Origin of the sequence: Acinetobacter sp. CIP 101966 (assembly GCF_000369725.1) — a bacterium.
GTDB classification, from domain to species: domain Bacteria; phylum Pseudomonadota; class Gammaproteobacteria; order Pseudomonadales; family Moraxellaceae; genus Acinetobacter; species Acinetobacter lwoffii_Q.
On record NZ_KB850164.1, the window covers coordinates 53,825 to 111,495 of the forward strand.

At 42.3% G+C, this 57,671-nt stretch carries 52 protein-coding genes and 1 rRNA gene (1 of these 53 cut by a window edge); 33 read left to right on the forward strand and 20 right to left on the reverse strand.

Annotated elements, in window-relative coordinates; genetic code table 11:
• From rrf to F891_RS15695, 5 genes are all read left to right on the forward strand, one after another.
• Window positions 1-115 (forward strand): 5S ribosomal RNA (gene rrf, locus F891_RS15675).
• A 285-nt stretch (window positions 116-400) separates the two neighbouring features.
• On the forward strand, window positions 401-1,765 hold the full coding sequence (locus F891_RS15680; protein ID WP_005264498.1) for an MFS transporter: 1,365 nt from the start codon (window positions 401-403) through the stop codon (window positions 1,763-1,765).
• A 343-nt stretch (window positions 1,766-2,108) separates the two neighbouring features.
• Window positions 2,109-3,458, forward strand: coding sequence for an aromatic acid/H+ symport family MFS transporter (locus tag F891_RS15685; RefSeq protein WP_005264499.1), 1,350 nt, complete (start codon window positions 2,109-2,111; stop codon window positions 3,456-3,458).
• Between the two features lie 110 nt (window positions 3,459-3,568).
• Window positions 3,569-3,967 carry a hypothetical protein gene (locus tag F891_RS15690; protein ID WP_005264502.1) on the forward strand — a complete coding sequence of 133 codons (399 nt, stop codon included), beginning with the start codon at window positions 3,569-3,571 and terminating at the stop codon, window positions 3,965-3,967.
• Between the two features lie 151 nt (window positions 3,968-4,118).
• Window positions 4,119-4,442 carry an ankyrin repeat domain-containing protein gene (locus F891_RS15695; RefSeq protein WP_005264503.1) on the forward strand — a complete coding sequence of 108 codons (324 nt, stop codon included), beginning with the start codon at window positions 4,119-4,121 and terminating at the stop codon, window positions 4,440-4,442.
• A gap of 47 nt (window positions 4,443-4,489) precedes the next feature.
• On the opposite strand, the gene F891_RS15700 is transcribed toward F891_RS15695, so the two are convergent.
• On the reverse strand, window positions 4,490-5,041 hold the full coding sequence (locus F891_RS15700; RefSeq protein WP_005264505.1) for a type 1 glutamine amidotransferase domain-containing protein: 552 nt from the start codon (window positions 5,039-5,041) through the stop codon (window positions 4,490-4,492).
• 365 nt (window positions 5,042-5,406) lie between these two features.
• The gene (locus F891_RS15705; protein ID WP_005264506.1) at window positions 5,407-6,096 is read right to left on the reverse strand and encodes a TIGR04219 family outer membrane beta-barrel protein; all 690 of its coding nucleotides are present in this window, start codon (window positions 6,094-6,096) and stop codon (window positions 5,407-5,409) included.
• A gap of 134 nt (window positions 6,097-6,230) precedes the next feature.
• On the opposite strand from F891_RS15705, the gene F891_RS15710 reads away from it, so the two are divergent.
• The 4 genes from F891_RS15710 to zupT all read left to right on the forward strand — a co-directional run bounded on the left by F891_RS15710 (window position 6,231) and on the right by zupT (window position 10,759).
• Window positions 6,231-7,679: an aldehyde dehydrogenase family protein gene (locus F891_RS15710; protein ID WP_034439850.1), complete on the forward strand. Its 1,449-nt coding sequence runs from the start codon at window positions 6,231-6,233 to the stop codon at window positions 7,677-7,679.
• A 585-nt stretch (window positions 7,680-8,264) separates the two neighbouring features.
• Complete coding sequence (locus F891_RS15715; protein WP_005264510.1) at window positions 8,265-9,740, forward strand: sodium-dependent transporter; 1,476 nt, start codon at window positions 8,265-8,267, stop codon at window positions 9,738-9,740.
• 10 nt (window positions 9,741-9,750) lie between these two features.
• Window positions 9,751-9,861, forward strand: coding sequence for a methionine/alanine import family NSS transporter small subunit (locus tag F891_RS17730; protein ID WP_004647694.1), 111 nt, complete (start codon window positions 9,751-9,753; stop codon window positions 9,859-9,861).
• 88 nt (window positions 9,862-9,949) lie between these two features.
• Window positions 9,950-10,759, forward strand: coding sequence for a zinc transporter ZupT (gene zupT / locus F891_RS15720; protein ID WP_005264511.1), 810 nt, complete (start codon window positions 9,950-9,952; stop codon window positions 10,757-10,759).
• 70 nt (window positions 10,760-10,829) lie between these two features.
• Here zupT and rsmB read toward each other — a convergent pair whose 3' ends face one another.
• Window positions 10,830-12,137, reverse strand: a complete 1,308-nt coding sequence (rsmB, locus tag F891_RS15725) for a 16S rRNA (cytosine(967)-C(5))-methyltransferase RsmB (RefSeq protein WP_005264512.1) — start codon at window positions 12,135-12,137, stop codon at window positions 10,830-10,832.
• Complete coding sequence (fmt, locus tag F891_RS15730) at window positions 12,134-13,096, reverse strand: methionyl-tRNA formyltransferase (RefSeq protein WP_005264513.1); 963 nt, start codon at window positions 13,094-13,096, stop codon at window positions 12,134-12,136. Before fmt ends, rsmB begins: the two co-directional genes overlap by 4 nt.
• Before the next feature lie 408 nt (window positions 13,097-13,504).
• Between fmt and ilvD (F891_RS15735) the strand changes: the two genes are divergently transcribed.
• The 7 genes from ilvD (F891_RS15735) (at window position 13,505) to F891_RS15765 (ending at window position 22,381) form a co-directional block, all read left to right on the forward strand.
• Window positions 13,505-15,334, forward strand: a complete 1,830-nt coding sequence (gene ilvD / locus F891_RS15735) for a dihydroxy-acid dehydratase (protein ID WP_081401705.1) — start codon at window positions 13,505-13,507, stop codon at window positions 15,332-15,334.
• 197 nt (window positions 15,335-15,531) lie between these two features.
• Window positions 15,532-16,839 carry an RNA-guided endonuclease InsQ/TnpB family protein gene (locus F891_RS15740; RefSeq protein ID WP_004647689.1) on the forward strand — a complete coding sequence of 436 codons (1,308 nt, stop codon included), beginning with the start codon at window positions 15,532-15,534 and terminating at the stop codon, window positions 16,837-16,839.
• 126 nt (window positions 16,840-16,965) lie between these two features.
• Window positions 16,966-18,651, forward strand: a complete 1,686-nt coding sequence (gene ilvD, locus F891_RS15745; RefSeq protein ID WP_004647688.1) for a dihydroxy-acid dehydratase — start codon at window positions 16,966-16,968, stop codon at window positions 18,649-18,651.
• Window positions 18,652-18,828: 177 nt separating this feature from the next.
• Window positions 18,829-20,124, forward strand: a complete 1,296-nt coding sequence (locus tag F891_RS15750) for an RNA-guided endonuclease InsQ/TnpB family protein (protein WP_004647687.1) — start codon at window positions 18,829-18,831, stop codon at window positions 20,122-20,124.
• A 178-nt stretch (window positions 20,125-20,302) separates the two neighbouring features.
• Window positions 20,303-21,625 (forward strand): hypothetical protein, encoded by a 1,323-nt coding sequence (locus F891_RS15755; protein ID WP_026055738.1) that lies wholly within the window; start codon window positions 20,303-20,305, stop codon window positions 21,623-21,625.
• On the forward strand, window positions 21,606-21,893 hold the full coding sequence (locus F891_RS15760; protein WP_004647685.1) for a chorismate mutase: 288 nt from the start codon (window positions 21,606-21,608) through the stop codon (window positions 21,891-21,893). Before F891_RS15755 ends, F891_RS15760 begins: the two co-directional genes overlap by 20 nt.
• A gap of 308 nt (window positions 21,894-22,201) precedes the next feature.
• Window positions 22,202-22,381 (forward strand): hypothetical protein, encoded by a 180-nt coding sequence (locus tag F891_RS15765; RefSeq protein ID WP_004647684.1) that lies wholly within the window; start codon window positions 22,202-22,204, stop codon window positions 22,379-22,381.
• A 266-nt stretch (window positions 22,382-22,647) separates the two neighbouring features.
• Here F891_RS15765 and F891_RS15770 read toward each other — a convergent pair whose 3' ends face one another.
• From F891_RS15770 to F891_RS15780, 3 genes are all read right to left on the reverse strand, one after another.
• The gene (locus tag F891_RS15770) at window positions 22,648-23,943 is read right to left on the reverse strand and encodes a solute carrier family 23 protein (protein ID WP_004647682.1); all 1,296 of its coding nucleotides are present in this window, start codon (window positions 23,941-23,943) and stop codon (window positions 22,648-22,650) included.
• 306 nt (window positions 23,944-24,249) lie between these two features.
• Window positions 24,250-26,934: a phosphoenolpyruvate carboxylase gene (ppc, locus tag F891_RS15775; RefSeq protein ID WP_005264516.1), complete on the reverse strand. Its 2,685-nt coding sequence runs from the start codon at window positions 26,932-26,934 to the stop codon at window positions 24,250-24,252.
• A gap of 149 nt (window positions 26,935-27,083) precedes the next feature.
• Window positions 27,084-27,596, reverse strand: a complete 513-nt coding sequence (locus F891_RS15780) for a TetR/AcrR family transcriptional regulator (RefSeq protein WP_005264518.1) — start codon at window positions 27,594-27,596, stop codon at window positions 27,084-27,086.
• Window positions 27,597-27,744: 148 nt separating this feature from the next.
• Between F891_RS15780 and F891_RS15785 the strand changes: the two genes are divergently transcribed.
• From F891_RS15785 to F891_RS15825, 9 genes are all read left to right on the forward strand, one after another.
• Window positions 27,745-28,848, forward strand: coding sequence for an efflux RND transporter periplasmic adaptor subunit (locus tag F891_RS15785; RefSeq protein ID WP_005264519.1), 1,104 nt, complete (start codon window positions 27,745-27,747; stop codon window positions 28,846-28,848).
• 2 nt (window positions 28,849-28,850) lie between these two features.
• Window positions 28,851-31,976, forward strand: coding sequence for an efflux RND transporter permease subunit (locus F891_RS15790; RefSeq protein WP_005264521.1), 3,126 nt, complete (start codon window positions 28,851-28,853; stop codon window positions 31,974-31,976).
• Window positions 31,977-32,117: 141 nt separating this feature from the next.
• Window positions 32,118-32,495 carry a hypothetical protein gene (locus F891_RS15795; RefSeq protein WP_005264523.1) on the forward strand — a complete coding sequence of 126 codons (378 nt, stop codon included), beginning with the start codon at window positions 32,118-32,120 and terminating at the stop codon, window positions 32,493-32,495.
• Between the two features lie 104 nt (window positions 32,496-32,599).
• Complete coding sequence (gene dnaJ, locus F891_RS15800; protein ID WP_005264524.1) at window positions 32,600-33,721, forward strand: molecular chaperone DnaJ; 1,122 nt, start codon at window positions 32,600-32,602, stop codon at window positions 33,719-33,721.
• A gap of 617 nt (window positions 33,722-34,338) precedes the next feature.
• Window positions 34,339-34,554: a cold-shock protein gene (locus F891_RS15805; protein ID WP_004280856.1), complete on the forward strand. Its 216-nt coding sequence runs from the start codon at window positions 34,339-34,341 to the stop codon at window positions 34,552-34,554.
• Window positions 34,555-34,666: 112 nt separating this feature from the next.
• A complete protein-coding gene (locus F891_RS15810) occupies window positions 34,667-34,894 on the forward strand; it encodes a hypothetical protein (protein WP_004647679.1) in 228 nt (75 codons plus the stop codon).
• Window positions 34,895-34,963: 69 nt separating this feature from the next.
• A complete protein-coding gene (locus tag F891_RS15815) occupies window positions 34,964-35,161 on the forward strand; it encodes a hypothetical protein (RefSeq protein WP_004280859.1) in 198 nt (65 codons plus the stop codon).
• A gap of 602 nt (window positions 35,162-35,763) precedes the next feature.
• Complete coding sequence (dapB, locus tag F891_RS15820) at window positions 35,764-36,585, forward strand: 4-hydroxy-tetrahydrodipicolinate reductase (protein ID WP_005264525.1); 822 nt, start codon at window positions 35,764-35,766, stop codon at window positions 36,583-36,585.
• A 57-nt stretch (window positions 36,586-36,642) separates the two neighbouring features.
• Window positions 36,643-37,287, forward strand: a complete 645-nt coding sequence (locus F891_RS15825; RefSeq protein ID WP_005264526.1) for an START domain-containing protein — start codon at window positions 36,643-36,645, stop codon at window positions 37,285-37,287.
• A gap of 49 nt (window positions 37,288-37,336) precedes the next feature.
• Here the strand turns inward: F891_RS15825 and ahr are convergent, their stop codons facing one another.
• The 13 genes from ahr to F891_RS15890 form a co-directional block, all read right to left on the reverse strand.
• On the reverse strand, window positions 37,337-38,365 hold the full coding sequence (gene ahr / locus F891_RS15830) for an NADPH-dependent aldehyde reductase Ahr (RefSeq protein ID WP_005264527.1): 1,029 nt from the start codon (window positions 38,363-38,365) through the stop codon (window positions 37,337-37,339).
• Window positions 38,366-38,369: 4 nt separating this feature from the next.
• On the reverse strand, window positions 38,370-38,951 hold the full coding sequence (locus tag F891_RS15835) for a DNA-3-methyladenine glycosylase I (RefSeq protein WP_005264528.1): 582 nt from the start codon (window positions 38,949-38,951) through the stop codon (window positions 38,370-38,372).
• A 24-nt stretch (window positions 38,952-38,975) separates the two neighbouring features.
• Window positions 38,976-39,221, reverse strand: a complete 246-nt coding sequence (locus tag F891_RS15840) for a hypothetical protein (RefSeq protein ID WP_004647674.1) — start codon at window positions 39,219-39,221, stop codon at window positions 38,976-38,978.
• A 15-nt stretch (window positions 39,222-39,236) separates the two neighbouring features.
• Window positions 39,237-39,779, reverse strand: coding sequence for a M23 family metallopeptidase (locus F891_RS15845; protein ID WP_005264529.1), 543 nt, complete (start codon window positions 39,777-39,779; stop codon window positions 39,237-39,239).
• Window positions 39,780-39,849: 70 nt separating this feature from the next.
• Window positions 39,850-40,878, reverse strand: coding sequence for an A/G-specific adenine glycosylase (mutY, locus tag F891_RS15850; protein WP_005264530.1), 1,029 nt, complete (start codon window positions 40,876-40,878; stop codon window positions 39,850-39,852).
• A gap of 162 nt (window positions 40,879-41,040) precedes the next feature.
• Window positions 41,041-41,400: an HIT family protein gene (locus tag F891_RS15855; RefSeq protein WP_026055739.1), complete on the reverse strand. Its 360-nt coding sequence runs from the start codon at window positions 41,398-41,400 to the stop codon at window positions 41,041-41,043.
• 93 nt (window positions 41,401-41,493) lie between these two features.
• Window positions 41,494-42,228: a dienelactone hydrolase family protein gene (locus F891_RS15860; RefSeq protein ID WP_005264532.1), complete on the reverse strand. Its 735-nt coding sequence runs from the start codon at window positions 42,226-42,228 to the stop codon at window positions 41,494-41,496.
• Between the two features lie 164 nt (window positions 42,229-42,392).
• Window positions 42,393-43,082 carry a BamJ family beta-barrel-assembly machinery protein gene (locus tag F891_RS15865; protein ID WP_005264533.1) on the reverse strand — a complete coding sequence of 230 codons (690 nt, stop codon included), beginning with the start codon at window positions 43,080-43,082 and terminating at the stop codon, window positions 42,393-42,395.
• A gap of 48 nt (window positions 43,083-43,130) precedes the next feature.
• Window positions 43,131-43,835, reverse strand: coding sequence for a BamJ family beta-barrel-assembly machinery protein (locus F891_RS15870; RefSeq protein ID WP_005264536.1), 705 nt, complete (start codon window positions 43,833-43,835; stop codon window positions 43,131-43,133).
• A 232-nt stretch (window positions 43,836-44,067) separates the two neighbouring features.
• Window positions 44,068-45,504, reverse strand: coding sequence for a capsule assembly Wzi family protein (locus F891_RS15875; RefSeq protein WP_005264538.1), 1,437 nt, complete (start codon window positions 45,502-45,504; stop codon window positions 44,068-44,070).
• A 146-nt stretch (window positions 45,505-45,650) separates the two neighbouring features.
• On the reverse strand, window positions 45,651-47,849 hold the full coding sequence (locus F891_RS15880) for a polysaccharide biosynthesis tyrosine autokinase (RefSeq protein WP_005264540.1): 2,199 nt from the start codon (window positions 47,847-47,849) through the stop codon (window positions 45,651-45,653).
• 20 nt (window positions 47,850-47,869) lie between these two features.
• Window positions 47,870-48,298 (reverse strand): low molecular weight protein-tyrosine-phosphatase, encoded by a 429-nt coding sequence (locus tag F891_RS15885; RefSeq protein WP_005264541.1) that lies wholly within the window; start codon window positions 48,296-48,298, stop codon window positions 47,870-47,872.
• Window positions 48,299-48,301: 3 nt separating this feature from the next.
• Window positions 48,302-49,396, reverse strand: a complete 1,095-nt coding sequence (locus tag F891_RS15890) for a polysaccharide biosynthesis/export family protein (protein WP_005264542.1) — start codon at window positions 49,394-49,396, stop codon at window positions 48,302-48,304.
• Window positions 49,397-49,641: 245 nt separating this feature from the next.
• Here F891_RS15890 and F891_RS15895 point away from each other — a divergent pair, with 245 nt between their 5' ends.
• The 8 genes in view from F891_RS15895 to F891_RS15930 are tightly spaced (at most 8 nt apart) and all read left to right on the forward strand, a layout consistent with a single transcriptional unit that may run on beyond the window.
• A complete protein-coding gene (locus tag F891_RS15895) occupies window positions 49,642-50,925 on the forward strand; it encodes an MATE family efflux transporter (RefSeq protein WP_034439834.1) in 1,284 nt (427 codons plus the stop codon).
• A gap of 4 nt (window positions 50,926-50,929) precedes the next feature.
• Window positions 50,930-51,880: a glycosyltransferase family 2 protein gene (locus tag F891_RS15900; RefSeq protein WP_228128868.1), complete on the forward strand. Its 951-nt coding sequence runs from the start codon at window positions 50,930-50,932 to the stop codon at window positions 51,878-51,880.
• Window positions 51,881-51,885: 5 nt separating this feature from the next.
• On the forward strand, window positions 51,886-52,962 hold the full coding sequence (locus F891_RS15905) for a glycosyltransferase family 4 protein (protein WP_005264545.1): 1,077 nt from the start codon (window positions 51,886-51,888) through the stop codon (window positions 52,960-52,962).
• An 8-nt stretch (window positions 52,963-52,970) separates the two neighbouring features.
• Window positions 52,971-54,059 (forward strand): glycosyltransferase, encoded by a 1,089-nt coding sequence (locus tag F891_RS15910; RefSeq protein ID WP_005264547.1) that lies wholly within the window; start codon window positions 52,971-52,973, stop codon window positions 54,057-54,059.
• Window positions 54,049-55,140, forward strand: coding sequence for a hypothetical protein (locus tag F891_RS15915; RefSeq protein ID WP_005264548.1), 1,092 nt, complete (start codon window positions 54,049-54,051; stop codon window positions 55,138-55,140). Before F891_RS15910 ends, F891_RS15915 begins: the two co-directional genes overlap by 11 nt.
• Window positions 55,137-56,243 (forward strand): glycosyltransferase family 4 protein, encoded by a 1,107-nt coding sequence (locus F891_RS15920; RefSeq protein WP_005264549.1) that lies wholly within the window; start codon window positions 55,137-55,139, stop codon window positions 56,241-56,243. The genes F891_RS15915 and F891_RS15920 overlap by 4 nt, the downstream gene beginning before the upstream one ends.
• Complete coding sequence (locus F891_RS15925; protein ID WP_005264550.1) at window positions 56,240-57,178, forward strand: NAD-dependent epimerase/dehydratase family protein; 939 nt, start codon at window positions 56,240-56,242, stop codon at window positions 57,176-57,178. Before F891_RS15920 ends, F891_RS15925 begins: the two co-directional genes overlap by 4 nt.
• 7 nt (window positions 57,179-57,185) lie before the next feature.
• Window positions 57,186-57,671, forward strand: the start of a protein-coding gene (locus tag F891_RS15930) for an MraY family glycosyltransferase (protein ID WP_005264552.1). Its footprint extends 528 nt past the window's final position; the window shows 486 of its 1,014 coding nt (coding positions 1-486); its start codon is at window positions 57,186-57,188; the stop codon falls past the right edge of the window.

Sequence of the window (57,671 nt, forward strand, 5' to 3'; positions counted from 1 at the left end):
GCTGGCGACCATAGCAAGAGTGAACCACCTGATCCCTTCCCGAACTCAGAAGTGAAACCTCTTAGCGCTGATGGTAGTGTGGGGTTACCCATGTGAGAGTAAGTCATCGCCAGCTCATTATTCGAAACACCCCCTGTCATTTGATAGGGGGTGTTTTTTTATGCGCGGGTTTTAGTCAAATAATTGTTGAAGTGTTGAGTATTGATTAAAAACTGGACTCATGGGTTTAGAATTTTAAGGAATAAGTAAGACTTTAGTCGGATATTGCATGAAAAGTAGCTGTGTTGAACTAAGTTGTTGCGAAGACATGGCGATAAGAATCATTAAAAATAATAAATAAGAGTTAGGGTCATGTGTCGTGCTGAAAACAACGAAAAAAACTCACAGGAGGTGAGTAAAAATGGCAGAAAACATGAACAGAGTAGCAAACACGGTAAGTGTGAATGATCTGATTGATCAGGCAAAATTCACTAAATTTCACTTAAGCATTGTATTGTGGTGTTTGTTTATTGTCCTATTTGACGGATATGATTTAGCAATTAACGGTGTCGTTCTGCCTCTACTTATGCAAGAGTGGGGTATGAGTGCTGTTCAAGCAGGCATGCTTGCAAGTACAGCACTCGCTGGCATGATGTTTGGAGCCATGCTGTTTGGGATGCTTGCAGACAAAATTGGTCGTAAAAAAGTTATCTTGATTTGTGTGTCTTTATTTAGTGCTTTTACATTTTTAGGTGGATTTACCACTAATCCAACAGAGTTTGGTATTTTACGTTTTATTGCTGGTTTAGGGATTGGTGGTGTATTACCAAACTTAGTCGCTTTAACGTCTGAATATGCACCTAAACGTTTAAAAAGCACACTGGTAACCACCATGTTTAGTGGTTATGCCGTAGGCGGTATTATGGCTGCATTATGCGGTACATGGTTTACACCAAGTTTTGGTTGGGAAATTATGTTCTTCATTGCAGGTATTCCATTACTTTTTGTTCCATTTTTTTGGAAGTTCTTACCTGAGTCTTTAACTTTCCTCGTTAAAGAACAAAAAATGAATGAAGCGCGTCGTTTTATCAAGCAAGTCGAGCCAACTGCAGACATACAAGCAGATACTGAACTGGTTCTAGCCAGCGGTGATCAGACCCAAAGTGCATCAGTAAAAGCTTTATTTACAGAAAATCGTGCCACAGGAACCTTCTTATTTTGGATTGCTTTCTTCATGTGCTTACTCATGCTTTACGCACTTGGAAGCTGGCTACCAAAACTGATGATGGCAGCGGGATATTCTTTAGGCAGCAGTTTAATGTTCTTATTAGCATTGAATATTGGTGCTGTGATTGGAACCATTAGCGGTGGTATTTTGGCAGACCGTTTTGACTTTAAACCTGTTCTTATGAGTATGTTAACTGTCGGTGTACTATCTTTGGTTGGTTTGGGCTTTAATTCTCCAACCCCTGTTATTTATTTACTTGTCAGTTTAGCAGGTGCCTCATCTATTGGTACCAGTATCTTGTTATATAGCTATGTTGCTCAATACTATCCTGTTGCAGTACGTTCTACTGGTATTGGTTGGGCTTCTGCTATAGGGCGTACAGGTGCAATTGTTGGCCCGATCGTGATTGGTATGCTGCTTGGTATGGAGTTACCACATAAATGGAACTTTATCGCGGTGGCAATGCCGGGTATTATTGGCATCATCGCTATTTCAATGATTCGTAAGCCACAACCTGGTCGCGTGATGGTGAAAAAATTAAAAACAGCCAAAATTTAAACTCTCGTAATTAACCTACTCAGTTAAAAAAGCTCCTTACTTAAAGGGGCTTTTTCATATCTTTAGTATGAAATTAAATCAATATTCAATTGGTCAAAAGAATAAGCGGATTAATAGAGCTTAAATATTGGGCGAATTAAAAGATAAACATCAATTATTCAAAAGTTTATATTAATAATAGTGTGACATATCACGCAAATAAATGACCTTTCCAAGAGCATAGCAGAATATCAATTAGTCTTATTGTGCCTTAAATCCTGCTTGCGTATATTGCCTGACATTGAAGATTGACTTCAGTCTTCAACAAGATGTTATGGACAAGTACTCATGGGAGATGAGAACGATGACAACGGAAAAAATAGATGTAAATTCTGTAGTCGATAATGCGAAATTCACGCCTTTCCACTTCAATGTAGTTGCTTGGTGTTTACTCATTATCTTATTTGATGGCTACGATCTCGCAATCAATGGTGTAGTTTTACCGTTATTGATGCAAGACTGGGGCTTAAGTGCAGTGCAGGCCGGAATGCTTGCAAGTACCGCGCTGGCCGGCATGATGTTTGGTGCGATGATCTTTGGTTCCCTCGCGGACAAGATCGGTCGTAAGAAAGTGATCATGATCTGTATTGTATTATTTAGTGGTTTAACTTTTGCCGGCGGCTTTGCTTCAAACCCAACCGAATTCGGTATTTTACGTTTCCTTGCCGGTCTTGGTATTGGTGGCGTAATGCCAAACCTGGTGGCATTGACTTCGGAATATGCCCCACAAAAAATGCGTAGTACGCTGGTGACCACCATGTTTAGTGGTTATGCGGTAGGTGGCGTAATGGCTGCGTTATTGGGTTCATGGTTTACCCCAAGTTTTGGTTGGCAAATCATGTTCTTTATCGCGGGTATTCCACTGTTTTTGTTACCAGTGATCTGGAAATTCCTGCCTGAATCTCTCGCATTTATTGTGAAACAGAATAAGCAGCCAGAAGCTTGTCGTATTGTACGTCGCTTGGCGCCAAATCTGACAGTTACCGAGAATACAACTTTCACTTTGCCACAGGAAAATGTGCCTGAAGCAGCCAACGTGGTGAGCTTGTTCCGTCGTGGTCGTGCGGTCAATACTTTACTGTTCTGGGTCGCGTTCTTCACTTGTCTGTTAACCATGTATGCACTGAGCAGCTGGTTACCGAAGTTAATGATGGCAGCGGGCTACTCGATGGACAACAGCTTGATGTTCATGATGGTGATGAACGTTGGTGCGGTTGTGGGTATTGTCGGTGGTGGTATTCTTGCGGATCGTTTCCACTTGAAACCAGTACTGATGTTCCTCGGTATGATGGGTGCGATTGTGATGAGCTCAATGGGCTTTGCATCTAACCAATTCTTACTTTACATCTTGGTGTTCCTGGCAGGTGCAGCGTCGATTGGTTCACAAATGTTGCTATATAGCTATGTTGCGCAGTTCTATCCACTTGCGGTACGTTCGACAGGGATTGGCTGGTCTTCTGCGATCGGTCGTATGGGTGCGATTGTAGGGCCGATCCTGATTGGTGGTTTACTTGGTATGAACCTGCCTGCTTACTTTAACTTTATGGCAGTCGGTTTACCGGTTCTGATTACTGCAATTGCTGTTGCATTAATCATGCATGACAATGAATCTGAAAAGATTGGTTCAATTGAGCCTGCAGTGTCTAAAGCTTAAAGCTAAGTTTTTAAATAAGAAGCCTCCGAAAGGAGGCTTTTTTATATTTAAAATCAGAATAATAGTATTCTATAAAGAGAATCAGTTTTATAAAAAGAGATATAACTTTTATGAGAATATTAATTTTAGGTGCAATATTTTTAGCAAATTCTTTTGTGTATGCTCAAAAAATAAATAGTTATGAATGTGTAATAGAAGAAATATCTAATAGTTATGATGTGAAAAATTTAGAGAATCATTACCTTGGTCAAACTTTCAATGTTAATCGTAGTACAGGAATCATAAGTGGGGCTTTGAAAAATGATTACGTTAATAAACCAATTATTATTGATCCAGGCTCCAAAGATAATAGTTTTAAAGTCATTAACTATTTAAAAATAGGGGAAGGATTAGGAAGAGGAAGCAATGTATATTCCCTTATTGTTGAGGAGTACCAAAGTAAACCTATCAAATCCTTTACTTATATGGACAATGCAATGGTATTTCGCGGTAATTGTAAAAATAAATAATGGATTTTGATTCTTCTCCAAGTAGTTCTCTCTTCAAACATTAAATACATAGTTTTACCGTATTTTCCTATACATATTCATAGCTATAGTTTTTTATTTAGTAGAGCGCGTTAGAATCAATCATAGATATTGAATAAATAGGATTACTCAGATGAACATCAACTCACTCTCCCCAATCCCTGAAGATGATGACGAACTGCATCTTCCTGAACTGGTGTACTGGGCTTCTTTAGGCGATGTTGAGCAGGTCGAGCAGGCGCTACAGGAAGGTCTGGACGTCAACTCCGCCGATGAAGAAGGCTATAGCGCCTTACAGGCCGCCGCTGAAAATGATCATCTGGAAGTGGTCAAACTTCTGGTCAGCAAGGGTGCGGACATTGCGCATCGTAGTCCAAATAGTGCTTTAGAACTGGCAGAAATGGCCGGCAGTAAAGACGTTGTGGCTTATCTGAAAAGTCTGGCCGGTGGTGTCTGAATATAAAAAAGAACCTCAAATTTGAGGTTCTTTTTTATGGTATGAGCTTAGGCAGCATCGCCTTCAAGTTCTTTTAAGATCGCTTCATTGAAAGCCGGTAAATCGTCCGGATTACGAGAAGTAATCAGTACCCAGTCACCGGTATTGCAGCGATGGACTTCTTCATCGACCCATTTCCCGCCGGCATTTTCCAGATCCAGCTTGATGCTCTTATATGAAGTCAGATTCTTGTCTTTAATGCGCTGTGCATCAATCAAGGTCCATGGCCCATGACAGATCGCGGCAATCGGTTTGTGATTGTCGGCAAAATGCTGAATGATTTTTTGCGCATCCTGATTGATTCTCAAGGTATCCGCATTGACTGTACCGCCGGGAATCACCAAAAGATCATAATCATTCAGATCGACGTGTTCAAGACTGGTATCCGGCGTATATTGGGTGGCAGCTTTGGTATCACCTTTGACCGTCGCGACATCTTCATTTTTTTCGGCAGCATGAATCACTTCAAAACCTTTGGACTTTAGAAAATTTAAAGGCTCAGTGAGTTCATCATGTTCAATGCCTTGATTAGATGTAATAAAGAGGACCTTTTTTACCATGATTGCTGTTCCTAAAAAATGTGAGGATTTTTAGCTTAACAACAAGGCGATTCTTACAATGTTGGAGTTTTAGCTCGGAACTGTTAAGCAATGATAAATAAAATAATAGGCAGAAAAAAAGCCCCGACATCCTGTCGGGGCTTTTTCGTATCTTGTGATTTAGGTATAACTCCTGTCGTACCTCACGTCCTGGTGTTGCGATGTTATTCTTGTTTTTAGGTCTTCGGAGCATCCTGCTCTCTATGTTTATAAAGTAATACACATCCCGGTAGCGCACTAGCAGCAGATTGCGGTTATTGTTGTACGCTTTGGCTTACATCAGCGCAGAGTAATTGAGCTGTGCAAGCCTAACCGGTTGTATTTCATTAAAAATGTACATCTAAGCCGATATAAGGTCCTTTAAATTCAAGTTTTAAATTTGGACGTTGATCCTGTTCAAAATCCACCTGCATAAAGCGATAACCGACTTTGGCACCGACATCGACCAGCAGATTATCAATGAAATCATATTGCAGTTCGGCTTGTACATCGGTCTTTCGGGTATCACTGCCGTGACTGTAAACTGCTTCTGCTTTGGCACTCATACCGGTAAAGGGCAATTTAACCCCGGCTGTTGCATAGAGCAGTGGACTATATTCATCCAGATCGTATTGAGTGAAAACGCCGGCAGTCAGGTTTTTTACCGTACCATCCAGATTGGTTAAACCTGCGCCTATATCCGCATGCACAATGGTATCTAGCAATTCGTAATACAGAATATAGTCAATATTCTTCAACTCGATATCTGAGGCATTGACAGGAGAATTCTGTTCGCTGGTGCTGTCCAGATTGACGTATTTAATCTTGGCATTTGGCAACAATGGCACTGGATGTTCTACAGCGAGAGATAGTTGTGCTGTACCTTGTCGATCCAGCTCATGCTTGAAATTGTTATCCTGACTATAGCCGTCAAAATCCCAGTAACTGAGATCCGCTTTCACGCCGATCACATCTGCATGACTGAGCGTACTGAGTCCAAAACCACATAATAAGGTGGTGAGTATTTTTGCGCGCATGGCTCTATTCCCTAAAGCTTTATTAAAATTGGAGGTGTCTGGTTACTTAAAAACATCTTCTTAATATGGAGTAGCAAGTGCATGATATAGAGAATTTCAAAAATGTATATCCTTGGATTTTGCAGGACAATAAGATGGTAGCGAGAAGCACACAACAAGCGAAAGACTATGCATTATATGTCGCCGGTCAGGCCGTTCAGACGGGTGAATGGCTAGAGGTCAAACATAAATATAACCACGAACTGTATGCCCGTGTCGCCTTGGCTGATGCCAATACACTGGAACAGGCGATTCAGTCTGCCGTAGACGCAGAAGCTGAAATGGCTGCCTTGGAGCCGTTTCAGAAACAGAAAATTCTGCTGCATTGCGTACGCCGTTTTCGTGAGATTCATGAAGAACTAACCGAAATTCTGATTGCAGAAGGGGGCAAACCGCGTAAAGCAGCCGAAGCTGAAGTAGAACGCCTGATCAATACCTTTCAGATTGCCGCAGATGCCGTGACTCAGATTGATCAGGGACGTATGCTGCCTTTGGCCGTGACTGCGGCAGCATCTGGTTATCAGGGCATTGTGAAACAGGTGCCGATTGGTGCAGTGTCTTTGATTAGTCCGTTTAATTTTCCTTTAAACCTGACCGCGCATAAAATTGCTCCTGCGATTGCAGCCGGCTGTCCCTTTGTGCTGAAACCGCCTAGTCTGACCCCGATTTCTGCCTTAAAAATTGCCGAAATTCTGGCGGAAACCGATTTACCGCAAGGTGCCTTTTCGGTATTGCCCTGTCCGCGAGAACTGGCCGATCTACTGGTCACCGATGAGCGTTTTAAATTACTCAGTTTTACCGGTTCCGATGCCGTGGGCTGGGATATGAAAGCGCGTGCCGGACGCAAAAAAGTGGTCTTGGAGCTGGGTGGCAATGCTGCTGTCATGATTGAGCCAGATACCGAAATTAACGATGCCTTGATTAACCGTTTGATTAGTGGCGCGTATAACCATGGGGGACAAGTGTGTATCAGTGTGCAACGCATTCTGGTGCATCAGCAGATTTATGCTGAAGTGAAGGACAAACTGCTGGCGAAACTGAAAACGATTAAAGCAGCCGATCCGAACTTAAGCACGACCTTGGTTGGTCCGATGATCAAAGAAGCAGAAGCCAAGCGCCTGAAAAAATGGCTGGATAAAGCCCTGAAAAAAGACGCGAAAATCCTGATTGGAGGTGAGCTAAATGGCGTGATGTTTGCACCGACCTTGCTGGAAAATGTAGACCACAGTCTGGAAATCTACCGTGATGAAGCCTTTGGCCCGGTGGCAATCCTGGAAGCGTATACTGATTTTGAATCCGGTATTGCCTGTATCAACCGCAGCCGTTTTGGCTTGCAAGCTGGAGTGTATACTCAGAATCTGAACAAGATGCTGTATGCCTGGGATCATCTGCATGTCGGCGGTGTCATTATCAATGATATTCCGTCTTTCCGGGTCGATAACATGCCTTATGGCGGGGTCAAAGATTCAGGTCTGGGTCGTGAAGGAATTCAGTCAGCCATTCGCGACATGCAGGAAGAGCGCATGCTGGTGATTAAAGCCTAAGTTTAGAATACTCATCGCTTCGATATCACAGGCAGCTTGTTTTAAATCTGCTTGTGATATTTAAACCGGTTTTTAAAGAGGTCAAAATTCCATGAGAGAATTTGATTTCCCATATCACGGCTTGGTCATGTGCCTTAGTATGAGCCGTTTCATCTTCAAATAATGATCTAAAAACAGATGCTGGATCAGAGTCTTGGAATACATTTTTTGAAACAGCGACCCTGTAGTAAAACTTAAGAAAAATATATTCCAAAAAGTTTTTCAATATATAACTTGTTTAATCTGCCTTATTTTGCAGAATTATTGAACGCTTAATTCGAATAGATTATAAATAACGAATATTTTAAGCAGAATTTACAGAAAAAATTTAAAAAAGTCAGTATTGTTAAATCATCTACAAGGTCAGTTTTTCGATCAGACTTTAAGCAAGATGTAAGACCTGCTGACCTGTTTGTACATTAGAATTCGACGCCCACAAGGTGCCCTCTAATTCAAACACCCAAAATTATTGAAAATGCTTCTTTTTTTGCTTGCGCCATAACCATAACAAGCAGCATCTAAAGGGGTTAAAAGTTTAGGTGTTCTATGACAGAAACTCGTGAGAATTGGTCCGCACGATCAGGATTCATTATTGCAGCGATTGGTTCCGCCGTTGGCTTGGGGAATATCTGGCGTTTCCCTTATGTTGCCTATGAAAATGGTGGCGGGGCATTCCTGATCCCCTATCTGATTGCGATTTTCGCAGCAGGTTTACCTTTATTGTTTTTAGACTATGCGGTCGGACACAAGTTCCGTAAAGCACCGCCTATGGCCTATAAAAAACTCATGAATGCCGAATCCTTGGGTTGGTGGCAGGTCATGGTCACTCTGGTGATCGGGATTTACTATGCCAGCGTCTTGTCCTGGGCTGGCAGCTATATGTTCTATTCCTTTGGACAACAGTGGGGCACAGATACCCAAGGCTTCTTCTTCAATACTTACCTGCAAAATGGTGAGGGTCTGACTCTCGGTTTTGTACCTGTGCTGTTCTTTGGTCTGGTGGTCGTTTGGGCAGCAGTCATGCTGATTCTTTACGGTGGAGTACGCCGAGGGGTGGAACTGGCGAATAAAATCTTTATGCCATTTCTGGTGATTTTATTCACGATCCTGGTGATTCAGGCAGTCCGTTTACCTGGTGCAGCCGATGGTTTAAATGCTTTCTTCACGCCGAACTGGGAAGCGATGGCCAACTATAAAGTCTGGTTAGCCGCTTTTGGTCATATCTTCTTCTCATTGTCAGTGGGCTTCGGGATCATGTTGACCTATGCATCTTACCTGAAACGCAAAACTAACCTGACCGGTTCAGGGATTGTGGTGGCATTGGCCAACTCGTCTTTTGAAATCCTAGCGGGTATTGGTGTGTTTGCAGCACTTGGTTTTATGGCGTTCAGTTCAGGCGCTAAAGTTGAAGATGTGGTGTCTGGCGGTATTGGTCTGGCCTTTATTGCGTTTCCAAAAATCATTTCCAGTTTAGGTGCAGGTGGTGACCTGTTCGGTTTCCTGTTCTTTGGTTCATTGACGGTGGCGGGTATTACCTCCATGGTCAGTATCCTGCAAGTTCCGATTGCTGCGTTCCAGGACAAACTGGGCTGGTCAAAGAACAAGTCAGTGACCATTATTGCGGGTGGTTCAGCAGTGATTTCTACCCTGATGTTCTCGACACATAGTGCCATTACCTTTGTCGATATCATCGATTACTTTGCCAATAACATCGGTATTGTTGGTGGTGGTCTGTTATCGATTATTCTGTTGTCGTGGTTCCGTCGTCCATTAATGAAACAGCTGGAAGGCCATGTGAATGAGTTTGCCAGCGTGAAACTAGGTACGAGCTGGAACTTCATGCTGACGGTGATCACGCCGTTGTCATTATTGCTGGCATTGGGCCTGACCCTGAAATCGATCATGGCAGAAGGTTATGGTGGCTATACTGCCAGTACCCTATGGATGGTAGGCGGAGGAGTGATGGCATTCTTTATTCTGGGTGCCATTCTGTTCAGCCTGATCAAAGACCGTCACAGCTAGGAGAGCGACTATGAATACATCTGCACTAATCATGATGATCATCTCCATCGTTTTATTATGGGGTGGTCTGGTACTGGCTGTGATTCATCTGGCAAAAAATCCGGAAGAACCAGAAGACTAAAAATCTTCACATAAACCTACTGTTACCATAAATGGAAGTCATTATCATCCTTGATGATAATGACTTTTTTAATGGCTGATGCTTTGACATGATTTCCGTTTCAGATGGACAAGTCTATACAGCCTTTGCCGTGACTTTATTCGCCGGGCTGGCCACCGTAGTGGGTGGGGGACTGGTATTATTCTTAAAAAAACCTAATTTCCGTTTGCTGGCCTTTGGTTTGGCCTTTGCTGCCGGTGCCATGATCTATGTCTCTTTAACCGAAATTCTGAACAAATCGATCGCGTCCTTTAGTCTGGACTTTGATGAAAAAACCGGTTTTGCCTTTGGCACTTTTGCTTTTTTACTGGGCGTAGTTCTGGTGTTGTTGCTGGATCGCTTTGTGCCGAATCCACATGACACCATTGAAACCCATTCTGCCAAGGGCGTCAGTTCACCCCAATTACTGCGTACCGGCATGCTGACGCTGTTTGCGATTAGCGCACATAACCTGCCGGAAGGACTGGCGACATTTTTTACCACACTGGAAAGTCCTGCTCTGGGTGCACCTCTAGCGGTCGCGATTGCGATTCATAATGTACCAGAAGGCGTGGCGATTGCCTTGCCGGTGTATATGGCCACGGGCCGTAAAGATTATGCGCTCTGGGCCAGTCTGGTTTCGGGTTTGGCCGAACCATTAGGGGCAGCGCTCGGTTATTTTATTCTGGCACCTTATATGAGTGAAACCGTCTATGGTCTGATCTTTGGCGTGATTGGTGGGGTGATGGTTTATCTGGCGCTGGATGAATTATTGCCGACGGCAAAGCGCTATTCTGAAGGGCATGAAACAGTCTATGGATTGGTGAGCGGCATGGCGGCATTGGCCAGCAGTCTGGTGATTTTTAAGTTTATTCAATAAGCCATATATTCACTAAATCACGCGCCATAAAAAAAGCAGCTTGCGCTGCCTTTCATTTTAAACACATGACTTATGCAGTTTTTTCTATACGGCAATAGAAGAAACCGTCGCCTTGATCTGCTTTCGGCAACAACTGACGACCATGAATCTGTTCGATACCCCAATCGGCTTCGATTTTGATTTCTTTGGCATCGGCATGTTGAGCAAAGAACTCGACCATCTGCTGTTCGTTTTCGGCTTTTAGAATTGAACAGGTGATGTACAGCAACGTGCCGCCAACTTTCAGTTGCTGCCACATATTTTCCAGAATCTGCTTTTGCAGATGTACCGTTTGCGGAATATCTGTAGAGTGACGTAGCAAGCGAATATCCGGATTACGACGGATCACACCAATTGCGGAACATGGTGCATCCAGCACGATACAATCCACCGACTCAGGTGCTGTCCAAGTGATCGCATCAGCCGCGATAATTTCAACGTCGGCATATTCAGTTAATAGTAAACGTTCCAGATTTTCTGCCACACGGACTAAACGTTTGGCATCTTGGTCAATGGCATACAGTTTTTTCGGGCTATATTTTTCCAGGATATGCGCGGTCTTGCCACCTGGAGCGGCACAGGCATCGACCACCACTTTGCCTTCAAGGTCAGGAACTAAGGTCGCACACAGCTGGGCATGTTCATCCTGAACCGAGAAACCGCCGGCTTCATAGCCCGGCAGGTTCGGAATATGGACATTCTGTTCCAGTACAATCCCGACTTCAGACAGGGTGCAGGCACGTGCTTCATAGCCTTCTTCTTCCAGAATTTCCAGATATTCATCACGGCTGACCTGATTGACATTGACACGCAAGGTGAGCGGTGCAATCTGTTTCAAGTCATGCGACAGTTCGGCAAGCTGTTCTGGCCAGTCTTTCTTTAAACGCTTGTAGAGCCAGCTTGGCAGACCATGCGCCTGATTTAAAGCCAGGTCAAATTCTTCTGTTTCACGTGAAACACGACGCAGAACGGCATTGACCAGACCGCTTAAAGGTTCAAAGCCCAGCTGTTTGGCTGCAGTCACGGTTTCTGAAATCGCAGCATGCGCCGGAATACGGGTACATAGAATCTGATACAAACCCAGATATAAGCAGCTTTCTAAAGCTTGGTTATCAAGAGGTTTGGTTAACAGCGGCAGGGTGATGGCTTTCAGGCCATGCCACTGACGTAAACAGCCCAAAGTTAACTCGTGATATAGGCCACGGTCACGTTCAGACACGATGTTGATATGTTGATTGAGTACAGAAGCAAGTGATTGGCCGTTTTGTACAGCCAATAGGGTTTTTACAACTTGCGCGCGCAAATTCAAGTTTTTAGCTGATGATTGAATTTGGCTCATGCGAATTTATATCCTACCGATAGTTTTTGAGTTTGATTAATTTGAACAGCATTCAGGGCTTTGCCGCCTGGCCATTGCAGATTGGTGATGCAAATGGCATGTTGATCGCCACACATCACATGCACGCCGTCTTTATCCAGGGCAATCACTTCACCAGGGAGGGCATTGCTTGTCTTTTGCGTGGAAAGTGATGAATTCCAGATGCGTAAATTGCTGCTGTCATCCAGTGGAGTAAATGCCACCGGCCAAGGATTAAAAGCGCGAATATTACGGTCAATGTCTGCCGCAGGCTGGGTCCAGTCAATTTGAGCTTCGGCTTTTGTCAGTTTATGCGCGTAAACCGTCAGGCTTTCATCCTGAACTTGACGAGTCTCAAGATAGTGCTGTAAAGTCTGTTCCGATTCGAGCACGGCCACAATCGCTTCCGCACCTTGCAGCGCCAGTTTGTCATGCAGGCTGGCAGAAGTATCCTCGGCGCTAATCGGGCACAGTGTTTTATACATCATGTCCCCGGTATCCAGACCGGCTGCCATTTTCATAATGGTCACACCTGTTTCGGTATCGCCGGTAGCAATCGCGCGCTGAATCGGGGCTGCACCGCGCCAGCGTGGCAACAGCGAACCATGAATATTCAGGCAACCATATTTTGGCGTATCCAGAACCACTTGTGGCAGGATCAGGCCATAAGCTGCCACCACCATCACATCTGCATTTAAGGCTTTAAGTTCCGCTTGCGCCGCCAGACCTTCTTCAGTCGATGACTTGAAATGTAAAGGCTGATAGACCGAAAGATGATGTTCAAGCGCTAACTGCTTCACCGCAGATGCCGTGAGCTTTTGTCCACGTCCGGCCTTGCGGTCCGGTTGAGTATAGACCGCCACAATTTCATGTTCGGTTCTAAGCAACGCAGCCAATGCAGTCGCTGCAAATTCTGGTGTGCCTGCAAATATGATCTTCACACATGAAATTCCAAATAAACTTAAAAGCTATTATAAGCCAAAAGCCAAATTTCAGCCTAATCCTTACCAAAACTTATCCGAGAAGCTTGGTGAGTACTTGAATTTCGGTGGAATTTTTATATAAAAAAAACTCATGCAAATTGTAAAAATTATTCATGAAAGTTTTGTATTGTCCTGATGATGATGGCGGTATAGTAGATTTCATTAAGAAATTTTTATCGTCAGATCATCCAAACCTCTCTATAGACATTTTTGCCTGCATCTACACCCAAAAGGCCATCTTGTAAATCAAGGGCTTGTAGTATGATAGGTTTAAAATTCAACTGATTTAAGCTCCTTGTCAGTATGATTTAGCCAGAGTGGATCTGCCCGATTCATTGCAAGCTCAAACTTTGTTGGAAATATAAAATGCCTGACTATCGTTCAAAAACATCGACACACGGAAGAAATATGGCTGGCGCACGCGGTTTATGGCGTGCCACCGGCATGAAAGATGAAGATTTCGGTAAGCCGATTATTGCGGTGGTGAACTCGTTCACCCAGTTTGTACCGGGTCACGTTCATTTGAAAGACTTAGGTCAGCTGGTGGCACGTCAAATTGAAGCGTCAGGCGGCGTGGCCAAAGAATTCAATACTATTGCTGTCGATGATGGCATCGCGATGGGTCATGACGGCATGCTATATTCATTGCCTTCACGTGATCTGATTGCAGACTCGGTCGAGTACATGGTCAATGCCCATTGTGCCGATGCGATGGTGTGTATCTCGAACTGTGACAAGATCACCCCGGGTATGTTAATGGCTTCAATGCGTCTGAACATTCCGGTGGTATTTGTCTCTGGCGGTCCAATGGAAGCGGGCAAGGTCAAAATCCGTGGCAATGAAAAAGCCATTGATCTGGTTGATGCCATGATTGTTGCAGCAGATGACAGCTTCACTGATGAAGAAGTTGCTGAATATGAACGTTCAGCTTGCCCAACCTGTGGTTCATGTTCAGGCATGTTTACCGCAAACTCGATGAACTGTTTGACTGAAGCACTTGGTTTATCGCTTCCGGGCAATGGTTCAACGCTGGCAACCCATGCCAACCGTAAAAAATTATTCGAGCGTGCGGGTCAATTGATTGTTGAAATCACTAAACGTCATTATGAGCAAAATGACTACAGCTTATTGCCACGTTCAATCGCGACCAAAGCAGCGTTTGAAAATGCGATGACTTTAGACATTTCCATGGGTGGTTCAACCAATACGGTTCTACATTTGTTGGCAGCAGCACACGAGGCAGAAGTCGACTTTACCATGACTGACATCGATCGTTTGTCACGTAATGTGCCAGTTCTTTGTAAGGTTGCGCCGGCGAAGCAGGACGTGCATATGGAAGATGTACACCGTGCCGGTGGCATCATGTCGATCCTGGGTGAACTGGATCGCGCGGGCTTGCTGGATACTTCTGTTCCAACCGTGCATGAAAAAACTTTAAAAGATGCCTTGGATAAATGGGACATCATCCGTACCGAAGATGAAGAGGTGTATCAATTCTTCAAATCGGCACCGGGCGGTGTTCCGACCCAGACCGCATTCTCGCAAGACCGTTACTATGCGCGCTTAGATGGTGACCGTGACAATGGCGTGATCCGTAATGCAGCCAATGCCTTCTCACAAGATGGTGGTCTAGCGGTACTTTACGGCAACATCGCGCTAGAAGGCTGTATCGTAAAAACTGCGGGTGTGGATGATTCAATCCTGAAATTCAACGGGACTGCACGTGTGTTTGAAAGTCAGGATGCTGCAGTTGAAGCCATTCTTGGCGGCAAAATCACTGCGGGTGATGTCGTCGTGATTCGCTATGAAGGTCCACGTGGTGGCCCGGGTATGCAGGAAATGCTGTATCCAACCAGTTACTTAAAATCGAAAGGTTTGGGTAAAGACTGCGCACTTTTAACGGATGGCCGTTTCTCGGGTGGTTCGTCTGGTCTGTCGATTGGTCACGTGTCGCCTGAAGCGGCTGAAGGCGGTGCAATTGGTCTGGTGGAAGATGGCGACCGTATCGAAATTGATATTCCAAACCGTACCATTCACCTGGCAGTGGATGATGCAACCATGGCAGCGCGCCGTGAAGCACAAGAAGCCAAAGGCTGGCAGCCTGCTGAACAGCGTCCGCGTAAAGTGTCTAAAGCACTGAAAGCGTATGCGATGCATACTACTAGTGCGTCGAAAGGTGCGGTACGTGATATCTAATTTGTAATTTTACAGATTTAAATAGCACTCCAGATGGGGTGCTTTTTTTATACAAGAAACTATCTTAAAATGAAAGAGGACTCCACCCGACAGTCAGGGTGGAGGTGAATTTCGTAAGTTTTTTAATTTAGCTTTAATTCGTTTTTATGTTAAAATAAAAGAAATATAACATTGTATTTAAATAAGTTTTAAAAAAAATGAAAATCAACAAGGCGTATAAATTTAGGCTTGAGCCTAATGAAGAGCAAGAGGTTATTTTAAACAATCTTGTTGGTTCTGCGCGTTTTGTTTGGAATCAAATTTTAGTTGTGTCATTTGAAATGTTTGCAAAGAATGAATTTATCAATGCAACCAATTTGGTGAATAAAATCACCAGTCTTAAAAAGAATCCTGAATATGCTTTTTTAGCAAATCATTCTAATGCTGTTTCCCTACAGCAAAAAATTCGTGATCTGGCTTCGGCTTGGACAAGGTTTTTCAATGCAAAAGAACATGCAAGATTAAAAGAAAATAAGCGTAAACCACGCAAGCCCAAATTCCTCAAACTCACTGATGGTTCTGAAATCCAGTTACGCCCACTGATGCCTAGATTTAAGAAAAAATCAGATGGTTACGATTCAATTAGATTGGTGCAATTTGATAAATATTGTCGAATTGAGGGTAATCGAGTTAAGCTGCCAAATGGCATAGGATTTGTGAAATTTAGAAAATCACAAGATATTCTAGGCACAATTAAGAATGTGACAATCAGTAAGAGATCAGGTCATTGGTATATTTCATTTGGCAGTGAAAAAGAGTTATTGGAAAATCCAGTACATCCATCCAAAACCGCAGTTGGTGTTGATTTAGGTGTCAAGAAATTAGTCACAACATCTGAGGGTGAGGTATTTAACCCAAAGAACAGTTTTAAAACCAACCAAATTAAATTAGCTAAACTTCAACGTAAGTTGAGCAAAAAAGTGAAGTTTAGTGAAAATTGGAAAAAGTTGAACACCACAATTAACAAGCTACATTATCATATTGCCAATATTCGGCATGACTACCTACATAAAGTCACGACAACTCTCAGCAAAAACCACGCAATGATCGTAGTTGAGGACTTAAAAGTAGCCAATATGTCGAAGTCAGCAAGTGGCACAATCGAGAAAAAAGGAAAGAATGTCAAAGCCAAGTCGGGCTTAAACAAGGCAATCCTAGATCAAGGTTGGTCAATGCTTGTTGATATGTTGGAGTACAAACAACAATGGCGAGGTGGTTTACTCGTTAAGATTGACCCGAAATACACAAGTCAAACGTGTAGCTCCTGCGGTCATGTTGCAAAAGAAAATAGGCTTACTCAGGCACATTTTGAATGTGTTGCGTGTGGCTTTAGCGAGAATGCGGATATTAACGCTTCTCGTAATATTTTGGCGGTGGGACACACCGTTTTGTCTGTGGAGGGTGGATGCGGTAAAGGTTGCCCGATGAAGCAGAAAGCAAGCGAAATCCGTGAGGAAGTCACCTAAGAGCTGATGCTTTTAGAATCCCCCACTTGAATAAAGTGAAAGTGGTGGGAGTATGTCAAACAATGGCCTTAAAATAAATTGTCCAAGACCGACACTTAAAATCGGTCATCGCCCAGGAAGAGAATAATGAGTAAAGATAATATCCGCGAGCATTCTGCCCCTGTTTATGAAGGTATTGAAAATGCACCGGCGCGTTCCATGATGCGTGCTACCGGTTTTAAAGATGCCGATTTTGAACGGCCATTTATTGGCATCGCTTCGACCTGGGCCAATGTCACGCCTTGTAATATGCATATTGATGGTCTGGCCAGAACCGTAGAGCAGGGCGTGAGTGCGGCGGGTGGCAAGGGCATTATCTTTAATACCATTACCATTTCAGATGGCATTTCCAATGGCACCGACGGCATGAAATATTCCCTGCTGTCACGGGAAGTGATCGCAGATTCGATTGAAACCGTGGTCGGCTGTCAGGCTTATGATGGTGTGATTGCCATTGGTGGCTGTGACAAAAATATGCCCGGCTGCATCATGGGATTGGCGCGCCTCAACCGTCCGGGGCTGTTTATTTATGGCGGAACCATCAAACCGGGTGAAGGTCATACCGACATGATTTCAGTGTTTGAAGCGGTGGGTCAATATGCCAAAGGTGAAATCAACGCGATTCAGGTCAAGCATATTGAAGAGGTTTCCTTGCCAGGTCCGGGTTCGTGTGGCGGTATGTACACGGCCAACTCGATGGCCTCTGCGATTGAAGCTTTAGGCATGAGCCTGCCGGGCTCTTCGGCACAGGAAGCGGTATCGGAAGACAAGCAAATTGACTGTGCCCGGGCCGGTGAAGCGGTGATGAACCTGTTGCGACTGGATATTAAGCCGCGCGACATCATGACCAAAGCCGCCTTTGAAAACTCGATTAAAGTCTTGATTGCGCTGGGTGGTTCGACCAATGGTGTACTGCATCTTTTAGCCATGGCACATACAGCAGGAGTGGAATTGAGTCTGGATGATTTCGTGCGGATTGGTAAAGATATTCCGGTGGTGGCCGACGTGCGTCCATCAGGTAAATATCTGATGTCAGAACTGATTGCGATTGGTGGAATTCAACCACTGATGAAGCGCATGCTGGATGCCGGCATGCTGGATGGCTCATGTCTGACGGTCACAGGTAAGACGCTGGCAGAAAATCTGGCCGATGTGCAGGACTATCCGGAAGGCCAGCAGATTATTCTGCCTTTTGATGCGCCAGTGAAAAAAGACTCACATCTGGTGATTCTAAAAGGCAATCTGTCACCGAAGGGCGCGGTCGCCAAAATTACCGGTAAGGAAGGACTGCATTTTGCTGGCCCGGCTCGCGTGTTTGAAGGTGAGCAGGGTGCCATGCGCGGTATTCTGGATGGCGAAGTCCAGCCGGGTGAAGTGGTGGTGATTCGTGGCGTTGGTCCCAAAGGTGGCCCGGGAATGCCAGAAATGCTGAAACCGACCTCTGCGATTATCGGGAAGGGCTTAGGCGCTTCAGTTGCCCTGATTACCGATGGACGCTTCTCGGGTGGCAGTCACGGTTTTGTGATTGGTCATGTCACCCCCGAAGCTTATGATGGCGGCCCGATTGGTCTGGTACAAAATGGCGACCAGATTTCAATTAATGCGGAAACCCGGGAAATGACCTGGCATGTGGATGAGCCGGAGATTGCAGCACGTCAAGCAGCCTGGATCAAACCAAAACCGAACTATACCCATGGAGCACTGGCCAAATTCGCCAAACTGACCTCAGGTGCAGAAACCGGGGCGGTCACTGACTTGAATCTTGACCTCTAATCCATTGTTAAACATTGAACATTTGTTTATCTTAATCGGGCGTAAGACCCTCACCGACAGTCAGGTGGGGGATACAAGCGAGTGGCGATAGCCATATTAAAGATAATGTTTTCTTGGTTTTATTGCTTATTTTTGCTATAATTCAAACACTACAATTCTTTTATAAACAATGATTTAATGAAGATTTTACAACACTACAAGTTTAGGCTTCTGCCTAACCAAGAACAGGAAATATTGCTTAATCAAGCAATAGGTTCTGCTCGTTTTGTGTGGAATCAAATTCTCGCTAAATCATTTGAAATGTTTGCTAAAGATGAATATATTCGTTACGAAAGCATTGAAAAAAAATTAGTACCCCTTAAAAAAACACCTGAATTTTCTTTTCTTGGTCAAACATATTCAGCTTGCTTACAGCAAAAAATACGTGATCTTGCTCAAGCATGGGGTAAGTTTTACAACAAAAAAGAACAAGCTCGTTTAAAGCAAAACAAGCGGAAACCACGTAAACCCAATTTTTTTAAATTGGCTGATGGTGGTGAGATTGAGCTTAGACCACTCATGCCAAGATTCAAGAAGAAATTAGATGGTGAGCAATCTTTTAGACTTCCATTTGCAGATTGTGAGGTTATTGGTGATCGAGTTTCTTTGCCTAAAAAAACAGGTTGGATAAGATTTAAAAAATCACAAGAAATTGTTGGTAAAATCACAAGTATTACAATTAAGAAAATTTGTGGGCTTTGGTATGTTTCATTTTTTACTAACCGTGAAATCGAACAACCAATTCATCCATCAAAATCTACAATTGGTGTTGATCTTGGTATTAAGAAATTAATTACAATATCAACAGGTCAGGTATTTGACCCAATCAATAGTTTTAAAGCCAATCAAGTAAAGTTGGCTAGGCTTCAACGCAAGTTGAGAAAGAAAACCGAATTTAGTCAAAATTGGAAAAAACTTAATTTAAGGATCAATAAATTACATCATCATATTGCCAATATTCGGCATGACTACTTGCACAAAGTCACGACAACTCTCAGCAAAAACCACGCAATGATCGTAGTTGAGGACTTAAAAGTAGCCAATATGTCGAAGTCAGCCAAAGGCTCAATCGAAGAAAAAGGAAAGAATGTTAAAGCTAAATCAGGCTTAAACAAATCAATCCTAGATCAAGGTTGGTCAATGCTTGTCAATATGTTGGAGTATAAGCAACAATGGCGAGGTGGTTTACTCGTTAAGATTGACCCTAGATATACAAGTCAGACTTGTAGTTCATGCGGTCATGTTGCAAAAGAAAATAGACCTACTCAGGCTAAGTTTGAGTGTGTTAGTTGTGGTTTTAGCGAGAATGCAGATATTAACGCTTCTCGTAACATTTTAGCGGTGGGACATACCGTTTTGTCTGTCGAGGGAAGATGCGGTAAAGATCGCCCTGTGAAGCAGAAAGCAAGTGAAATCCGTGAGGAAGTCACCTAAGAGCTTTTGCTTTTAGAATCCCCCACTTGAGCTAGTCGAAAGTGGCGGGAGTATGTCAAGACTTGATATAAGTTTTTACACCATGCAGGGCTTTGGCTCTGCGATCTTAAAAATAGATTATTCTGTACAGATTCAATTTTTTGAACTGCACACCGTCATCTTTGTCGAGGCCGAACTCATGTCCCTGTTACGCCGTTGGTTTGATCCAATCCGATCGAGTTGGTTTTACCAGAAACCAATCCGTCAAACGGTGTTATCTATTCAAGATGGGCTGAGTATCCATTTAAGACTGGATGATGTGTACAGCTATCTGGCGGTACAGCAGCTGCCCCAGCTCGAAGAAATTTTAAGTCCGCAGCTCAAGCCGCTGAAAGTAATTATTTCCAGTTCGCATGCAGCCCCCCCAAATCAGATGTCTTTTGATGAATGGCAGCACTACACCCTAAATGATGCCAAGATTCTGTCAAAACAGCATCGTTTCAGTTTTCATGATACGCCGGAATTACCGAGCGCTGAGGCCTTAAAACAGGCTGAACTGATTTTGCGGCATACACCTCTGCGTGGACAAGATTTCCTGTATTTGCTGGAAGATGTTTTCCATATGCTCTGGCAAAAACAGACCGGAAAATTACGAACCCTTTATGCCATGGCCAGTCGTCATCATCAGCCACAGGACTTTCCCGAACGTATTTTTGATCAGACCCCGATTCTGGCCAGCTATTTTAATTTAGGCGGTCGCCAGTATCAGGCAGTCGATGACCTGTTGCGTCTGACCCGGCGTCTGGAGCAGCAAAAACTGCTGACCGGTAATCCGATTTTTATGATCGATCACATTGAATGGCGTGAGCATCTGATCAGTGATGCTGAAGAGCTGAACGAGATCCAGTCGATGGATCCGGAACTGGACTTGTATCTCGCGCTGGAAGATCCGATTTCCTGGCTGCTCCTAGCTTACATCAAGGAAGAACTGGCGGATTATTATAATATCCAGCTGAATGTTTATCCCTTGTCCTATCGTGGCCGGGATGAGTTTGACTGGAGTCTGGCCACACGTTTATCCAAACGGACTGACGTAGAATTTACCCCGTTCTGCCGACCGACCGAGCAGGCGATCGCGCCAATGGCACAGTTATTTTATAGCTGTCCCGAGGAGCAGCGGATTGAGGCGATGTACCAGATCTTGCAGGCCGTCTGGACCCGTGGTGAAGACCTCTCTTATGCACCCCATTTCAAGCATTTGCAGCAACAGTTAAATATTGTAGATCTGACCCAGGACGATATTCTGGCCAAGCTGCAGGACAATGATATGCTGTGTGAAATGAAGTCGCAGCCGAATTTTCCGGTACTGGAACTGCGCATAGATGATCAAAGTTATACATTTAATAGCTTATATCGGGTCTGGATGATTGAAAGTATTTTCAGTAATGTGTTAGAAGAAAAGTATAAGAGTAATAATCAAACTGAAAGTGAACTGAAAAAACATGGAAAAGATCAAAGCTGAATCACTAGAACATGCACGTCAACAGATCGATGCCATTGATACAGCTTTAGTTGAGCTGATCGCTGCGCGTCAATTTTATGTTGATCAAACCACCCGTTTCAAAAAAACCGAAACCGATTTGCAGTCACCAGAACGTATGGAACAGATTGTAGAAAATGTTAGGGCATTGGCGCAAAAGCAGGGCCTCGATCAGGAGTTTATTGAACATCTATACCGTGAAATGTTCCAATACTTTATTCAACGTGAACTGAAAGAGTTTCGTCCTTAAACGGGCTCATTTCAGTTCAACTACGCCGGACGATCTTCAAGCTATGCAGGAGATCTTGCTGTAGCCATGGCGATTTTTAAGCACAACATCGCCTTTTTGCAAAAATAATTTATCCATAAAAAGCCCATTCAGCCAAGTGCCTAAAGCCTTGCCTGGACGGGCTTTGCACGGTTTTATAGAAATTATGGTAAAAAAAATAAATTGATTTTATTAAATATTTTTACAATGTAAGTTTGATTTAATTTAAAAAGTATATATATTGTATATACATCTTTTGCAAAGCAGTCTTTATTTTGGAGAGATAAGCAATGAGCGAGAAAATCAAAAAAATAAAGACAGGCAAGAAAGATGGACAACTTTTAATTCGTATTCAGAGTACGGAGCGTGATGAATTTATTCGTCTCTGCGAAGAACTGGATACTAGTGCTGCTCGTGAATTAAGAAAATTTATTCGTGGTTTTGTGAAACAACACAAGCCTAACGAATAGCCTTACTAGGGAGTAATACCATGGCTAAGCAAGTTAAATCTTTAAAGCAAGAAATCAAAGCACGTTTGAAAAAGATTTCAAAACATAAAGGCAAATTGAAGCAACTGAAGCAAGCGCTTAAAAAACAGAAATAAGCCAACGCGAATCAATTGCCAGTCACTTAAAACAGTTCATTCTAGACAGACTGTTTTAGGCTACAAAAAAGACCGAACATATATGTTCGGTCTTTTTGCTTGCAACAGGCTGTGCCCAGTCATCGCTGAATTTTATTTTTTATCGACCAGACTGAAGAACCAGTTTAAGAACAGGGCTGCAAACGTTGCCGTACCAATACCACCTAGATTGAAGCTACCAAAAGTCAGGGCAAAATCACCCGTACCTAAAATAATGGTCACCGCAGCCACCATCAGGTTCTTGTTCTGCGAAAAATCGACCTTGTTCTCAATCCAGATTTTGGCACCAGCAATAGTAATCAAACCAAAGACTATAATCGAAGCACCGGTCAGAATCGCCGTTGGAATAGTATGAATCACCGCACCAAACTTAGGCGATAAACCCAGGAACACAGCAAAGACACCCGCGACTGCAAAGATGATGGTCGAGTAAACCCGTGTCACGGCCATTACACCAATGTTTTCACCATAGGTGGTCATACCCGGCGCACCCACACCACCGGCTAAAGTGGTTGCAATACCATCTGCTACAAAGGCTTTACCAATATGCGGATCCAGGTTTTCACCGGTCATCGCGCCTACGGCTTTAATATGGCCCAGATTTTCTGCCACCAGAATCAAGGCAACTGGTGCGATGATCAGCATGGCATTGACTTCAAAGGTCGGTGCATGGAAGGTCGGTAAACCGAACCAGGCTGCTTGCTGGATTGGCAGGAAATTAATCGCAGTGCCATAACCCATGACATTGCTGAGCATGAAATAGATCAGATAGGCCAGTAACAGACCGACCAATAATAGCAGGCGTTGCAGCAGGCCTTTGGTAAAGACGGCAATCGAGCCCATGCACATCACGGTAACGAGAGACATCCACATATTAAAGGTGTTGCCCATGACGCTTTTAACCGTGACTGGAGCAAGGTTCAGGCCAATGATCATCACCACGGCACCGGTCACTACCGGTGGCATCAGCTTTTCGATCCAGCGGGTGCCCGTCGCCATGACCAGAAAGCCCATCAGCGCATAGAAGATGCCACATGCGATAATCCCGCCTGCTGCAACGCCAATATTCGGATTCAGTCCGCCACCACCCGCATAACCAGTTGCTGCGATGACCACACCAATAAAGGCAAAGCTTGAACCTAGATAACTTGGAACCCGGCCACCGGTGATTAAAAAGAACAGGATGGTACAGATCCCTGACATTAAAATTGCCAGGTTTGGATCAAAGCCCATTAAAAAAGGTGCCAGTACGGTTGCGCCAAACATGGCAAAGGCATGCTGTACACCCAAAACTACCGTTTGTGCGGGTGGCAAATACTCTGCGGTACCTACTGGTCGTGCATCGATACTGCCCTCATACGGGCGCCATTTGGGAAACCAACTGGACATAAAATGAGCACTCAAAAGATAAATTGTGCACATCATACTCCGGTTTTTTGGAAGTTTTAATCACTCCTTTCAACTTTTTGTTCAAGTTAATTCATTGACTTTTATTTATTTTTTATCAATTGGTAAATATTTTTAATATAAAAGTAGCGTTAAATCAGTGGATTAATCATATAGCTATGCTTAAAATTCACTCATAAAGATTTGTTATTTTAGTTATAAAAAATACGATGCAGTGAGTGGTTTTGGCCAATTCATGTACAAAAAAAGCACATCACCAGGATGTGCTTTGAATGCGAGGGCGAAAAATCAGCCGGTATTACGTAAACCGGCTGCAATGCCGGCAATGCTGACCATTAAGGCATGATCGACCGGGGTATTTTCAGCCTGCTGCTGTTCCAGATATAAACGGCGACGTTTCATCAGTTCAGCTTGCAGTAAGTGCAGCGGTAACAAATAGGGTTTACGTACTTTCATCGACTGATCCAGTACACCGTTACTGCTCAGGAGTTTCGATTCGCCTTTTAAGCTCAACAGGGTTTGTACAGCATCCTGCAAACGCTGACGCAGTTCTGTTCCCAGAACTTTAAGATCTTCATCCTGAGTCAAATGCGATTCATAATATAGCGCCACATTGGCATCGGCTTTGGACAGTACCATTTCCAGCATATCAATCAGGGTCTGAAAATACGGCCACTCTGCCAGCATCTCATCCAGTACCGTGCGTTGTCCCTGATCCAGTACCGCATTTAATGCAGCACCGGTACCGAGCCAGGCCGGTAACATCAGGCGAATCTGGGTCCAGGCAAAGACCCAGGGAATCGCTCGCAGTGATTCAATCCCACCACTGACTTTACGTTTCGCCGGCCGTGAACCCAGTGGCAGCATTTGCAGTTCAAGTTCTGGCGTGACGGTACGCAGGTATTTTACAAAATGCGGATTTTCCCGTACGGTCTGGCGATAGACCTGAACCGACAGTTCGGTCATTTGATGCATCAAGTCGCGCCATTCCTGTTTTGGCTCAGGTGGCGGGAGCAGGGTCGCTTCCAGGGTTGCAGCGGTATAAATTTCCAGATTTTGCAGCGCGATTTCTTCCAGCCCGAATTTAAAGCGGATCATTTCACCCTGTTCAGTCACCCGGATCGCACCGGAAATAGAACCCGGTGGCTGAGAGAACAAGGCTTGCTGGGTTGGCGCACCACCACGACTGATCGAACCGCCACGACCATGGAACAGGGTCAACTGCACGCCATGTTGCTGGGCAACTGCGGTCAGTTCTTCCTGGGCACGATACTGTGCCCAGTTGGCCGACATAAAACCGGCATCTTTGGCAGAATCCGAATAGCCAATCATGACCTCATGTTTGCCCTGAATATGCTGTTTATACCAGTGCATATTGAACAGGGTCGACATGGTTGCGGCTGCACCATCCAGATCTTTTAATGTTTCAAACAGGGGAACCACCCGTAACGCCTGTTCAATCCCGGCTTCTTTTTGTAAAAGCAGTACCGCCAAGACATCACTTGGATATTCTGCCATGGAAATAATATAGGCACCCAGAGACTCGCTCGGCTGTTCGGCCAGTGTGCGCATGGTGGCAAAGACTTCCTGTACATCCGGATGTTCAATCAGGCTGCCGGCCGGTTCATTCAGATGTTTCGGCAGTAACGGACGCTTGCTTTGCAATTCCTGCAGTAAAAAGTTTTGACGGGCCTGTTCGGTCCAGGTTTCAAAATTCCCCAGTCCTAAATATTCAGTAATGGCTGAAATCGCCTGGCGGTGACGGCCGGATTCCTGGCGGATATCTAGTTTTAGCAGTTCGATCCCAAAACTGTTGACCCGGTAAATAAAGTCCAGCAGGCTGCCATTGGCAATTTCAGCCAGATTGCAGTCCATCAGCGAGCGGTAACAGGTCAGGAGCGGTTGTAAAAGTTCGTCTTTACTTTTAATCACCAGACTGTCATCGGCATCATTGCCTTTTAATTTTTCTGCCAGCCAGTGCCGAGTCGCTTTCAGGCGGGTACGGGTGTCACGTAAATATTCACGATAGGGTTCAGGATGGGGCTGGCCCAAAGCTTCGGAAATTTCCGGACTGCATTGCTGAATGGACAGTTCCCAGCGCAGGTTTTCAATATCGCGTACATAGAGATCGGCTGCTTTCCAGCGCGACAGCCACAGTACTTCCTGAGTGACGGTGTGGGTGACATTCGGGTTGCCATCGCGGTCACCACCCATCCATGAGGCAAAACGTACTGGTGCGACATCTAAGGGCAGGTTCTGGCCGCATTGCGCCTGAACCATGCCATTTAGTTCGCGGATAAATTTCGGGACCGCATTCCACAGGGTCTGTTCAATGGTGGTAAAACCCCATTTGGCTTCATCGATCGGAGTCGGGCGATGCTGACGGATTTCATCGGTTTGCCAAGCGGAGCTAATCAGCTGTTTCAGATCGGCCAGAACGGCCTGACGTTCACGTGGCGTCAGTTTCTGCTGGTCGAATTTGGACAGGGCATTATTGATGCCATCATATTTTTGAATCAGGGTACGGCGGCTGACTTCTGTGGGATGCGCAGTCAGGACTAGTTCAATTTTCAGTTCACAGATTTGCTGATACAGCGTATCTGCAGAAATTTCCTGCTGTTTAAATTTTTCAAATAAAGGCACCAGAGGATTGGGCGATTCTGCAGTGTCATCAAACTCGCTCTGACGGCGACGACGTACCACATGATATTGTTCGGCAATATTGGCAAAGTTTAAAAAGTGGGTAAAAGCACGGGTCAGTGGCAGGATTTCTGCATCTTCCAGACTCAAAAACAGTTGTTCCAGTTGTTTTTCTGCTTCGACCTGTCCATCGCGAGCGCCTTTGGACAGGGCACGGATCTGCTCGATCTGATTAAACAAATCCTGCCCGGCATGTAATTTTAAGGTTTCCCCAAGCAAATTACCCAGTAAGCGTACGTCTTCGCGTAGTGGTGCATCAATCTGTTGAATCATTTTTTATTCCCTCACATGCATGCTTTGACTATACCGCGACTGCATGACAATCCAAGTCCCCTAGAGACAAAAGTTGCAGAGCATTGGCTGCTTTTTTAGCAACTTTTAGGCCACATATGGTGATCGGTGCTCAGCCCGAAGGAAAGGAGTTAATCCGGCAGGGCATATTTCAGCATAAACAGTTCAATGGCTTCGCTAATAATCTGTTGCTGTTCTGCGCTTGAAGGGGGAAGGCTGAGACCCAGCAGGATTTTCTGATGACGGGTTCCGGTCAGCAGGGACACGATCAGCTCGGTCTGTTTTTCTGGAAGATCGATCTGAATAAAGCGGTATTGCTGGGCCAGGGTAAAAAAATCATTCCAGACCGCATCCAGTTTGCTATGCGAGGCCTGATAAAACTCCTGCGCAAAGTCACTGCTTGGCTGCAAGAGCTGAGGATGTTCATGCAGAATGGCTTCACAGGTATCCTCAATCGCACAGCTAAACAGGGTCGCCTTGTCCTGAAAATGATTATACACCGTCAGCTTGGTTACACCTGCCTCACGTGCAATCTGGTTCATGCTGGAGGCATGATAGCCATGCGCTAAAAACAGCGCTTTGGCCACACTCAGGATGCGCTGACGCTTTTCCAGATCCTTGGGTCGTCCTACAGGTATTTGCACAATTTTTTCCAAAAAAAGTCACCACGGTCATTGCTTTGAAGCTTGAGTTTTAATTAGTGTACCGGGTGGTATATTAATTAAAAAACAAGCAATTCAATATATCAGCATAGTTTGCCCTAAAAAAGACGATCAGATAAGAGCGAATAAGATGAGCAGGATTTACAGCGTATTGGCTGGCATGGTGGTGCTTTGCAGCGTGACCTTAACCGGGTGCAGCAAAGATACTGCTGCAGCAGAACAGGAAGTTCCCTTTGTCATGGTGGCCACACCCACCACTTCACAGCATGAATTAAAAAGTTATGCCGGTGATGTGCAGGCGCGCCAGCAAACGGCGCTGGCCTTTCGGGTCGCTGGACAGGTGACCCAGCGCTTCGCCGATGTGGGTGACCAGGTCAAAGTCGGGCAAGTCCTGGCAACTCTGGATGTCAAAGATGCCCAGCTGCAGCTGAATGCAGCACGTGCCCAGCTGGAAAGCGCGCAGTCTGCCACTAAGATTGCTCAGGATGAATTACAACGTTTCAAGCAGTTATTGCCATCCAATGCCGTGAGCCGCTCACAATATGACGCGATCGAAAACCAGTACAAGACCGCCCTGTCAAATCTGAAGCAGGCACAATCCAATTATGATACCGCTAAAAACCAGACTGCTTATAATCAGCTGATTGCCACCAGAAACGGCGTAATCACTGCACGCAATATTGAAACAGGTCAGGTGGTCGCTGCCGGGCAGGCGGCGTATGAACTGGCAATTGCCGGTGAGCGTGAAGTGGTAATTGGCGTACCGGAACAGGCTATTTCGGAGATCAAGGTTGGACAGGCAGCTACAGTGACATTATGGTCCAAACCTGAAGAGAAATTTGCCGCTTTTGTCCGCGAGATTTCACCAGCAGCGGACCAGTCGCGTACCTTTCGGGTTAAAGTTTCCTTACGTGAAGGCAATGGTCAGATCCAGCTGGGGCAAAGTGCCCGGGTATTTTTTCAGCACAGCCGCGACAATATGCTCAGTGTGCCGCTATCCAGTGTCTCGGCAACGGATCAGCAGGCTTATGTCATGGTGGTCCAGCCGGATCATACCTTACGTAAAGTCCCGGTCCAGCTCGGTGCCTATGGCCGGGACAGTGTTCCTGTATTCAGTGGCCTCAAGCCGGAAGATTATGTAGTGATTGGCGGCGTACATCTGCTGCGTAACCAGCAAAAAATCAATCCGATTGATCGTGAAAACCGTCGTGTGACCATTCAGGCAGGGAGTTAAGCATGAACTTTAACCTGTCGGAATGGGCTTTAAAAAATAAAGGTCTGGTGCTGTATTTCATGATCCTGCTGGGTCTGATCGGCATCGTCTCTTATTCCAAACTGTCACAAAGTGAAGATCCGCCTTTTACCTTTAAAGTCATGGTGATCCAGACTTACTGGCCGGGTGCCAGTGCCAAAGAAGTATCCCTACAGGTCACTGACCGGATTGAAAAGGAACTGATGACCACGGGACAGTATGACCGCATCATGGCCTATTCGCGTCCGGGTGAATCCATGGTGACTTTTGTTGCCAAGGATTCCCTGGCTTCGAAAGATGTCGCTGATGTCTGGTATAACGTGCGCAAGAAGGTGGGCGATATCCGGCATGAATTGCCACAAGGGGTACAAGGGCCGTTCTTTAATGATGAATTTGGCGACACCTTTGGCAATATTTATGTGCTCAAGGGTAAAGATTTTGACTATGCGACCCTCAAGGAATACGCCGACCGCTTACAGCTGCAACTGCAACGGGTCAAAGATGTTGCCAAAGTTGAGCTGATTGGCCTGCAAGACCAGAAAATCTGGATTGAGATTTCCAATACCAAGGCCATCCAGCTGGGCGTTCCAGTCATGGCGATTCAGCAAGCCCTGCAGCAGCAAAATGCCACCACCCAGTCCGGTTTTTTTGAAACCGGTTCAGACCGGATTCAGGTGCGGGTCAGTGGTGCATTAAACAGTGTTGAAGAATTAAGACAGATGCCGCTGCTGGTCAATGGCAAAACTATTCAGTTGGGAGATGTAGCAGAAGTCTATCGTGGCTTTAGTGATCCGGCACAGCCCCGGATGCGCTTTATGGGTGAAAACGGTATTGGCATTGCTGTATCGATGCGCAAGGGTGGGGACATCATTGCCTTGGGTAAAAATCTGGAACAGGAATTCGCCCGCCTGCAAAAAGCCCTGCCACTTGGCATGGAGCTGCAAAAAGTCTCCGATCAGCCGGTGGCAGTCAAACGCAGTATTAACGAATTTATGAAAGTGCTGGCAGAAGCGGTGATTATCGTATTGCTGGTCAGTTTTTTCTCGCTCGGTTTCCGGACTGGTCTGGTGGTGGCATTTTCCATTCCGCTAGTGCTGGCCATGACCTTTGCCGGTATGCAGCTGTTTGATGTCGGACTGCATAAAATTTCTTTGGGGGCGCTGATTCTGGCCCTCGGTCTGCTAGTCGATGATGCCATTATCGCCATTGAAATGATGGCGATTAAAATGGAGCAGGGTTATAGCCGTTTACAGGCGGCCGGGCATGCCTGGCGCACCACGGCTTTTCCCATGCTGACCGGTACGCTGATTACCGCTGCCGGTTTCCTGCCGATTGCCACTGCAGCCTCGAGTACCGGGGAATATACCCGTTCGATTTTCCAGGTGGTAACCATCGCATTGCTGGTGTCCTGGATTGCCGCGGTACTGTTTGTCCCATACTTAGGCGATAAACTTTTACCGGATTTCAACAAAGATTTAATTCAAAAAGCGCCGTGGTATCAGCGTCTCTGGGCACGTCTGCGCAAACAACCAGAACCTCAGCCGATTGTGCATCATGCCGGTGAACATTATGACCCTTATAAAACCCGGTTTTATCAGGGTTTTCGTCGTTGGGTCAATGCCTGTGTGACCTATCGTAAAACTGTCATTGCTGCCACGGTCGGAATTTTTATCCTGTCTATTTTAATGTTTAAGCTGGTGCCGCAGCAGTTTTTCCCGCCCTCGAACCGGGCTGAAATTCTGGTGGATCTTAAACTTGAAGAAGGTGCATCACTGAAGGCCACTGAAGCCGCAGTGAAAAAAGTCGAAGCCTTTTTATCAAAACAAGAGGGGATTGATAACTATGTGGCTTATGTCGGGATGGGTTCGCCACGTTTCTATTTACCGCTCGATCAGCAATTACCGCAAACCAGCTTTGCCCAGTTTGTGGTATTGGCTTCCTCGCTGGAAGACCGCAATGAAATCCGCGAATCCTTAAGTGACCAGATTCGAAAGTTATTGCCAGAAGTGCGTACCCGGGTGTCCTTGCTGGAAAATGGCCCACCTGTGGGCTATCCACTACAATTCCGGGTGTCGGGTGAAGACTTAGGATTAGTCCGTGAATGGGCGCAGAAAGTTGCAGCCACCGTGGGAGAAAATCCGAATACCACCAATGTACATCTGGACTGGGGCGAGCCGAGCAAAGTCATCAAATTGCAAATTGATCAGGATCGTGCCCGTCAGCTTGGGGTGAGCAGCAGTGAACTGGCCAATGTACTCAATAGCTCGATTTTAGGGGCCGGTATTGATCAGTACCGTGAAAAACGTGAACTGATCGAAATCCGTTTACGTGGTGCTCAGGCTGAACGGGTGGAGGTAGCATCTTTAGCCAGTCTGGCTGTTCCGACCGCAACCGGTACATCGGTACCTTTGGCGCAGCTGGCCAAAATTGAATACAGCTTTGAAGAAGGCCTGATCTGGCATCGGAATCGTCTACCGACCATTACTGTGCGTGCCGATATTCGTAGCAAGTTGCAGCCCGCTACTGTGGTCAATGAACTCAAAGAGCCACTGGAAAAAATCCGGGCAGAGCTGCCGAATGGCTATCTGCTGCAAGTGGGCGGCACAGTTGAGGAATCGGCTCGCGGACAGAACTCGGTGAATGCCGGCATGCCTTTATTCCTCGCAGTCGTCATGACCCTGCTGATGATTCAGCTCAAAAGCATCTCACGGGCCTTTATTGTGTTCCTGACCGCACCTTTGGGCATTATCGGAGTGGTGTTATTCCTGTTAATTTTCAATAAACCTTTCGGTTTTGTTGCGATGCTCGGGACGATTGCATTATCCGGAATGATCATGCGCAATTCGCTGATTTTGATCGATCAGATTGAGCAGGATATTCAGGCCGGAGAGTCGCAGTGGGATGCCATCATCAATGCCACAGTACGTCGTTGTCGTCCGATTATATTAACCGCACTGGCTGCTGTACTGGCTATGATTCCTTTGTCGCGGAGTATTTTTTTCGGGCCGATGGCGGTGGCGATTATGGGGGGCTTGATTGTGGCAACCCTGTTGACCCTGTTTTTCCTGCCTGCACTATATGCACAGTGGTTTAAAGTGAAAAAAGTTTAAATTCTGTTTAAAATTGTCATAATTTCAGGTGCGAAATTTTGAAATTTTCAATATAGTAGCACCTGAGATTTTTATAATTCAAAAAATAAAAAATTGCTGTTTTGGCCTTACTGCCAGGGCAGTAATGAGGTTGAACCAGACATGACTCCAGTGACATTAACCCAGATGCGACGTTCCGTAGCCGTGGCCTATGTCTTCATGTTTTTGGCCTTATTTACCGTATTTAGCGGGGTATTTGCTTACTGGTTCGCACGTAAAGTCACCCAGGTTGATTATGCTGAAGTCTGGTTACAGGCACAGGCACTGTGGATCATGCGTAATATCGTGATTTATACCATTTTGGCGCTCTTCGCTGCATTGTGGTTTATTCCCCTGTTTTTCTTTGCCTGGGACAGCCACTTATGGGTCAAAGCCTGTGTGGTGACCGGGGTGATTTTCAGCTTTATTGCCTTTATTTTCCTGATCAATGCCTGGTTTAAAGGTATCTATAAATTCTCTCAAAACAAAGCTGTGTTCTAAAGCGTATAATTTTTTTCATATTTCCCCTTGTAAAACTCGGTTTGACCCCAATTTCAGACCTCAGTTGAATATTAAACAAAATTCCGTGAGGAGCATCGCCAGACATGGCTAAACGTGATTATTATGAGGTTTTGGGCGTCGCTAAAACCGCTAGTGATGATGAAATCAAAAAAGCCTACCGTAAGTTGGCGATGAAATATCATCCAGACCGTAACCCGGACAATGCTGAAGCTGAAGAGAAATTCAAAGAAGCAGCAGAGGCCTATGAAGTGCTCTCTGATGGTGAAAAGCGCAGCATGTACGACCGTATGGGCCATCAGGCCTTTGAAGGTGGTATGGGCGGCGGCGGTGGCGGCTTCGGCGGTGGTTTCAGCGCAGAAGACATTTTCAGCCAGTTCGGTGATATTTTCGGTGGTGCTTTTGGTGGCGGCGGTGGTCGTGGCCAGCAACGCGCGCGCCGTGGTTCTGACTTACGCTATGTGATGGAACTGACCCTGGAAGAAGCGGTCAAAGGCGTCAAGAAAACCATTACCTTTACTGCACCGGCACCGTGTGATGCCTGTGACGGTAAGGGTTCAAAAAATCCAAACGATGTAGAAACCTGCCGTACCTGTCATGGTGCCGGTCAAGTGCGCATGCAGCAAGGTTTCTTCTCGGTACAGCAAACTTGTAGCACTTGTCGCGGTCAGGGCAAGATCATCAAGAACCCATGTAATAAATGTCATGGTTCAGGTGTGTCGGATCGTCAGCAAACTCTGGAAGTCACTATTCCTGCGGGTGTGGACAATGGCGACCGCGTACGCTTGACCGGTAAGGGTGAAGCGATCCGTGATGGTCAGTCAGGTGACTTGTACGTAGAAGTGGTGGTGCGTGAGCATGAAATCTTCCAGCGTGATGGCGCTGACCTGTATATGGACGTACCAGTATCAATTGCTGATGCAGCCTTAGGTAAGGAAGTTCAGATTCCTACGTTAGATGGCCGTGTTAGCCTGAAAATTCCTGAAGGTACGCAAACAGGTAAACTGTTCCGCTTACGTGGTAAGGGTGTTAAACCGGTACGTACCAGCATGCAAGGTGACTTGCTGTGCCGTATTGTGGTAGAAACTCCAGTGAATTTAACTGCACGTCAACGTGAACTGTTGAAAGAACTGCAAGAAACTATGGATGGTGAAGACAGCAAATCATCACCAAAGAAAAAATCATTCTTTGATCGTTTGTTTGATTAATTGAGTGAAAGTAAAAAAGGACGCTGAGGCGTCCTTTTTTATTATGTAGATAAGATACTCTAGATTAGAAGATGCTATTTATTAGTTGATAGCTATCTTATTGTTTGATAGGTATCTCTTAAACATAAAAACCGCCTAAAAAGCGGTTTCTGTTTTTATATTTGACTATCTAAATAGAAAGTATGAGTCCAAATTTGGAGGGTGATAGATATTTTGTAAGTGAGAAAAAAGCATCATTCCCGAAATTAAAAAGGCCAATATTGTTATTACAGAGCTATATAATCGCATTCATTACTTATCAAATTTACCAGTACAGCAGATTACTCTTATTTTGTTCTCATGACAATGGAAGCTTAAGCTTATTGAAATCACTATAAATTTTTAAAATTTTATTTTTTAATAAATAAAATAAATATATATATAAGAAAACTTGATTAATTAAATTTTTCGTGTATAGTTAACTTAACTAGAAAAAAGTCTTGTTTCGGTAAATCTTCTTTAAGTATCGTAGTTTTAGTCATAATCCTTCGTTTTTTTTCAGATTTTAAGTCTCATTCTTTATTATTTCAAAGTTATAATCAGTCTATAAAATGACTAAAAAATTATTAGGATATATTATGTCAAACTCAAATGTTGTTAAAGGTACTGTAAAGTGGTTCAACGAAACTAAAGGTTTTGGTTTCATTCAACAAGAATCAGGTCCAGATGTTTTTGCTCATTTCAGCGAAATCGCCAGTTCAGGTTTTAAAACCTTAATGGAAGGCCAACTGGTTGAATTCAGTGTAGCTCAAGGTCAAAAAGGACCGAATGCTGTAAATATTGTTGCTATCTAAGCAAGAATAAACAGTAAAAAAAAGCACTTAATAAGTGCTTTTTTTATCGTTCAAAATTTAATTTTAAGTTATTTTCCAAATTGGAAAAATCTTTAGAAAAACAGGATTCAAGTTGTTAAAAATAAATGATTTAATTGCAAAATCTAAAAATGGTACTGAAATTATTGTTTCGTTAATTCCTCTCAATAAAATGCAAAATACACGTCAGGGTTTAAAAAGAATTGAAGTGGGTAAAAGAGTTCTTCTTTCATCTGGAGTTGAGGTAGATTTAAACTTAGATGGCCGTACATTCTATACTTCTCTAAATCAATTATTTAAGCTAAATCATAAAGTTATTTAAAGATAAAATTAAGAAACATCAATTTTTAGTGGAGATTTTGCCACTTTAACTATTATTAAAGGTATAGATATGCTTAAACAAAGTATCAGTGTGAAGGATCAGTTTGGGGCTCAACACGCTATTCAAGCAACAGTCGATCATCATTTTTCTAAAACACAATCTCATTCCAATATAAAACATATCACTGTAGATGGTGAAGATATTCGTCCCAGTTTTGAAATGTGCTTTCAAAGTACCTTAAGTGGAAAAATTTTCAAAATTGTATAGACCAGGCAAATTTTGCTTTAGGTATTATTATTTTTAATAAGTTCCCGAAGAGCTAGATAATTCATTTGCTCACTCTACGGACTGATTTTTGTATAAGGCAAAATTGAGTCCTTTTAGTCTCAATAAGACTTAAAATTCTATCTACTCATTAATTCAAAAGTAGATATTCATAATTAAAATTTAGTAAAAAGTTTTGCATAAAAATCCTGTTAATCTAACTGAGATTTAAATCATCAAGATTTTGAGCTGACTTAATAATGGCGAGCCTAAACAGGAAAAACTGTATTGGCAAGTCGTCTGTTTAACTTCAAAAATCAGTAATCTTAGTAAATCATTTCAAAATCATAGCGATAAAATTATGAATAAGCTTATTCAAGTTATATGAGCAATTGCTAAAAACTATATGACGAGTCAAGTTGATGTATATCGTATAGCTTTGACGGAAGTGATAGCCTAACTTCTTAAGCTTGATTAAAACTCTTATCAATATCAGTGATTTCGCTCTTTGAGTATTTTCATTGATTTTTATGCAATGCATCTTAGTGTTATTCCGCAGTTTTGCTATAGTAAGAGCAATTTTGGATCAACATCAGGACTATGTTATGTCAGCTACACCACGCATTGGGATCTTGGGTGCAGGCGGTCGTATGGGGCGTATCCTTATTCAGGCTGTGCATGAAGCAGGTTATCAGTTGGCGGCTGCGGTAGAACGCCCTGAAAGTACACTATTAGGCGCAGATGCGGGCGAACTTGCCGGAATTGGCGCAACAGGTGTGAAGGTCGTGGGTAGCCTTACAGATGTAGTCAAAGACTGTGATGTCGTGATTGATTTTACCGCACCCGCAGCGACCGTCAATCATCTGAAAATCTGCCGTGAAGCTGGTGTCGCCATCGTGATCGGTACGACGGGTATGAATGATGAGCAAAAAGCCTATCTGGATCAATCTGCGACGGAAACTCCTGTAGTGTATGCAGCGAATTATTCAGTGGGTGTGAATGTATCGATCAAATTGCTTGAACTGGCCTCTAAAGTTTTTGGTGATACCGTAGATATCGAAGTGATTGAAGCACATCACCGTCACAAAGTAGATGCGCCATCGGGTACAGCTTTGATGTGGGGTGAGGCGATTGCGGAAACTTTAGGCCGTGACCTGAAAGAAGATGCGGTCTATTGCCGTGAAGGTCATACCGGTCCGCGTGAGCGTAAGAGCATTGGCTTCCAGACCATTCGTGGTGGCGATATTGTCGGTGAACATACCGCCATGTTTATTGCCGATGGGGAACGTGTGGAAATTACCCATAAAGCCACCAACCGCATGAATTTTGCCAGCGGTGCAGTGCGTGCTGCTGCGTGGGTAGTCGGTCGTGAAACTGGCAAATATGACATGAAAGACGTGTTGGGTTTTAACGATATTCAGGTTTAAAATCCAGTCAAAATCATTTATAAAAAAATCTAAAACTAAAATAAGATGAATAATATAATGCAAAAAATGATTTTCCTGCTCTGTGCAGTGGTGCTTGGCACCATTGCGCAGGCAAAGCCGCTACATACGCCCAAACTCAGTATTGATAAAAATAATATCAAGGTCTGGACCTATCAGGATCAGCAGAATCTGGTCTTTTTATATAAGGCAGAAACTACCTATCATGCCCCGATTGAAAATGCCGTGTCGCTGATTCTGGATATCGAGCATGCCGTGCAATGGGTGCCTTATATGGGCAGTATCAAGGTCTTATCACGTGATGATAAAAAAGGCGAATTTACCTTGTATATGGTGCTGGATTTTCCATTTCCCTTAAAAGACCGCGACCTGATTGTACAGGGCAAGATGATCAAGCAAGCCAATGAACAGATCAGTATCAAGAATAAAGCCATTCAGACCGGCTATCCCTTAAATCCGAACTATGTGCGTTTGACCGATTATCAGGGGGATTGGACTTTTCAAAAGCTGGCCAATAATCAGGTCAAGGTTTCAACTTATGGTTATGCCAATCCGGAAGGCTCGATTCCCTTAACTTTTGTAAATATGTTCGTGCAGCAGCAGCCTTATCAGATGCTGCAGAAGATGAAAGCAGAGCTGGCCAAGCCTTCAGGCCTTGCAGTTTTGCCTGAAGTATTGCAATAAAAAAAGACCCAATTGCTGGGTATTTTTGACAGATTGAAACAGGCAGAGTTTAAGCTTCAAAATCTGCTTTAAGTACAATCCGGTAGCGGGCTTTACCCGAATGCAGATGTTCAATTGCTTGATTCAGCTGTGACATCGGGAAGACTTCAATTTGTGGGGCAATATTTTTACGCGCAGCAAATTGCAGTAACTGACGTAAGGCTGCCGGTGAACCGGTTGGAGAGCCGGTAACAGACTTGGCGCCGCCAATCAGCATGCCCGCCGGAATCGGCATCGGTTCCAAAGGCAGACCCAGCATATGCACAGTACCATTCGGTGCCAGAGTGGCCAGATAAGCCTGCCAGTTCAAGGTGACATTGACCGTACTCAATAATAAATCGAATTTGCCACGTTGAGCCTTTAACGCGGCCACATCACGACTATTTACCACATGATCAGCACCCATGGCTTTCAGCTCATCGGTTTTGTCCAGATTGGAAGTAAAGGCGGTAATTTCGCAGCCCCAGGCTTTGAGCAGTTTAATCGCAATATGGCCCAGCCCGCCAATCCCGATTACTCCAACATGGTGAATGGCCTGAATCTGGTGTTTCAGAATCGGATCGAATACGGTAATCCCACCACAGAGTAAAGGGCCGGCACTTTCAGGATCCAGATCTTCAGGCAGGGGAATAACCCATTGCCAGCCAGCACGGACCTTGTCGGCGAAACCACCGGCATGTCCGACAATAGTCGCCACCTGACCGCCAGTACACAGCACTTGCTGGCCCGAAATACAAGGATCGCAATATTGACAACTTTCCGCTGTCCAGCCGATGCCAACCCGTTGCCCAACTTTCAGGCCTTTGGCTTCTGCACCCAGATGGGTAATGGTGCCGATAATCTCATGTCCTGCTACGACCGGATACACTGAAGAACCCCAGTCATTGTTAATGACTGAAATATCAGAATGACAGAGACCGCAGTATTCCACTTTGACTTCGACCTGATGCGGCTGCAGTTCTCCGGCATCGAATTGATAAGGTTCCAGTTCCGCACCTGCGGACATGGCAGCATAAGCTTGAATAATATTATTCGACATGATTTCAGCTCTTATTTAAATGCGAGGATATTGTTTTAAAATCACAATGATTTTCATGGTCATCGACCATACCAACGGCCTGCATAAAGGCATAGCAAAGGGTGGGTCCGACAAATTTAAAACCAGCCTGTTTGAGTGCTTTAGACATCTTCTGGCTCTCAATGGTTTGAGCGGGTGCTTGCCGATAATCCACAACATCATTATTCAATCGCGGTTGCTGGGCAAAAGACCAGAGCCATTCCACCAGATTAATACCTTGCTGTCGCAGCTTTAGCCATGCTTGGGCATTTTCCCGAATGGCATTCAGCTTGCCGCGATGCCGTATCAAGCTAGCATCTTCAAGTTTCAGTTGGAGTTGTTGATCTGTAAGTGAGGCGATAGACTCAATCGAATATTGAAAAAAATGTTCACGATAAGCTTCACGTTTTCTGAGAACGGTAATCCAGGCCAGACCGGCCTGTTGTCCTTCTAGACAAAGCATTTCAAACAGGCGATTTTCATCCAGTAGCGCCTGTCCCCATTCCTGGTCATGGTAGGTGATATACAGCGGATCATCGGAGCACCAGCCACAGCGTTGCACAGTCATGTGATGCTCCTTGTTTTTATGGTTTTATAATTTAAACACAGTCCATTGATCCTGCTGATTGTCCCAGTACGACAATTCAGCCTGATCCAGATCGCTAAATTGAATCCACATGTCTTTACCGGCCTTGTCGGCATAACCAGTACTGATCAGAAGCGCATCCTCAGTAATTTCCATCACCCAGCCCTGGTAAGTTTGACCATTCAATACAATTTTTTGTTGATTGCCTGATTCAGCAAATTCTACCAGACGATTGATCAACGCTTCTGACATGTAAATATCCTAAAATTAACGTAAATAGGGATAGGGATTGACCACACCGCGACCCTTACCCTGTAAATAAATTCCATAATGTAGATGTGGTGCAGTGTGCCGGGCATTACCGCTGTTGCCGACATAAGCAATCAGCTGGCCTTTTTTGACATAGTCGCCCACTTTTAAGCCACGTTTATGTCCATCCAGATGCGCATAATAATGCCAGGAGCCGCCCGGGCCCAGAATCCAGACTACTTTACCACCCAAATTGTTGTTACGTAAATCTGCAATCAGGCCCTCAGTCGCGCTAAAGACTTCGGTTCCACGTGGAGCCATGATATCAATGCCTTCATGTAAACGTCCGCGACTGCGCGAAGCGCCCCAGGTATCTGATAATTCACGTGCCTGTACGCGTGCCACCGGGATGGGCAGAGAGGACGGCACTCGCATACTTTTCAGTTTTTGCACGACGATAGGATTGAGCTGTACAGCAGGGGGTTTTTTCGGTGTACTGCTACAGGCGGTTAGTAATATGGCAATTAAAGCCACCCAGGTCAAAGCAAGATATTGGCGCACGCTATTCATCCTTAAATATTGGCAATGCTCATTCTGAGCTGATCGGTTTTTTTGCTTTGTCCAGACTATGTCATACATTTACCGCAGAGATCAATTTTTTCATCGCTGTTGGCAGACCGCAATCAATGGCTGTCTCTGGACGCATCCAGCAGCCTTGCAGTTCAATGGCCAGATGTTCCTGCTGATCCTGATCTACTGTAAAAACAATCGCTTCAAGGTGCCAGGTAAAATGGGTAAAACTGTGGCTAATCTGGGTTTTTTTGACGATATTTTTCAGGCCAAGTTGCTGGCATTGCTGTTCCAATTCATGTGCATTTTCAATAATCGGCAGACACCAGAGACCGCCCCAGAGACCGCTATTGGGACGTTGCTGCCAGAGCCAGTCTGTACCGGACTGGATCAGCAAGACCTGAGCAGAGCGTACCGGAACCGGTTTTTTGGCCTTCTTGAAAGGCAATTCATTTTCCAGTCCTTGCTGATGTGCCTTGCAATGCTGCTGCATTGGACAATACAGACACAAAGGCTTTTTCGGCGTACAAACGGTCGCGCCCAGATCCATAATCGCTTGGGTATAGTCATGATTGCGTTCGATAGGACAGAGCTGTTCCGCCAGTTGCCAGAGGGCACGCTCATACACGGGTTTGGACAGATCATCCTCAATCGCAAAGAAACGTGACAATACCCGTTTGACATTACCATCCATGATTACGCCATATTGACGTAAACCGAGTGACATCAGCGCGCCAGCGGTAGAACGGCCAATGCCGGGCAAGGCCATCCATTCTTCCAGGGTTTGAGGGAACTGCTGCTGTGCGGTTACGATGCCGGCAGCTTTATGCAGATTGCGGGCGCGCGCATAATAGCCGAGACCTGCCCAGTAAGGTGCAACCTCATCCCATGAGGCTTGACCTAAATCCTGAACAGTCGGAAAACGCTGGATGAATCGTTCGAAATATTGCAGTACAGTTTTGACCTGGGTTTGCTGCAACATGATTTCAGAGACCCAGACTTTATAGGGGTCATCTGTCACCTGCCAAGGTAAGTCATGACGACCATGCACATCAAACCATTCCAACAGGGCATCTGAAAATACGAACATGAACACATAGCAACCGAATAAGCAGCAGCTAGTATAGCGGAATCAGCAGGGTGGGAATGTGAAAAGTGAGATAAAAACGTAGATGTTCATCGAGCTTGATAGAACTTAGCTTTCATAAAAATAAATGCTCCGAAGAGCATTTATTTTTGATCAAAAATCCGGTTAATCGTTAATTCCCCAGCGCTCATCCAGCTTCAAGGTCTTGCCTGCATAACGCGGAATAATATGAATATGCAGATGTTCAACCTTTTCCTGAAATACTTCACCATCAATAAAACCGACATGAAAACCGGCAGGCTGGTAGCGTAATTGCAGTTCATTGCGTGCCTGTTCCAATAAAGACATCAAACTTTTACGTTCTTTGTCAGTCACTTCAAAAAATGAGGCCACATGCCGCAATGGAATGATCACACAATGACCTTCGGACAATGAATTTGGTTCAGGCAACACCACACCATAATCATTTTTGGCAATGACATCATATTCGTCAAAATTGCAGTAGGGGCAGTTGGTTTCAGCCATCATACACATTCTCCTCTGGTAGGATTTATCTTCTTTTCTTCATGAAGTATCTAAAATATTCAGCCTGTGAACAAGCCGGATAGTTGTTTCTATTTATGCCAAATGGCAGTCTAGCAAGGCATACATTGCTGCCAGACCTTTTTGTTCCGCTTCTGCATTGTAACCAAGATCCACACCATTGGCTTTGGCCCGTTCATCCGCAAGCGGGTTGCTAAAGCCATGTTTGGCATTTTCAAAAACAATCACTTCATGCTCGACTTTGGCAGCATGCATTTCCTCACGGAAACTGGCGACATCATCCAGGGTTACCATGCTGTCTAGTTCACCATGTAGCACCAGGATTTCCGCCTGTACCTGACCTTCCTGAGCAGGTGCTTTTGGCGACAGAATGGCATGGAAAGTCGCCACCGCTTTTAAAGGTGCATTAGAACGGGCCAGATCCAATACGACTTTGCCGCCGTAGCAGAAACCAATCGCTGCAAGCTTATCAGCATTGACTTCATCCTGTGCTGCCAGGGCATTCAAGGCTGCTGTTGCACGGTTAACGATAGTGTCAGGATCTTCAAAAGTCTGCATCATCCACTGATGAGCCTGATCAGAATTGGTCGTGACTTTTTTATCACCATACATGTCCATGGCCAAGGCCGCATAGCCATGTTCTGCAAGTTCACGGGCACGCTGTTCGGTATATTCATTCCGACCCCACCATTCGGGTGCGACCAGTACACCGGCAACAGGGGTATCTGTTTCTGGGGCGGCAAAATAACCAATTAATGGGCTGCCATCCTGCGCAGTATAATGAATTTCGCGAGTCTTGATTGCTGCCATGCTGACGTCCTCTATTGTTGTTGAATTGCTTGATTAAAACATAACATAGCAAAACTGATCGGAATGTGACATGAAAACCTGCGATTTAAGGATACTTAAGCCCATAAAAAAAGAGAGGCCAATATAGAACCTCTCCGATTTTAGATCTGGAAAAATAGGACTTATTATTTAGTAATTTCCAGTAATTCCACATCAAAAATTAAAGTACTGTTCGGTTCAATTACATCCCCTGAACCAATCTGTCCATAGGCCAGTTCGGCCGGAATGAAGAAACGATATTTGGCACCTTCTTTCATCAGCTGTAAACCTTCGGTCCAGCCGGTAATGACTTGGGTGGTACGAAATACCACGGGCTGATTACGGGCAATCGAGCTGTCAAAAACCGTACCATCGATTAAACGGCCTTCATAATGTACACGGACATTACTATTTGCGCTCGGCGATTTACCTTTTCCTTCCTGAAGAATCTGATATTGCAAACCTGATTTGGTGGTTTTTATCCCCGGTTTTTTTGCATTTTCAGCCAGAAAAGCCTGACCAATTTTGGCATTTTCATCCGCCTGCTTTTTCAAGGTAATCAGCTCTTTGGCTTCAGCCTGACGCTTAAATTGGGTCAAGACCCGCGCCATGTCTTCCTCGCTTAAAGTCGCCTGTTTCCCAGCGGCTGCCGCTTTTAAACCGGCGCTGAAGGCATCCAGATCAATGCCTTGTAAGGAGTCAGCATTACTTTTTCCCATCAGATAACCAAAGCTGTAGCCGACCTGTTCAGCCTCAGGGCTCTTATTGGTGACTTCTTTGGCAAACAGACTGCCAGAACTCAGCAGTAAAACCATCAAACTTATTTGTATTTTCATGATTAATTCTCAAAATAAAGGAGAGCGCGTTGCTCTCCTTTTCGTGGATTATTTTACTTCGATGAGTTCCACATCAAAAATCAAAGTACTGTGTGGAGGAATCGTACCTGGCACGCCCTGTTCACCATAACCGAGTTTAGATGGGATATACAGGGTTGCTTTACCGCCTTCTTTCATCAGTTGCAAACCTTCGGTCCAGCCTGGAATGACCTGATTGAGTGGGAACTCAATCGGTTCGCCACGTTCAACCGAACTGTCAAACACGGTACCATCAACTAATTTCCCTGTGTAATGTACTTTTACAATTGAAGTTGCTGCAGGCTGTTTGCCTGTACCTTCTTTGGTCACTACATATTGCAAACCAGATGCGGTAGTTTTTACCCCAGCTTTTTTGGCATTTTCAGTCAGGAAAGTATCACTTGATGCCTGAGCCTGTTTGGCACTATCGACTTGCTTCTGCTGCATTTCTTTTTGGAATTGCTCATAAGCTGCTTGTAATTCTTCTTCAGTATAAGCAGGAGCGGTACGGGCATGACCTTCGCGAACGCCTGTCACAAAGCTGTTAATATCCAGCTCAGGTGGAGTTTGATGAGCGACTTCATAACCGAGTGCATAGCTAATTTTAGAAACAGCCGAGGCATCTTTAGATGCTTTTGTGGTTTGAGCAGCTGGGTTTTGAGTTGCATAGTAAACAGGTACTAGCGCGGCACCGCCTAAAAGAATAGCGACAGCAATCGGTAAGGCCTTACTCATGTATTATTCCAATCTAATGTTATCGTTGAGGTTCATTCCATCTTAGCAGAAAATTTTGAGAAATCTTGCAGAATGGGTGGTTTTTTAGCAAGCGGACATCGCAGTTATGTTGAAGTTTAAAGAAATAAAAAAACCAGCAATCGCTGGTTTTTTATTTTTCAGAACTTAATCATTGTTGGAGAATGTCTAGGATCAATGACTGCCTCAACCGAAATTATATTTTGCAAAGAGCTTAGTAGGAAAACAAGCTTTTTTCTAAAGGAAATTCAATTCCAATCGATGCACCACCATCATTACCACGTAGGTCTGAATCACTGATCCAGCCATTTAATTTCAGGGGAATATTGGGGCGTAAATAATGGGTCCAGCTCACATCAACAGCTTTTAATTCATCTTGGATTGGAAAAGCTAAATTAGTAGTTCGGTTGGACTCATTCAACTTGGCAAATAGCACTCGAGCATTAACACGATTCAGACGATCGAAACGAATATCACCGCCTACTGAAATCATTTGACCATCACCACCCATCGCATGTGCCAAGGGGTAACCATGCTGATAAAAACCATCAGTATAAACATGGTGGTTGTATGAAATACCATCAGCACTACCATTACTACGGGTATCTGTCCATTCGGTATACAGCTGGAAAGGCATATTATTATAGCTAGCAGAATAATCGACTCCAGCCAGATACATTTTTTTGGCTGGTAAGCCGCCCGCTTCGTCTTCACCGACATATTGCGCATAGATATCCATTGGTACTTGCAACAGTGGTTGTAGATTTAAGCGCGCATCAAAACCTGCAATTTGGTTAGACTTATCATCATCACTATTATCAAAGTTATCATTGCCTTTTATAGCATTCCAGAGTGTAGACAGACTTTCTGAACGGTCACCACCACCCCATTGCATAGCACGCGATGCACCCAGCTCCAAATAGGGTAAAGGTTGTGCGGTGACACGTAAGCCAATCAGTTTGGCATCAGGTACAGCATCGTAGTCATCCAGTTGTCCGACAAAAGCTTGATATTGCCAAGGCCCAATCCAAGATAGCCATTTGTTTGCAAAAGCATGCTGTTCGGCACGCTGCATGGTCACACCATACACAGGACGACTGGCATCACCCCGAATTAAGCTGCCATCATGACCAGGTCCCCAGTAGGTCGGAATTTGTCCAGCAATCAGCCATTGATTCCATAACTTACCTGCGAGGTAAGACCCTTCAACATTCACATCTTGATCATTATCAATCTGGGGATCTTTTTCTGCATTGATACGAAGTCTGGCATCCCAATTCTGATTGCCTGTATTCAACTCTACACCCGCCTGGTATTGCGCTTTTTGCTGGTCGCCAAAGGCTTGAGGAATATTTTTTTGATCTGTCTCTGCAAATAGTGATGCTTTAAGTAACTGGTTGTTGGTATTCAAATGAGCCATGACTGAATCAATGACTCTTTGCTGATTATTATTGCTGACTTGGGCCTGAGAAAGGGCGCGTTGGATTTCATCACCACTCATTGGCCAGGTCGAAGTGCTAACTTGAATCACACCTTGCTGATTTAACCAGTTTAAATCGGTGCGCAGGTTTTGATCATTTAAAACGATGCCTTGAGCAAAAGTTAGTGAGGAGCTTAATGCCAAGCTGGCGAGCAGTGTTTTGGGTAACATTTTTGTATATTCTCAGGATTTTTAAACTGTAACCAAGATAGGGTTTTTATTTGATTTTTTCAACAATGAACATTTGGAATAAATGTGATAGAGAGAACTATCACACCCTGTCTCGAGCAGGGTGTGATATCAAAGTTTACAATGAATTAGTCATTGTCTTTATTTGCGGTATACGCATAAGCATAATTATAACCATAGCTACCAGCCGCCCCTTTTTGTACATCATTCAGAATCACGCCATTAACTTTGACATTGGCCTGTTCAAAACGATTCACAGTGATTTCTAGCTCTTTGATTTGTGTTTTACCATGACGGGCAATCAATAAATTTACACCCGCATATTGTGCAATAATAATACCATCGGTCACGGCAAGCACAGGCGGCGTGTCAATCAGGACATGATCGAAATGAGCAGATGCCTGATCTAGGAAAGTTTTGAATTGATCTGTACTTAATAGTTCAGACGGGTTAACCGGACTCTTACCACGTGTCACAAAAAACAGGTTATCTACAGTTGAATTTTGCACCACCTCTTCATAGCTATTTTGGTGATTCAATAATTCTGCTAAACCTGGTTGCACTTCGGCATTAAAGTACTTATGTAAATAGCCACGACGTAGATCACCATCAATGACCAGAACCCGTTTTCCCCCTTGCGCTAAAATAGTAGCAAGGTTAGTGGTAATGAATGATTTTCCAATTTCAGGTGCAGGGCCAGAAATTGCAATCACATTATTGGTCGCATTCATTAAGGCAAAATGAATTGCTGTTCGCATGCTACGGAGGCTTTCAATCGCGATATCACTGCTATCTTTAACCGCAAGAATAGGAATATTCTTTTTCTTCTTTAATAGTTTAATACGACTTTCTTGAATAACAGAGCGCGGTACAGTGGCATAGACTGGCAGATCAAGCTCATTTTCAATTTGCGCTGCGTCTTTAATGCCTGAACGCATCATATTTCGTAATAGTGCAATCAATACTCCAATAAAACCACCGACAAAAATTGATAAAATTATTGTAATTAATGACTTGGGTTTAATTGGCTTAACGGGTTCAACAGCTTGGTCAATAACTCTGACATTACCAATTTCACCAGCCTCTGCAATTTTCAATTGCTGATAACTATTTAATAATGCGGTATAAAGCTCAGTATTTACTTTTACATCTCGATATAGCTGTAAATATAATCGTTGTGTTTCTGGTAAACGTTTAATAGATTGTGTCATTTCTGAAGTTTTTTGATTAATTTCAGAAAGTTGAGCATTGATTGCTGACATAAGAGGGTGGTCAGGGGTATATTTTGAAGAGAGTTCCGCTTGCTGTTGTTGTAATTGGATTTTCATCTTTTCCAGTTCAACATTTTGCTTTAACATTAACTCGGCTTCTTGAGTTACATCAATAGTATTGTATTGCTCACGGAAACGGTTGAACTTGATTTCTGATTCCTCAAGTTGCTGTTTAAGTTCCGGCAGCTGTTTGTCTAAAAAATTTAAAGTTTGTTTAGATTCTAAAGACTTGCGTTGAATATTTTGTATTTGATAGACGGATAAAATATTATTCAGAACTTGAGTAATATGTTCCTTATCATTGCCATTATAATTTAGACCAATAACACCGGAGTTTTTCCCTCTCTCAGCTACGCTATAGTTACTTTTGAAGAACTGGACTGCTGTAGGTAGTGCGAGTTTAGTGATAGTAAATGTTTCTTTAAACGGAGATTTGCTAAATATTACAACTTCCCAAAGTCCCTTAGAGTCTATGGTTTGATTGCTGGAATTCAATTGACCTTTAAATATCACTTCATCTTTATAAGAGAAAGTAAACTGGTTGTTATCTGTGAATTTTAACTCTAATTTTTTATCTAGATAGTAATTTGGAATTTTTAATGTTTTGATTAAGAAGGCTTGATTTTCTTTTTGGAAAACCACCATATCCTTTTTATACAGAACTTCAGCTTTGTCATTTTGAACCAGACGATTAAATAAAGTATTACTATTATCTTTAATTTGGATATCAAGGTGTAAATTTTGAATGGTTTGTCCCAAAATCATGCGTGAGTTTAAGATTTCAATCTCAGCATCTGCGGGAGATTTTCCACCCATTCCTCCGGGAATAGCATCACTCAACCCACCCAAGAGGGCAGCAGCTCCAGCGCCTTTATTATCCTCTACCAAAACCATTGCATCAGCAGAATAAATTGAGGGAGTAACACGTAAATAAAGTAATGCGAAAGTTAAGCTCAGTATGATACAAAGCGCGATCACTTTCCATTGTGCAATTAACGAAAAAAATAATTCTTTTAAGTCAATGGTATCGTCATTGGTACTTGAATTTTGATTCATGGATAAACTACTAGATAAAATTAAATATGTGATTGCCAATCCGAAACATAAGATTCGATGTTATTACATGTTTCTTCAAAAAATGCTTGATCGAGCTTATAAGGATCAGGAACATTCTGATCTTGCCAATGTCCTAAACGAAATACTTTACCTTTAGCAAATGGCCAAGTTTTTTCTATATGTTTTTGTTGATTTGAACTCATTACTAAAATTAAATCTGCAGTTTTGATTAAGTTGGCATCAATTTGTTTTGCGACATGTGAGCTCATATCAATTGATTTTCTTGCCATACTTGCAATGGCCTTATCATCCGCAGTATGGCCTACCATGGCAGAAAGACCAGCAGACTCAATATGTAAGTTAGGATGACTTTTCTTGAGAAAAAACTCACCCATTGGACTACGACAAATATTTCCCACACAGACGACCAAAATATTCCGAATTTGCATATTTTATTTACCTAATTGGTCAAAGCTATAGAGTGCACTAGAGAACGGAATAATCTGGTTGACAATACGTTGCCAGCGCGTTAATCCAGTCGCATCAATATAAACGATGTCATTTTTTTTCATTTGAAATTGATTGGCTAAGCCCAAATTACCAAAACTGCTTAAATTCAAGTGATATACAGTGGACTGCTTGGTGGCTAAATCGGTGCGCATTACATAGATTTTAGCCGCACTTGCGGAGTAAGGATTAATTCCTTCACTTTCACCCAAAACATCACTTAAGGTCATACCTTGGTCACGTAAAGCCAGCGCTTGGCTTTTACTCGACTCACCCATAACATAAAGCTTTTGATGCTGTTTAGTATTCACAAAAATAGTATCATTCGGTTGAATCAGTAAATTATGTAAAGATAGGCCTTGTTTCTCTAGTTGTAGTACATTGAGGTCAAAAGTTTGACCCTCCCGGATCAATTGAATATTGGTATTGTCACCTGTTTCAGTATTAATACCACCTGCCTGACCTAAAGCTGTATATATACTGATGGGTTGATCATTAAGGGTATATTGGCCACTACGCATGACTTGTCCATTGACAAAATAGCGACGACCTTCATAAGACAATACTCGAACCACCACATCAGGGTGTTTCAAATAGCGTGCAAATTGACTGCGTAAAAAACGATTGGTTTCAGCCAGTGTTTTCCCGGCTACCCGTACCTGTCCCACTAAAGGTAATTGTATGTTGCCACTAGAGTCTATGGGATAACCTGCAGCTTTTACATTTGAAATATCCTGAATAGGGGGGGTGATTTCTGGGTAGGCCCAAAGTTGAATTGAGAGAACATCACCTGAACTCAATTTATAGACTTGTTGATGCTTGTTAAATAAGTGAAAAATAGTATTGGAATTCTGAGCGTTATTGAGTTCGATACGAGGAATATTGTCTTGTGTAATTTGTATGACTGAAAGTTCTGAGCCTTGATCGGTTCTATAATTTCCTTCAGAGGGCAAATCATAGGTTTGCAAACCGGAGGTGATAGCACAACCTGTAAATAGAAGAGAAATTGCTAAAAAAATTGAGGTGTGGTGATACTTCACATTCAAAACCCTTACTAGTTGAAAAGACCCTTACTAATTGTAATAATAAGTTATCGCTTAAAAATTTTGAAGTTAATTGTATTATAAAAAACCTCATTCGCATACTTAACTATATATCCTTATAGGATAATTGGATAATTTATTTTTATGGTATAGTAAGCACCATAAAATTACTCTGAATCTGAGTAACCACCTAAAGTAAATTAGCTTTTATTTATATAGCACATTGAATATTAAATGTTTTTATGAACGTGATTGGTAAAATTCTAAATCCGATGTTTAGGAATTCTTTGTGGATGATATCTGAAAAGCTAATTTCTATATTTGGCTTGATTTTTGTGACTTCATTCGTTGCGAAATACATTGGTCCTGAAAATTTTGGTAAATTAACTTTTGTTGGTTCGATTTTTGCAATTGTACAAACGCTGTCCTTGATGGGAACAGAGAATGTAATCTTTCAAAAGACAGCAAAGAATCGAAAGTTTGGCGAGAAAATGATCTTTGCCTCCAAGATGCTGCGAGATTATATTTATAGCTCACTTTCAATTATTATTTTATTTGTACTTTACTTTTATACAGATCGTTTAACTTTTATTTTTGGTCTAGCAACTTGTATTGCTATTTATTTTGCTGTACATGATGTTTATAGTATTTATTTTAATGCAATATTAGAATCAAAGATAAATGCATATTGTAATATCACAGCGCTAATCATTTCGTTGGGCGCGCGCTATATGATTGCTTTGTTTCAACTTCCTATTGAAACACTTGGCATTCCTATCATTTTACTCACACTTATTCCATTTTTATTAAGAAAATATCTTTATACGAAAAAAAAACTGTCCGTTGGCATCATGCTTCCACATGCTATAAAAAGATATAGACAGTATACTTTTTCGGTCGGTCAAAAGCTCTTATTGTATTCGCTTTCGGTTGCAATTTTTACTAAAACGGCACAGCTCTTCCTTGGTTTAGAGTCACAATTTGATCTTGGAATTTATACTGTAGCAATGACATTGGGAAATAGTTTTTATTTTGTTCTTCTTGCAATTATTTCGTCTTATTTTACTGGAATTTATCAAGAGAAAAATCTGGAAAAAAGCCACAATTATGTTGCACAACTTTATATGGCAGTGACTATCATTTCTTTATTTGTCACACTAGGGCTATATTTGTTTGGACCTTGGGTGGTAAATGCGCTTTATGGTGTTGAATTTATTCAAGTCACAGAGATTTTATGGATCGCAGGTTTAGTGACACTATTTTCAGGACTGTCTACGATCGCAGAAAAATATTTGATCAAGTTCAATGCATATGGTTATTTGAAGAGAAAAACTTTTATACTTGTGTTTTTCAACATTGTATTTACTTTTTTAATGGTCAAGTCATATGGATTATATGGTGGTATTTACGCCATTTTAATGACAGAAATCTTATCTCTGACTTTATTTAATTATTTTTTTAGAAATGGACTTATTTGGGATACTCAAAAAAGAATGTTTCTACCCTCTACTTATTTCAAGCGGTAACGAGATGCTTTTAAGCTTAATTATTCCAGTCTATAAAGTCGAACAGTACATAGCAGAATGTATTGAGAGTGTAATAAATCAAGTTACCTCCGACATAGAAGTAATTATCGTCAATGACGGTACTCCTGATGACTCAATGTTAGTGATTGAAAAAATTCTTAGTAAGCAAACAGCCATTATTAGAGATTGTTTTATAATATTACATCAAGAAAATCAGGGGCAGAGTAGTGCTCGAAACTTAGGTTTAAAGTATGCGAAAGGAGAGTACATTTCCTTTTTAGATTCTGATGATGTACTGAGTGAAAATTATTTAAGTGACTTTAAAAATACAATCAAAAAAAATAATGTTGATATTGTTCAATTTAAAAGCTCAAGATTTGAAGAAGATACCAATAAACTGAAGGCATTTAATGTTGGATTACAAAGGAATGGGTTACTTCAGTTAGACCAAAATTTAATGATAGAAATCTTTAATCAAAGTGCATGGTTTCCATGGTTAAATATTTATAGAAGAGAATTATTTAATGGTTTAGAGTTTCCAGTCGGTATTTATTACGAAGATGCTGCACTTATTCCTGAGGTTTTTCTTAGAGCCAAAAACATATATTTTTTAGAAAGTGTACTTTACTTCTATCGACTTAATTTAAATGGAAGCTTATTAAATACATCATCTGAAAATAAAAGAAAGCATGTGGATAGCTTTAAATCTATCTTAGAACTATATGCTTTAAGAATGAAAGAAAATCCCATATATTCAATATCATTTGTTTCAATGAGCCAAGCTTTTGTCAATTATATGTATCAAAATTTTGGTTGGAAAGTTGCTTATAAATGTCAAGCTACGTTTCAAGTGAATAAAAAAGATGTTGATGTTAGAAAGTTGAGTAAAAGAGGAAATCGGCTGTACTACTATTTTGGTTTCTATTTTATTGCTTTACTAAGTTTAAGAGGTTGATTTTAGTGAAAAAAATTTGTTTTCTTATTGGTAATTTAAACAACTCAGGTGGCACTGAGAGAGTAACGACACTAATCGCCAATGCATTAGCTAAAAAAAACTACCAAGTATCTATTTTAAGTCTTGCTGATGGAAGACAATCTTTTTTTGAGTTAGAACCTGATATTAAAACATATTCACTTTATCCCGAAAAAATTTCATTCAAAAAAAAATTTTTGGGCGCTGTATGGCGTATTCGTCGGTTTGTTACACAAAATCAGATAGATATTTTGGTAGTGGTAGATAGTATTTCCTGTGTGTTTACTGTACCTGCATTGTTTGGTTTAAAAGTCAAACATATCTGTTGGGAGCATTTTAATTTTAAGGTTAATCTCGGGGTAAAGTATCGCGATATCGGGCGTAAATGGGCAGCTAAATATTGTGATTATGTGGTGACTTTAACCAAAAGAGATAAAGAGTTGTGGGAGCAGGGTATTAAGAATATTAAAGCGAAGATTATACCCATCGCAAATCCAAGCCCATTTGAGGTACAGGAAAATATATCATCATTAGATTATAAAACGATTTTGTGTGTAGGTCGCTTAACGTATCAAAAAGGATTTGATTTACTTATTACTGCTTGGGCAAGAGTTGCTCAGCAAGTACCTGATTGGAAAATTGTCATTGTAGGTTCGGGTGAAGATGAGCAAATGCTTAAACAGATGGCAAAGAGTCTAGGAGTGGATGATTCGATCATATTTGCAGGACAGCAAAAGAATATGTCTACATTTTATAGACAGGCTTCATTTTTTTGTATGAGTTCGCGTTTTGAAGGGCTGCCTATGGTATTGTTGGAAGCACAAAGTTATGGTTTACCAATCGTTGCATTTGATTGTGATACTGGACCTGCTGAAATTGTCCAGCATAATATAAATGGCCTTCTAGTAGAGTCGGGAAATATAAATGGACTGACTAATTCGTTATTAGAGTTAATACACTTATCTAATATTCAGTATGAAAAAATGTCATCCAATGCTGTTGAAAATAGTGTTAGATATTCTGTCAACCCTATATTGAAACAATGGTTAAGTATTATTAAATAGAGTAGTTTATGAAAATACTATATGTGATTACTGGACTGGGTCAAGGTGGCGCAGAGCGAGTTGTTTGTGATTTAGCAGACAAAATGCATGAAAAAGGGAATGATGTTAAAATTGCTTATCTAACTGGAGATATTCTAACAAAGCCTCGTTACCAAGAAATTGAATTAATTAAAATTAATTTAAATAGTTTGCTGTTATTTCCTCTTTCTTATATTAAACTTTCTAAAATAATTAAAAATTTTGAACCGGATGTTGTTCACTCACATATGGTACATGCTAATATTTTTACGCGTCTTATTCGAGCAGTTACCCCTATAAAAAAACTTATTTGTACTGCGCATAATAGTGATGAAGGTGGGAGATTGAGAATGCTTGCGTACAGATTTACACATAATCTAGCTGATCTAACTACTAATGTTAGCAATGAAGCAGTACAAGCATTTATCGAAAAAAAAGCAGTACCAGACTCAGATATCATCACAACATATAATGGAATAGATCTGAGTAGGTTTTTTTATCACTCAGAAGCCAAAAATAAAATTCTGAATGAACTTAATATAAATACAAATTCTTATTTGATTCTAGCAGTAGGACGTTTTAGTGAGCAGAAGGATTACCCAAATTTATTGCACGCTTTTAAAACTTTAAAAAATAAGAGTATTAGAGATATTAAATTGATTATTGCCGGGGATGGGGAACTACGTTCAGAAGTTGAAAAAATTATTGATGAGTTGGATTTAAAGCAAGATATTTATTTATTAGGAAGACGCAGTGATATCCCAGATTTAATGAGTGCTGCAGATTTATTTGTATTATCATCTAAGTATGAAGGATTCGGTTTGGTTGTTGCTGAGGCGATGGCATGTAAGACTTTAGTTGTCGCTACAGATTGTGGAGGAGTTGCTGAAGTTTTAAACAATGATCAATTCTTAGTACCTCCATCAAACTCAAATGTATTAGCAGAAAAAATGTATTATGCCTTAAGCCTCTCTCAACAAGAAAAAAATAAGAATATTATAAAAAACTTATGTCATATAGAAAAAAATTTTTCATTAGAAAAAATAGTTGAAAAATGGATATATCTATATGATAAATAATATTTTAAAAAGAGTATCAAATAAAGCTTTATTTTTGTGTCTCATTTGCTTGGTTTTTATAAAAATTACTTTTCATTTTTTGATAAAAATTGATTACATCTCCCTTGGTTTGGGTGGTGGTAACGACTCAGATTATTATGATGCCTATGTTTTGGGTTATAATGATATTGCTGTTAATATTTGGCCTGTCATTCTAAGGTTTTTTAATGATCTTGGTTTATATTCTCGTGATGGAATTTCTTATTTATTTTTGTTTATAAATTTGTTTATAATTCCTTTTTTAGTGGCTAAGCTGTCTGGTCTTAATTTCCAAAAAAATCAGAAATATTATCTTTATAGTGTTTTGCTATGTCTAATCTATCCAACACTTTTTTTTTATACATTCGATATTTACCGTGATGTATTTATGGTGCTCTCCTTTTTGGTAGGGTGCTTAATTGTGAAAAAATGTTTAAGTAGTTCGAATTTTATTTCTTTTTCATTTTTTTATATATTAGCAATTTTAATAGGGTTGTTTTTGTTGGCTTTGCGCCCTTATTTAGGTTACGCATTTTTACTGGCTTTAGTTTTATGGAAAATTAATCTGACAAAAAAACGTATTTTTTTCTTTGCTATTTTGTATTTTTTTGCATTATTTATAGCAAATTATCTTGGTTTTTTTGAACGAATTACGGATTACCGTGAAATATTTGAAGAAGATATGCAAGGTGGGAGCAACTTAGGGTTGGATTTCTCTAATCCTGTATTGTTCATTCCTAACTTTGTTTTAAGTACTTTAGGTCAACTTTTTGGATTATATTTAGTTAATCCTTTTGCTGTTTTATTGTTTGTAATTGAAACATTACCTGCTTTATTTATGATGACCTATATATTAAAAAATGTTAATTATACAGATAGTTTTATACGCTTTTTAATCATCTTTTTTGTTTTATATGCGAGTGTATGGTTAATTGGAAATGATAACTTAGGAACGGCTGTTCGATTGAGATTGTACAACTATTTGGCTGTTTATATAGCTTTCTTTTATATACTTCAAGCTAAACTTAAACTAAATGGTAGTAAAAAACGGTTTAAAATATGAAAATTGTTTATATCATTACCCGCTCAGACGTGCTTGGTGGTGCTAGCGTACACTTACTTGATATTGCAAAAGGCATGATCAATCAAGGACATCAAGTTCATATTTTGGTAGGTGGAGTGGGTACTTTTACTGAAGAACTAAAAAAAAATAATATAAACTTCAGCTCATTAAAATACTTAAAAAGAGAAATCGCATTAACCCACGATGTGCTTGGTTTTTGGGAAATAAAAAAACATTTAAAACAATTGAAGCCAGATATTGTACATTGCCATTCTAGTAAGGCAGGCTTATTGGGTCGTTTAGCAGCTAAATCCTTGAATTTACCTGTAGTGTTTACAGCACATGGGTGGGCTTTTACAGAAGGGATAAGTCCAAGAAAACAAAAAATTTATGCAAAAATTGAAAAGTTTTTAATTAATTTTTCAGATCATATTATTACAGTTTCAGAGTTTGATCGTATTTATGGTTTTAATTTTGGTGTTGGATCGCCAGATAAGGTAACTACTGTTCATAATGGTATACCTGTTCAAGACTTACAAACTAAAGAGACTAAGGTGGTTGGTCAGCCTTGTAAGGTAATAATGGTTGCACGTTTTGATGATCAGAAAGATCAAATAACTTTAATTCAAGCATTAGGTTTGTTGAAAGATAAAAATTGGGTTATGGAGTTTATAGGTTCAGGCCCTACTCTTGAACGTTGCAAACAAGAAGCGAATAAATTAGGGTTAGAAAATAAAATAAAATTCCTTGGACAACAACGTAATGTTAAAGATTTTTTAAATAACTCTGATATTTTTGTGTTATCTACAAATTATGAAGGGTTTCCTTTAACAATCCTTGAAGCTATGCGAGCTAAATTACCTGTTATAGCAACAAATGTTGGCGGTAATAATGAAAGTATTGTAGGTGAAAAAACAGGATTTTTAACAAAAAAGAATGATGCAAAGGATCTATCCCAAGCTCTTTCTACTTTAATTGATGATAGAAATTTAGTTATAGAAATGGGTAAGCGTGGATATGAACGTTTTATGACAGAATTTACACATGATTTAATGCTTAAAAAAATTCTTAAAATTTATACAGAAGTAGTGGCTAGAAAATGAGGCTATTAATCACAGGTGCAACAGGATTTGTAGGTTCAGCTCTCACTAAACGGGTGAGTAGCTTATATGACACTATTACTTTAGCTCGTATTAAAAGTAATATTTTGCCTGAAAATATCCAACAAGTTGTTTCTAACAATATTTTTGAAGCAGATTTCCCAAATGATGTAGAGATCATCATTCATTTGGCAGGTCGTGCTCATATTCTAAATGAACAAACAACAGATCCATTAGCTGAATTTCGCAAAATCAATGTAGAAGGAACTTTGCAACTGGCGCGTCAGGCTTTGGACAAAAAAGTAAAACGCTTTATATTTATGAGTTCTATCGGTGTGAATGGTTCAGTGACGCTGCAGCAACCATTTACAGAAGATGCTTTACCACAACCTCATGCAAATTATGCGGTTTCCAAATTAGAGGCTGAACAAGAGCTCAAAAAGCTGTTTGCAGGATCAGACACAGAGCTCGTCGTTATTCGCCCACCTTTAGTTTATGCCGCTCATGCACCAGGTAACTTTGCTCGGTTACTCAAATTAGTTGCGAGCAATTTACCTTTACCTTTTGCAGACACAAACAATAAACGTAGCTTTGTTGCGCTTGAAAATTTGGTAGACTTTATTCAAACCTGTATCGAACATCCAAATGCAGCCAATCAAACATTTCTAGTCGCAGATCAAACTCCTATTTCTACACGTGAGCTAGTGCAATATTTAAAGCAGGGTATGGGAAAACCCGCACGTTTTATTTATATTCCGCAACCGCTTATGAAACTAGGCGCAGCATGTATTGGCAAATCCAAACTCTATGAGCAGTTGTTTGAGTCACTAGAGGTCGATACGATCAAAGCTCAGAAGTTGTTGGGTTGGACAGCGCCATTGAGTACCCAGCAAGCGATGCTGCAAGCGGGTCAAAATTATTTAAAAATGAAAGAGTAATTTACGTATGTCAATTTTTGCACTGAGCATCGTATTTTTTATACTGACATTACTATTCACAGGCTTCATGCGAGCTTACGCCCTCAAGAAAAATATAATAGACAACCCCAATGAACGTAGCTCCCACAGTGTACCTACGCCACGTGGAGGTGGTGTTGCGGTGGTGTGTAGCTACTTGTTGGCGCTGGCTGTGCTGATATACAGCCAACAAATGACCGTACATATTGGTTTAACCCTGATAGCAGCAGGCTTTGTCATCGCCTTACTTGGCTTTTTAGATGACCATGGGCACATTAATTCCATGTTGCGCTTAGCAGTACACTTTTTAGTGGCCATTGGCGTGGTGATCAGCTTGGGTGGCTTTAGCGAAGTTACGGCTTTTAATGGTCTGCAACTTGGCTTTCTCGCCAATATTATTGCAGTATTATTTTTGGTGTGGTTGCTCAATCTATACAACTTTATGGATGGCATTAACGGTATTGCCAGTGTCGAA

What these genes read in the sequence shown, in the direction of transcription:
- F891_RS15925 (WP_005264550.1), top strand. Translation starts at nt 56,240, where the DNA reads ATGAGGCTATTAATCACAGGTGCAACAGGATTTGTAGGTTCAGCTCTC.
- mutY (WP_005264530.1), bottom strand. Translation starts at nt 40,878, where the DNA reads ATGTTCGTATTTTCAGATGCCCTGTTGGAATGGTTTGATGTGCATGGT.
- F891_RS15915 (WP_005264548.1), top strand. Translation starts at nt 54,049, where the DNA reads ATGATAAATAATATTTTAAAAAGAGTATCAAATAAAGCTTTATTTTTG.
- F891_RS15790 (WP_005264521.1), top strand. Translation starts at nt 28,851, where the DNA reads ATGAACTTTAACCTGTCGGAATGGGCTTTAAAAAATAAAGGTCTGGTG.
- dnaJ (WP_005264524.1), top strand. Translation starts at nt 32,600, where the DNA reads ATGGCTAAACGTGATTATTATGAGGTTTTGGGCGTCGCTAAAACCGCT.
- F891_RS15895 (WP_034439834.1), top strand. Translation starts at nt 49,642, where the DNA reads ATGAACGTGATTGGTAAAATTCTAAATCCGATGTTTAGGAATTCTTTG.
- F891_RS15855 (WP_026055739.1), bottom strand. Translation starts at nt 41,400, where the DNA reads ATGGCTGAAACCAACTGCCCCTACTGCAATTTTGACGAATATGATGTC.
- F891_RS15835 (WP_005264528.1), bottom strand. Translation starts at nt 38,951, where the DNA reads ATGACTGTGCAACGCTGTGGCTGGTGCTCCGATGATCCGCTGTATATC.
- F891_RS15795 (WP_005264523.1), top strand. Translation starts at nt 32,118, where the DNA reads ATGACTCCAGTGACATTAACCCAGATGCGACGTTCCGTAGCCGTGGCC.
- F891_RS15880 (WP_005264540.1), bottom strand. Translation starts at nt 47,849, where the DNA reads ATGAATCAAAATTCAAGTACCAATGACGATACCATTGACTTAAAAGAA.
- F891_RS15910 (WP_005264547.1), top strand. Translation starts at nt 52,971, where the DNA reads ATGAAAATACTATATGTGATTACTGGACTGGGTCAAGGTGGCGCAGAG.
- dapB (WP_005264525.1), top strand. Translation starts at nt 35,764, where the DNA reads ATGTCAGCTACACCACGCATTGGGATCTTGGGTGCAGGCGGTCGTATG.
- F891_RS15750 (WP_004647687.1), top strand. Translation starts at nt 18,829, where the DNA reads ATGAAGATTTTACAACACTACAAGTTTAGGCTTCTGCCTAACCAAGAA.
- F891_RS15840 (WP_004647674.1), bottom strand. Translation starts at nt 39,221, where the DNA reads ATGTCAGAAGCGTTGATCAATCGTCTGGTAGAATTTGCTGAATCAGGC.
- ppc (WP_005264516.1), bottom strand. Translation starts at nt 26,934, where the DNA reads ATGATTCAACAGATTGATGCACCACTACGCGAAGACGTACGCTTACTG.
- F891_RS15760 (WP_004647685.1), top strand. Translation starts at nt 21,606, where the DNA reads ATGGAAAAGATCAAAGCTGAATCACTAGAACATGCACGTCAACAGATC.
- F891_RS15770 (WP_004647682.1), bottom strand. Translation starts at nt 23,943, where the DNA reads ATGTCCAGTTGGTTTCCCAAATGGCGCCCGTATGAGGGCAGTATCGAT.
- ilvD (WP_004647688.1), top strand. Translation starts at nt 16,966, where the DNA reads ATGAGTAAAGATAATATCCGCGAGCATTCTGCCCCTGTTTATGAAGGT.
- F891_RS15825 (WP_005264526.1), top strand. Translation starts at nt 36,643, where the DNA reads ATGCAAAAAATGATTTTCCTGCTCTGTGCAGTGGTGCTTGGCACCATT.
- F891_RS15765 (WP_004647684.1), top strand. Translation starts at nt 22,202, where the DNA reads ATGAGCGAGAAAATCAAAAAAATAAAGACAGGCAAGAAAGATGGACAA.
- F891_RS15705 (WP_005264506.1), bottom strand. Translation starts at nt 6,096, where the DNA reads ATGCGCGCAAAAATACTCACCACCTTATTATGTGGTTTTGGACTCAGT.
- F891_RS15685 (WP_005264499.1), top strand. Translation starts at nt 2,109, where the DNA reads ATGACAACGGAAAAAATAGATGTAAATTCTGTAGTCGATAATGCGAAA.
- F891_RS15715 (WP_005264510.1), top strand. Translation starts at nt 8,265, where the DNA reads ATGACAGAAACTCGTGAGAATTGGTCCGCACGATCAGGATTCATTATT.
- ahr (WP_005264527.1), bottom strand. Translation starts at nt 38,365, where the DNA reads ATGTCGAATAATATTATTCAAGCTTATGCTGCCATGTCCGCAGGTGCG.
- ilvD (WP_081401705.1), top strand. Translation starts at nt 13,505, where the DNA reads ATGCCTGACTATCGTTCAAAAACATCGACACACGGAAGAAATATGGCT.
- F891_RS15785 (WP_005264519.1), top strand. Translation starts at nt 27,745, where the DNA reads ATGAGCAGGATTTACAGCGTATTGGCTGGCATGGTGGTGCTTTGCAGC.
- F891_RS15870 (WP_005264536.1), bottom strand. Translation starts at nt 43,835, where the DNA reads ATGAGTAAGGCCTTACCGATTGCTGTCGCTATTCTTTTAGGCGGTGCC.
- F891_RS15695 (WP_005264503.1), top strand. Translation starts at nt 4,119, where the DNA reads ATGAACATCAACTCACTCTCCCCAATCCCTGAAGATGATGACGAACTG.
- F891_RS15920 (WP_005264549.1), top strand. Translation starts at nt 55,137, where the DNA reads ATGAAAATTGTTTATATCATTACCCGCTCAGACGTGCTTGGTGGTGCT.
- F891_RS15885 (WP_005264541.1), bottom strand. Translation starts at nt 48,298, where the DNA reads ATGCAAATTCGGAATATTTTGGTCGTCTGTGTGGGAAATATTTGTCGT.
- F891_RS15860 (WP_005264532.1), bottom strand. Translation starts at nt 42,228, where the DNA reads ATGGCAGCAATCAAGACTCGCGAAATTCATTATACTGCGCAGGATGGC.
- F891_RS17730 (WP_004647694.1), top strand. Translation starts at nt 9,751, where the DNA reads ATGAATACATCTGCACTAATCATGATGATCATCTCCATCGTTTTATTA.
- F891_RS15900 (WP_228128868.1), top strand. Translation starts at nt 50,930, where the DNA reads ATGCTTTTAAGCTTAATTATTCCAGTCTATAAAGTCGAACAGTACATA.
- zupT (WP_005264511.1), top strand. Translation starts at nt 9,950, where the DNA reads ATGATTTCCGTTTCAGATGGACAAGTCTATACAGCCTTTGCCGTGACT.
- F891_RS15755 (WP_026055738.1), top strand. Translation starts at nt 20,303, where the DNA reads ATGTCCCTGTTACGCCGTTGGTTTGATCCAATCCGATCGAGTTGGTTT.
- F891_RS15710 (WP_034439850.1), top strand. Translation starts at nt 6,231, where the DNA reads ATGGTAGCGAGAAGCACACAACAAGCGAAAGACTATGCATTATATGTC.
- F891_RS15680 (WP_005264498.1), top strand. Translation starts at nt 401, where the DNA reads ATGGCAGAAAACATGAACAGAGTAGCAAACACGGTAAGTGTGAATGAT.
- F891_RS15740 (WP_004647689.1), top strand. Translation starts at nt 15,532, where the DNA reads ATGAAAATCAACAAGGCGTATAAATTTAGGCTTGAGCCTAATGAAGAG.
- F891_RS15815 (WP_004280859.1), top strand. Translation starts at nt 34,964, where the DNA reads ATGCTTAAACAAAGTATCAGTGTGAAGGATCAGTTTGGGGCTCAACAC.
- F891_RS15700 (WP_005264505.1), bottom strand. Translation starts at nt 5,041, where the DNA reads ATGGTAAAAAAGGTCCTCTTTATTACATCTAATCAAGGCATTGAACAT.
- F891_RS15690 (WP_005264502.1), top strand. Translation starts at nt 3,569, where the DNA reads ATGAGAATATTAATTTTAGGTGCAATATTTTTAGCAAATTCTTTTGTG.
- F891_RS15875 (WP_005264538.1), bottom strand. Translation starts at nt 45,504, where the DNA reads ATGTTACCCAAAACACTGCTCGCCAGCTTGGCATTAAGCTCCTCACTA.
- F891_RS15805 (WP_004280856.1), top strand. Translation starts at nt 34,339, where the DNA reads ATGTCAAACTCAAATGTTGTTAAAGGTACTGTAAAGTGGTTCAACGAA.
- rsmB (WP_005264512.1), bottom strand. Translation starts at nt 12,137, where the DNA reads ATGAGCCAAATTCAATCATCAGCTAAAAACTTGAATTTGCGCGCGCAA.
- F891_RS15865 (WP_005264533.1), bottom strand. Translation starts at nt 43,082, where the DNA reads ATGAAAATACAAATAAGTTTGATGGTTTTACTGCTGAGTTCTGGCAGT.